The organism is Streptomyces shenzhenensis (assembly GCF_003688995.1).
Lineage (GTDB): Bacteria > Actinomycetota > Actinomycetes > Streptomycetales > Streptomycetaceae > Streptomyces > Streptomyces shenzhenensis_A.
Genome location: NZ_PENI01000039.1, coordinates 1 through 56361, shown reverse-complemented (window position 1 = coordinate 56361; position 56361 = coordinate 1). Strand labels below are relative to the sequence as shown.

Here is a 56361-nt window from a genome sequence, read left to right as displayed (position 1 = left end):
CCGCCGAGGACAAGCAGGAGACCCGCGAGGGCGTGGTCGTGGTGCACGCCGCCAACGCCCTGGTGATCGTCACCTACAACGGCAGCGACTTCGAGACGAAGAAGGCACCCGCCGCGGACGAGATCAACAAGGGTGCCATCAAGGCGGCGAAGGCGGCCGTGTCCGCGCTGCAGGACGCCACCGCGAAGAGCTGACGGTCCCGCGCGGGGATCCTGTTCCCCGGCCCACGGGTCCGGGCCCCACTCCGGACGGCGGCGTTCGGTGACTCGGTCCTGGCGGGCCGGGTCGTTGCTGATGGTGCCCACCGTGTCGACGACGGTGGCGCCCCGGTCGCCGCCCGGCGTGGTCCAGCCGGTGGTGGCGTTTCGTCGACGTCCCGGGTCAGGGGCCGCGGTTCGGCCGAGCGGCGCGCATTCCGTGCCGCACTCGCCGCCTGGTACGAGGTGACGGGGTCCGGCACCGCCGGCGTCGCCCACCGGGCCGGCAGCGAGGCAGGACACGCCACCGAGGTGTCCGCGGCCTCGCTGCCATGGCGCAGGACCGTCCAGGTCCCGTCGGCGACCTGTGCGGGCCGGCTCAGCCGGTGGGCTCCTCGGGGCGCCGTCCGCGCAGGAGCATCAGCGCCAGGTAGACCGCCATCGATGTCCCCAGGCCCACCGCCCAGCCGTAGTCGGCCAGCGGGGACAGCGCGGGAACGGGCCGGCCGTCGACGAGCGGTTCGAAGTCGGCGCCGCCGATCGCCAGCACGCCGCCCGCCAGGAAGGCCACGACCGCCCGCCAGTTCCAGCCGCCGACGTACCAGTAGCGGCCACCCCTGCGGTACAGGTCGGCGAGATCGAGGCGGGTGCGGCGCAGGATCCAGTAGTCGGCGACGAGGATGCCCGCGACGGTGCCGAGCAGGCCGCCGACCAGACCGAGCCAGGTGAAGATATAGCCCTGCGGGTCGGAGTACAGCTTCCACGGGAAGATCAGCACGGCGAGCACGGCGGTGATCAGCGCGCCCGCGCGGAAACCGACCTTGCGGGGCGCGACGTTGGAGAAGTCGAAGGCCGGCGAGACCAGGTTGGCCGCGATGTTCACGGACAGGGTCGCCACCAGCACGGTGACCAGCGCGTACAGCAGGCCCACCACGTTGTCGGTCTTGGCGGCCAACTGGACCGGGTCCCAGATCGGTTCGCCGTACACCGCCTGCGAGCCGGACGTCACCAGCACGGACAGGAAGGCGAACAGCGTCATGGTGGTGGGCAGTCCGAGGGCCTGGCCCCAGGTCTGTGCCCGCTGGCTCCTGCCGTACCGGGTGAAGTCCGGGATGTTCAGCGACAGGGTGGACCAGAAGCCGATCATGCCCATGAGGGAGGGCCAGAACAGCTTCCAGAAGTCGTCGCCCCAGCCCAGCTCGGACGGCTGGTCGAAGAGCGGGCCGAGACCGCCGGCCCGGTCGCTCATCCACCACAGCATCACGAACGCGCCGACCAGCACGAACGGCGCAGCCCAGTTCTCGAACCGGCGGATGGTCTCCATCCCCCGGTAGATGATGGCCACCTGGATCGCCCAGAAGATCGCGAACGACAGCCACATCGTCCAGGCGTATCCGCCCACCTTCGCGGCGTCGGCCCAGCCGTCGCCGATCAGCTTGCCGGCGAGGAAGTAGATGGCCTCGCCGCCGATCCAGGTCTGGATGCCGAACCAGCCGCAGGCCACCAACGCCCGGACGACGGCAGGCAGGTTGGCGCCGCGCACACCGAAGGAGGCGCGCGCGAAGACCGGGAAGGGAATGCCGTACTTCGGTCCGGCGTGCCCGGTGAGCAGCATCGGGACGAGCACGATCAGATTGGCCAGGGCGATGGTGAACACGGCCTGCTTCCAGTCCATGCCCACCGCGATGAGCCCGGAGGCCAGCGTCCAGGAGGCCGTGTTGTGGGCCATGCCGACCCACAGCGCGGAGAAGTTGTACGTCGTCCAGGTGCGCCTCCCGGCGGGCACCGGCAGCAGGTCCGTGTTGGCGTACCGGCCGCCGGGCTGCGGCGAACCGGGGGCGATCTCCACCCGGCCGTCGGCGAGGGTGACTTGGGACGTCGGCGGTATGGCCGAGGGAGCGGTGTCGGTCATGGGCAGGCCAATCGAGGAGACGGGACGGGAGAGGCCGTGCGGGCGGCGCCGATGGGGGGTGCGCGGGGAGCGCCCTGGCCCCCTTCCGCGTACGGCGGGAAGGGGGAGATCGGGGACGGGGCGGCCGGGCGGGGCCGGTGGTCAGCCGTTGACGGCCGGGATCACCTGGGCGCCGTAGGCGTCGATGACCGCTTCCTGGGCGTCGTGCATGTCGTACACGGCGAACTGGTCGACGCCCAGGTCGCGCAGCGCGCGGAGCTTCTCGACGTGCCGGTCGGCCGGGCCGATCAGGCAGAACCGGTCCACGATCTCGTCGGGCACGAACTGGGTGTCGGGATTGCCGCTGCGCCCGTGGTGGGCGTAGTCGTAGCCCTGGCGGGCCTTGATGTAGTCGGTGAGTGCGTCGGGAACCTGGGCGGAGTGCTCGCCGTACCTGGCGACCAGATCGGCGACGTGGTTGCCGACCATCCCGCCGAACCAGCGGCACTGCTCGCGCGCGTGGGCGAGCGCCTCGGGCGAGTCGTCCGCGGTGACGTACGCCGGTGCCGCGACGCAGACCGTCACCGCGGCGGGGTCGCGCCCGGCGGCGACGGCCGCGTCCTTCACGGCCTTGACCATGTACTCGGTGAGGTAGAGGTCGGCGAGCTGGAGGATGAACCCGTCGGCCTCCGCACCGGTCATCTGCAGCGCCTTGGGGCCGTACGCCGCCATCCACACGGGCAGTTCGGCGCCCGGCCCGACCCACGGGAACCTGACGACGGTGCCGCCGAGGTCGGCCTCCTCGCCCCGCCCCAGCGCCCGGATGACCTTCATGGCCTCGCTGATCCGGGCCAGCGTGTTGGGCTTGCGGCCCGCCACCCGCATCGCCGAGTCGCCGCGGCCGATGCCGCACACGGTGCGGTTGCCGAACATGTCGTTGAGGGTGGCGAAGGTGGAGGCGGTGACCTCCCAGGTGCGGGTGCCCGGGTTGGTGACCATCGGGCCCACCGTCAGCTTCGTGGTGTTCGCCAGGATCTGACTGTAGATCACGAACGGTTCCTGCCAGAGCACCGCGGAGTCGAAGGTCCAGCCGTACGTGAAGCCGTTGCGCTCGGCGCGCTTCGTCAGGCTGACGACACGGGAGGCAGGGGGGTCGGTCTGGAGCACAAGTCCGAAGTCCATGAGCGCCACTCCTAGGTGAGGTACTGACAGGTGGAGCGCGGGGTGTAGACGCCGTGGCCGACGTGTCCGGTGTACTCCCGCTCGGTGACGACGGGTTCGCCGCGCGAGAGCACGGTCTCGACCCGGCCGGTGAGGTGCTTGCCCTCGTAGGCCGAGTAGTCGACGTTCATGTGGTGGGTCCCGGCGGACACGACCTGCTCGGCGTGCGGGTCGTAGACGACGATGTCGGCGTCGGCGCCGGGGACGATGGTGCCCTTCTTCGGGTACAGGCCGAACATCCGCGCCGGGGTGGCGCAGGCGATCTCGATCCAGCGGCGGCGGGAGATGTGCCCGTCGACGACGGCCTGGTGCAGCAGGTCCATGCGGTTCTCGACGCCGGGCATGCCGTTGGGGATCTTCGAGAAGTCGCCCCGGCCCAGGTCCTTCTGGCCCGCGAAACAGAACGGGCAGTGGTCGGTGGAGACGACCTGGAGGTCGTTGGTGCGCAGGCCCTTCCACAGCGCCGCCTGGTGCTCCCGGGGGCGCAGCGGGGTGGAGCAGACGTACTTGGCGCCCTCGAAGCCGGGTTCGGCGAGGTTGTCGGTCGACAGGAACAGGTACTGGGGGCAGGTCTCGCCGAAGACGTTCAGGCCCGCGTCGCGGGCCCTGGTCAGCTCGGCGACCGCCTCCTGCGCGGAGACGTGCACGACGTACAGCGGGGCCCCGGCGACCTGGGCGAGCCGGATGGCGCGGTGGGTGGCCTCGGCCTCCAGCAGTGCCTTGCGGACCTCGCCGTGGTAGCGGGGGTCGGTCTCGCCGCGGGCGAGGGCCTGCTCGACCAGGACGTCGATCGCGATGCCGTTCTCGGCGTGCATCATGATCAGCCCGCCGTTGTCGGCGGCGCGCTGCATGGCGCGCAGGATCTGGCCGTCGTCGCTGTAGAAGACGCCCGGGTAGGCCATGAACTGCTTGAAGGAGGTCACGCCCTCCTCCACCAGCAGGTCCATCTCCTTCAGCGTCTCGGGGTTCACATCGGAGACGATCATGTGGAAGCCGTAGTCGATCGCACAGTTGCCCTCGGCCTTGGCGTGCCAGGCGTCCAGGCCCTCGCGCAGCGAGTGGCCGACGCTCTGGACGGCGAAGTCGACGATCGTCGTCGTGCCGCCCCAGGCGGCGGCCCGGGTGCCGGTCTCGAAGGTGTCCGAGGCGTAGGTGCCGCCGAACGGCATCTCCATGTGGGTGTGGGCGTCGACCCCGCCCGGGACGACGTACTTCCCGGTGGCGTCGATGGTCCGGTCGGCGGTGAAGGCCCCGGCCGCCTCGGTGCCGGCGGCCGCAAGGGCGGCGACACGGCCGTTCTCGATCAGGACGTCGGCGTGGATCTCGTCGGACGCGGTGACGACGAGTCCACCGCGGATGACGGTTCGGCCGGTCATGGGTCCACTCCCTCGCTGGTCAGGTGCGGGTTCGATGGGGCTGCTCGGACCGGCGGAATCACGGTGCCGTCAGCGGCGCGTAGGCGCCCGGGGTGCGGTCGCGGTAGAACTGCCAGCGGTCGCGGACCTCGCGCAGCTTGGCCAGGTCCAGGTCGCGCACGACGAGTTCGGTCTCCTTGTCGCTCGCCACCTCGCCGACGAACTGGGCCTCCGGGTCGACGAAGTACGTCGTCCCGTAGAAGTCGTTGGCGCCGAGGTCCTCGACGCCGACCCGGTTGATCGCGCCGACGAAGTACTCGTTGGCCACCGCCGCGGCCGGCTGCTCCAGCTGCCACAGATAGCGGGACAGGCCGCGCGAGGTGGCCGACGGGTTGAAGACGATCTCGGCACCGCCGAGGCCCAGCGCCCGCCAGCCCTCCGGGAAGTGCCGGTCGTAGCAGATGTAGACGCCGATCCTGCCGACGGCCGTCTCGAAGACCGGCCAGCCGCTGTTCCCCGGGCGGAAGTAGAACTTCTCCCAGAAGCCCTCGACCTGCGGGATGTGGGTCTTGCGGTACTTGCCGAGGTACGAGCCGTCCGCGTCGATCACGGCCGCGGTGTTGTAGAGGACGCCGGGCTGCTCCTCCTCGTACATGGGCAGGACGAGGACGATGCCGCACTCCCGGGCCAGGGCCTGGAAGCGGCGCACGGTCGGGCCCTCGGGGATCCGCTCGGCGTACTCGTAGAACGCCTTGTCCTGGACCTGGCAGAAGTACGGCCCGTAGAACAGCTCCTGGAAGCACAGGACGCGGGCACCCTGCGCGGCCGCGTCGCGGACCGCCTGCTCGTGGACCCGGATCATCGACTCCTTGTCGCCGGTCCAGGCGGTCTGGAAGAGGGCGGCACGGATCACTCTGCTCATCGGGACCTCCGGTCGCTCGGTGTGCGGTGAGCCTAGGAAGTCCTGGGATGCGGATTGAGTGGCAGTGTGTCACGTCTGCGGGGGTGTGGCGTGTCACCGTGTCACGTCGGCTCGAAGCCATGTTTCACCGCCGTTTTCGCAGGTCGTTCCATGTTTCAGCCCTGTTGCGCGTCGTGCGCGAGGAGCGCGATATGCACCGAGGCCGCCTGTTCGAAGTCGTCGAGGTCGAGGCCCAGCCGGGCCTGTATCGCCTCCAGCCGGCGGTAGAGCGCGGGCCGGGAGACATGGTGCAGCTGGGCGGTGCGGGACTTGTTGCGGCCGGTGGCGAGATAGGTCCGCAGCACGTTCAGCAGGTCCCGGTCGGTGCCGCACAGCAGCCCGTCCAGCTCGCGCTCCGCGAAGGACTGCACCTGCGGGTCGTCCCGCAGGAGCCGGATCAGGCCGCGCAGATGGACGTCCCTGAGCCGGACGACGTCGGGGAGGTCGAGCGCGGCGGAGGAGTCGGCGACGGCGTCGGCGACGTGCTGGGCCTCGTGCAGCCCGGCGGGCACCTCGTCCCAGCCGGTCCGCGGCCCGGCCGCGGCGACCACGGTCCGGGTGCGGCCGGACTCGGACCGCAGCCGGGCCGCGAAGTGCGCGGTGAGCGCGTCCGCGTCCTGGTCCCGGGCGAGGCTCAGCAGCACCGCGGTGGCCCCGCCGGCGAGTTCGGCGACGAGCCCGGCGAGCCCCAGCATCCGCAGCACCCGGTCGAGTCCGGCGGGCGTGACGTCCCGCACCACCAGCGGGACGAAGGTCCGCCGGTTGACCGGCAGCCCGGCCGCCCTCGCCCGCGGCAGCAGCTGTCTGGCCGGTACGACCCCGGAGACCAGGTCGGTCAGCAGGCGCTGCGCGGACTGCTCCTCCCAGGAGCGCGCGGAACCGCCGCCGAGCATGCGGTGCAGCACCAGGGCCTCGGCGGCGCGGTCGGCGAGCAGCCGGCCCGCGGCCGTGCCGCCGCGGTACCCGCACAGCACGATCTGCCCCCAGCGCTGTCCGCGCCCGCCCAGCTCGGCCCGGATCCAGCCGTCGCCCTCGGTGCCGCCCGCCTGCCGGGCGATGCGCTCCCAGTCGCGCAGCACGTCGTCCACGGCCGGCCGCTCCCCCGCCGTGGCCAGCACCCGGTGGGCGAGGTTGGTGACGACGACGGGGCAGGCGCTGTGCGCGGCGATCTCGTCGAGCAGGCTCTGCACCGGCGCGCCCGCGGTGATCAGGGCGGTCAGCGCGGTCCGTACCGCCTCCGAGAGGCTGACGGCGGCGAACTTGCGCCGCACCAGCCGGGACTGCACCTCCTCGGTGAGTTCGGCGAAGGGGAACGGCCGGTGCAGCACGACCAGGGGCAGCCCGCACCGCTCGGCGGCCCGGCGCATCACGTCCGGCGGCGCCGGGAACGCCCGGCCGAGGCCGAGCACTACGGCCGCGGCCTCCGCGCGGTACAGGGACCGGATGTACTCGGCCTGCTTGTCCTCGTCGCCCGCGAGCAGCACCCCGGTGGTGAGCACCATCTCCCCGCCGGTGAGCATCACACCGACGTCGGCGGCCTCGGCCACGTGCACCCAGCGCACCGGCCGGTCGAGCTGGGCGGCGCCGGCCACCACCTCGGGCTCCCCGGCCAGGACCCGTTCCAGGGCGAGGACCTGACGGACCGACAGCACAGGTTCCAGGGGTTCCGAGGCGGTGGTCATGGCGTGCTCCCCTTTCCTTCCCTTTTTCCTTCCCTTGTGCCCGGTTCTCCCGCGCCCGGCCGCATGCTGCCGGGCGCGGTGCTACTGGACGCTCCCGAGGGCCCGTTCGAGGATGGCGGCGCCCTCCTCGGCCTCCGGGACGGTCAGCGACAGCGGTGGCGCGATGCGCAGCGCGCTGGTGTTGTGGCCGCCGCCCTTGCCGATCAGCAGCCCGCCCTCGCGGGCCGCCTCCAGGACCGCGGAGGCCGCCTTGGGGTCGGCCTCGTCGGTGCCCGGCCGCACCAGCTCGACGCCGATCATCAGCCCGCGTCCGCGCACCTCGCGCACGCCGGGCAGCTGTGCGGTGACGGCCCGCAGCCGTTCGATGAGCAGCCCGCCGACGCGCCGGGCGTTGCCCTGCAGATCGTGCTCCAGCAGATAGGTGAGGTTGGCCAGGCCGGCCGCCATGGTGACCTGGGTGCCGCCGAACGTCGAAATACTGTTGGCGTCAAGGCAGTTCATGATCTCGGCGCGGGCCACGACCCCGCCGATCGACATGCCGTTGCCGATGCCCTTGGCGAAGGTGACGATGTCGGGCGGGCCGCTGCGGGCGTGCGCCTGCCACCCCCAGAAGTGTTCACCGGTGCGGCCCCAGCCGGTCTGCACCTCGTCGGCGATCCACAGGATGCCGTGCTCCTGGAGGACGTCGCGGAAGGCCGCGTACAGGCCGTCGGGCGGCGAGGTGAAGCCGCCGACGCCCTGGATGGGCTCGGCAATCAGGGCGGCGGGCGGACGGGTGTGGCCGAGGAGGTCCGTCAGGTCATCGACGCAGGCGGCGATGAACTCGGCGTCGTTCAGGTGGGCGTAGGGGCCGCGGGTGCGGACGCCGCCGTGCACGTACAGGGTCTGCAGCGGGGACAGCGAGGTCGGGGACCAGCCGCGGTTGCCGGTGATGCCGACCGCGCTGAACGAGCGGCCGTGGTAGCTGTTGCGCATCGCCAGGACCGTGTTGCTGCGCCGGTGGGCGGTCGCGAGCAGCAGAGCGGTGTCGTTGGCCTCGGTGCCGGACGTGGTGAAGAACACCCTGGCGTCCGGGATCCGCGACAACTGGGCGATCCGCTCGGCGAGTTCGACCATCGGCCGGTTGAGGTAGAGGGTCGAGGAGTGGATGATCCGCCCGGCCTGCTCGCTGACCGCCTTGGTCACCTCGGGCAGTGCGTGGGCGGTCATCGTGGTGAGGATGCCGCCGAAGAAGTCGAGGTACCGGTTGCCGTTCGCGTCCCAGACGTGGCGTCCCTCGCCGTGGGTGATCTCCAGCGGGTCCTCGTAGTAGAGGGCGAGCCAGTCGGGCAGGACGTTGCGGTGGCGGGCGTAGAGGTCGTTCACGGCTGCACCAGCCCTTCGTAGGCGTCGGGGCGGCGGTCGCGGTAGAACGCCCACTGCTGCCGCACTTCTTCGATGAGGTCGAGATCGAGATCGCGGACGAGGAGTTCCTCGTCCTTGTCGCCGGCGACGTCGCCGACGAACTGGCCGCGCGGGTCGACGAAGTAGCTCGTCCCGTAGAAGTCGTTGTCCCCGTACTCCTCCTGCCCGACCCGGTTGATGGCGGCGATGAAGTACTCGTTGGCGACCGCCGCCGCGGGCTGCTCCAGCTGCCACAGATGGGCCGAGAGACCGCGCGAGGTGGCCGACGGGTTGTACACCAACTGGGCTCCGTTGAGACCCAGTTGGCGCCAGCCCTCGGGGAAGTGCCGGTCGTAGCAGATATAGACGCCGACCTTGCCGACGGCGGTGTCGAAGACGGGCCAGCCGGCGTTGCCCGGCTTGAAGTAGTACTTCTCCCAGAAGCCCTTGAGCTGCGGGATGTGGTGCTTGCGGTACTTGCCGAGGTACGAGCCGTCCGCGTCGATCACGGCCGCGGTGTTGTAGTAGAAGCCGGACCGCTCGACCTCGAAGACGGGCACGACGATCACCATGCCGGTCTCCCTGGCCAGCTCCTGCATGCGACGCACGGTCGGCCCGTCCGGCACCGGCTCGGCCCAGCGGTAGTGCTCGGGCTCCTGGACCTGGCAGAAGTAGGGGGCGTTGAAGACCTCCTGGAAGCCGATGATCCGGGCTCCCCGGCGGGCCGCCTCACGGGCGTGCTCCTCGTGTTTCGCCACCATGGACTCGGTGTCGCCGGTCCAGGTGGCCTGGACCAGAGCGGCGCGTACGACGTCGGCCATGAGCTGCTCCTTCGACGGGACGTCAGAGCCTCTACGCCCGTAGAACCAGGCGGTAGAGGGACGAACGTAAGCCTCCGGGACGGGCTTGCCAAGACCATCGTCGTGAACCCGCGGAGTCGATCATGTTTCACACTCCAGTGGGTGAGCGGCCGGGCCGGTCAGGCGGCGAATCCGGCCACGCGCAGGGCGTGCACCAGGTCCCAGTGTCGCTCCTCCGAGACGCCCCGCGCGGCCTCCAGCAGGAGCGGCACGAGGCGTTGCGGGTCGGCGGCGGCGCTGCGGGCCGCCTCCTCGGGGGTGCGGACCCGGACGTACGCGTCGAGCAGGGCCCGCACCTCGCGGGCGCGCCCCTCGGCCGTCAGCCCGAGCACCGCCGTGCCGATCTCCTCGGCGGGCCGTACGACGCCCTGGCGCAGGATCTGCCGCCCGTCGCCGGTCCGTCCCGCCGCGACGAGCGCGTCGGCCGCGGCGACCAGGCGGTCGGCGGGCAGCGAGGCGGCCTCCCACAGCAGGGTGGCCCAGTCGGCGCCGAGCCCGCCGCGCTGCAGTTCGGCGGCGAGCAGCGGGAGCCGGGCGGGGGGCCACTGCGCGGCCTCGACCAGCAGGGCGTGCGCCTCGCCGGTGCGGCCCTCGCGGCGCAGCCGCTCCAGCGTCCGTACGGCGCCGGCGACGGCCGGTGCCGCCTGGGTGTCCGTGGGCTCCCCCCGCGGTTCCGGCGGTTCGGGCGCCCCGGCGGCTCCGGCGAACCGGGCCCCGCGCAGGGTGCGGCGCCCGGCGGGGGCCGTCGCGGGCAGGGCCGGCCCGGCGGGGGGTACGGGGGCGGGCCCGGCGTCGTCCTCGGCCATCCCGGCGAACCGGGCACTGCCGCGCCGTCGCTTGCGCTGTTTGCCGGAGGACGCGGCGGAGGGCACCCCGGGATCGCCCTGCCCACCGACCGCGGTGGCATCACGCCCCTCCGAGGCATCCGGGACGACGGAGCCCGAGGCACCACCGCTCCCAACGACCCCATGGGAACCTACGGCTCCACCCGACCCCACAGCACCAGCGCCCCCAGGGCGCCGCCCATCCGCCGGTGCGCCACCCGGACGCCGGGCCCGGTCAGCGTCCGCCCCCGGGAAACCCGCCGCTGCCGGGCCACCCACCAGGTGTCCCGGTGCCACGCCGTCACCCCATGACCCCGCGCCACCACCGCCACCCACAGCACCAGAGCCCCCAGGGGGCCGCCCGCCCGCCGGTGCGCCACCCGGGCGCCGGGCCCGGTCGGGGTCCGCCCCCGGGAAACCCGCCACTGCCGGGCCGCTCGCCGAGTGTCCCGGCGCCGCGCCATCACCCCGCGCCCCCGGAGGGAAGTCGTCGCCGATCCGGAGCACACCGCCGTCGGCGTCGCGCCGGGGCGGGTGGGTGTCCCGGCCCCGGCCGGCGGCGTCGAGTCGGTCCAACTCGGCCATGCGCTGGCGCAGTTCGGCGCACCGTGCGGTCGCCCGCTCGTGGTCGTCGCGGGCCCAGGCGAGGTCGTGACGGAGGGCGTGCGCGGCTTCGGCGGTGGTGGCGGCGGCGAGCAACCGGCCCAGCTCGCCCTGCCGTTCGGCGGCGTACCGCTGCTCGCGGAGCATCACGTCGAGGCGGTCGCCGAGCAGGTCCCGGGCGCCCGGCCGGGCGTCGTACGCGGTGAGCGCGGCCGAGTACAGATGCCGGGCGCGTTCCCGTTCCGCACCGGCGGTGTCCGGGCCGTAGCCCGCCGCCAGGTCCTGCAGCAGCGCCTCCACCACGTCCCACGGCGGGATCTCGCGCCCGTCGAGACAGGCCCGCATACCGTCCGGGTCCCGTTGCCAGAAGACCGCGCACCAGCCGCCGCGCCGATCGAGGCGCGCCAGAAGACCATCCAGGTAGCTCGCGAACTCCCGCACCGTGCCTGGGAGCTGATCCACTGCCATCGCCCAACTCCCGCCAGACCGGAACACTCCGGTCCGTAGAAAACACCAGCCGTGTTACGCCACCGCTACAGGGAGTTTTCCGTGCGCGTGCGACCGCCCGCGGCCACGGGCCGCCCACCGCGCCCGGAAAAGACACCCGGTCGACCCACCCAAACCGACGACCAGGCATCTTTTCCGGCCCTTGACCGCGATCAGGCAATCCCTTGACCCGTTGATTGCCTGCGCCTCAGGGCGAGCGCGGCGACGGTGAAGAAGGCGAGGGGCGGCGCCCGCCCGGTCCCGGCACGTCGATCGACGCGATGCACGCGGCGGGCCCGATCGTCGGGCAGGCGCTGACGGCCGTACGGGAGGAGGCCCGCGCCGGCGTCAGCCTGCTGGAGCTGGACGAGGTGGCGCCCCCTTCCCCGCGGTGATCCACGCCTCCGTCGACGATGCGATCGTGCACGGCATCCCCGGCCGCTACCGGCTGCGCGACGGCGATCTGGTCTCCATCGGCTGCGGCGCCGAACCGGCGGGCTGGGCCGGCGACTCCGCGATCAGTTGCACCGTGGGCCGGCCCCGGCCCACGGACGTCCGGCTGATCGAGACCGCCGAGCGCGCACTGGCGGCGGGCATCACGGCGGCCGCCGTCGGCAACCGCATCGGCGCCATCGGGCCGGGGGCTCCCCCTGCGGCACGGCGTGGTCCTGGCGATCGAGCCCATGCTGATCGGCGGGGGGGCGGCGACGGCTACCACGCAGCCCCCGACGGCTGGACCCTGCGCACGAACGACGGCTCGCGCGCGACCCACGCGGAGCACACGGTGGCCGTCACCGAATCGGGGCCCCGCATCCTCACCGAACGCTGACGGTGCCTTCGCCGTCGTCACCCGGACGGCTGGACATGCCTCGCCTCGGCGAACGTGCCATCGTGGTGTTGGCCCAGATGTCCGACACTTTGCTGAACGGAACGCCATGACCAGCGGCTTCACGGGGCCGGAAGGACACGGCCCGGACCCCTTCGGTGAATTCCTCTCCCGCTTCTTCGGCGGCGGCCAGCATCCCGGCCCCCGTCAGGTGGACATCGGCCGGCTGCTCAGCCAGCCGGCCAGGGAACTGGTGAAAGGCGCCGCCCAGTACGCCGCCGAGCACGGCAGCCGCGATCTGGACACCCAGCATCTGCTGCGCGCGGCCCTCGCCACCGAACCCACCCGGAGCCTGCTCAGCCGGGCCGGCACCGACCCCGACACGCTCGCGACGGAGATCGACCAGCGCTCCGGTCCCCTCCAGCACCCGCCGGGCGAGGCGCCGCCGCCGACCTCGCTCTCCCTCACCCCCGCGGTCAAGCGGGCGCTGCTGGACGCGCACGACATGGCCCGGTCGAGCGGCGCCGGATACATCGGCCCTGAGCATGTGCTCGGCGCGCTCGCCGCGAACCCGGACTCGGCCGCCGGGCACATCCTGAGCGCGGCCCGGTTCGCGGCCGGCGGCCTGCCACCGGACGCCGCCGAGGCGCCGCCGCGCACCGGCACCGAACGGCAGCGGCCCCCGGCCACCCCCACCCTGGACAAGTACGGCCGCGACCTGACAGAGCTGGCCCGCCAGGGGCGCGTCGACCCCGTCATCGGACGGGACGACGAGATCGAGCAGACCATCGAGGTGCTCTCCCGGCGCGGCAAGAACAACCCGGTGCTGATCGGCGACGCCGGCGTGGGCAAGACGGCGATCGTGGAGGGACTGGCGCAGCGGATCATCGACGGGGACGTGCCCGACGTCCTCGTCGGGCGCCGGGTCGTCACGCTGGACCTGACCGGCGTGGTCGCGGGCACCCGCTTCCGCGGGGACTTCGAGGAGCGGCTGAACAACATCGTCACCGAGATCAGGGCGCACTCCGACCGGCTGATCGTCTTCCTCGACGAGCTGCACACCGTCGTGGGCACGGGGTCCGGCGGCGAGGGCGGCGCGCTGGACGCGGGCAACATCCTCAAGCCCGCGCTGGCCCGCGGCGAACTGCACGTCGTGGGCGCGACCACGCTGGAGGAGTACCGCAGGATCGAGAAGGACGCGGCGCTGGCCCGCCGGTTCCAGCCGATCCTGGTGCCCGAGCCGACCGTCCCCGACACCATCGAGATCCTGCGCGGGCTGCGCGACCGTTACGAGGCCCACCACCAGGTCCGCTACACCGACGAGGCGCTGGTCGCCGCCGTGGAGCTGTCCGACCGCTATCTCCCCGACCGGCGGCTGCCGGACAAGGCGATCGACCTGATCGACCAGGCGGGCGCCCGGGTGCGGCTCGGTGCCCGGACCAAGGGCACGGACGTGCGCGCCATGGAACGCGAGGTCGAGCAGCTGGTGCGGGACAAGGACCAGGCGGTCGCGGACGAGCAGTACGAGCAGGCCATGCAGTTGCGCGACCGTATCTCCGCGCTGAAGGGACGGATCTCCGAGACCACCGGCGACGACAGGGCCGACGAGGGGCAGGACCTGGAGGTGACGGCGGAGGCCATCGCCGAGGTGGTGTCCCGGCTCACCCACATCCCGGTCAGCAGGCTGACCCAGGAGGAGAAGGAGCGGCTGCTCGGCCTGGAGGAGCATCTGCACGAGCGGGTGATCGGCCAGGACGAGGCGGTCGCCGTGGTCGCGGAGGCCGTGCTGCGCTCCCGCGCCGGGCTCGCCAGCCCGGACCGGCCGATCGGCAGCTTCCTGTTCCTCGGCCCGACCGGCGTCGGCAAGACGGAGCTGGCCCGGGCGCTCGCGGAGGTCCTGTTCGGCAGCGAGGACCGGATAGTGCGGCTTGACATGAGCGAGTACCAGGAGCGGCACACGGTGTCCCGGCTGGTGGGCGCGCCGCCCGGGTACGTCGGCCACGAGGAGGCCGGTCAGCTCACCGAGGTGGTGCGCCGGCACCCGTACTCGCTGCTGCTGCTCGACGAGGTGGAGAAGGCGCACCCGGACGTCTTCAACATCCTGCTCCAGGTCCTCGACGACGGGCGGCTGACCGACGCGCAGGGCCGCACGGTGGACTTCACCAACACGGTCATCGTGATGACGAGCAACCTGGGCTCCGATGCGATCGGCCGGCGCGGCGCGGGCATCGGGTTCGGCGCGGGCGGCGCGGAGGCGGACGAGGAGGCCAGGCGGGAGCAGATCCTGCGCCCGCTGCGCGAGCACTTCCGGCCGGAGTTCCTCAACCGCATCGACGAGATCGTGGTGTTCCGCCGGCTCACCGCCGAGCAACTACGGCAGATCACCGACCTGTTGCTGGAGCGCACCCGGCGGCTGCTGCAGGCGCAGGGGGTCACCGTCGATTTCACCGACGCGGCCGTCGGCTGGCTCGCGGAGCGCGGTCACCAGCCCGAGTACGGCGCCCGCCCGCTGCGCCGCACCATCCAGCGCGAGGTCGACAACCGCATCTCCCGGCTCCTCCTGGACGGCCGCCTCCCGGAAGGCAGCCGCGTCGAGGTGGACGCCCCGGACGACCGGCTGACCTTCCGGACGGAGGGACCGCCGGCCGCAGGTCGACCGACGCCGCCGGGCGGCGCGGAGACCGCACCGCGACCGCCCGCTCCCGGCGGCTGACCGGCACCGCCGCGGCGGTCACCGGGCCGGGTCGACCACCATGGCCGAGCCGCCGCCCCTGCGTACCGTCTCCGCCGCGGCCAGCCACGCGCCGTTCGGGAGGCGTTGCACGCCCGTTGCCGCGCCGATCTCGGGATTGCGCGAGAAGGCGTGCCCGATGGCTTCGAGCCTGGTCCGCAGGTTGCTGTCGTACAGGCCGGGTTCGAGTTCGGTCCTGGCCGCGTTGCGCTGGCTGGCGCGGGGCGCGGCGATCGCGTCGACCAGCGGCAGATGCCGGTCGAGGAACCCGGTCAGGGTCTGCAGCACGGTCGTGATGATGGTCGCGCCGCCGGGCGACCCGAGCGCCACCACCGGCCTGCCGTGCCGGTCGAGCACGATCGTCGGCGAGATCGACGACCGCGGGCGCTTGCCGGGACCGGGCAGATTCGGGTCGTGCACGGCCGGGTTTGCCGGGGCGAAGGAGAAGTCGGTCAGCTCGTTGTTGAGGATGAATCCCCGGCCGGGCACGGTGATCGCGCTGCCGCCGGTCTGCTCGATGGTGAGCGTGTAGGAGACGACGTTGCCCCACTTGTCGGCGACCGTGAGGTGGGTGGTGTTCTCGCCCTCGTAGGTCGTCGGGGCCGCCGTGCCCCCGGTGGAGCAGGCCGCCGGGTGGCGCGGGTCGCCGGGCGCGACCGGGCTGGTCAGCACCGCGTCGTCCTTGATCAGGCAGGCGCGCGAGTCGGCGTACGACTGCGACAGCAGCTGCCGCGTCGGTACGTCCTCGAAGGCGGGGTCGCCGACCCAGCGCCCGCGGTCCGCGAACGCGATCCGGCTCGCCTCGATGAAGCGGTGCAGATACTGCGCGTCGGTCGCCTTCGAGAGGTCGGTCTTCTCAAGGATGTTGAGGGCCTCGCCGACCGTGGTGCCACCCGAGGACGAGGGCGCGATCGAGTAGACGTCGAGCCCGCGGTACGACGTCTTCGTGGGCGCCTGGAGCTTGGCGCGGTAGCCGGCGAGATCCTTGACGGACAGCTTGCCGGGGCGCGCGTTCCAGCCCGAACCGGGGTCCACCGGCGGGTTGTTGACGGTGGAGACGATCTCCTTGCCGAGGTCGCCGCGGTAGAGCGCACCGACGCCCTTGCGGCCCAGCTCCTGGTAGGTGCGGGCCAGATCGGGGTTCTTGAAGGTGGAGCCGACGACCGGCAGCTGCCCGTTCGGCAGGAACAGCTCGGCGGTGTCCGGGAAGTGACGGAACCGGGTCTCGTTGGCCGCCGTCTGCGAGCGGAACGTGTCGTCGACGGTGAAGCCGGCGCGGGCGAGCCGCTCGGCGGGCTTGAGCACCGTGCCCAGCTTCTGGCTGCCCCAGGTGTCCAGGGCCGTCTGCCAGGTGGCGGGCGTGCCCGGCGTGCCGACGCTCAGTCCGCTGCTGACGGCGTCGGCGAAGGCGAGGGGGCTGCCGTTCTCCAGGAACAGGTCGGGGCCGGCGCTGAGCGGCGCGGTCTCCCGGCCGTCGATGGTGTGCACGGCGTGGGACCTGGCGTCGTAGTAGACGAAGTAGCCGCCCCCGCCGACGCCGGCGGAGTACGGCTCGGTGACCCCCAGGGCGGCGGCCGTGGCGACGGCGGCGTCGACCGCGTTGCCGCCCTTCCTCAGGACCTCGATGCCGGCGGCCGAGGCGTCCGCGTCGACGCTGGCGACCGCGCCGCCGTGGCCGACGGCCACGGGGACCTTCCGCGGGGTGGTGCTCGTGGCGCCGGGCGGCGCGGCCGCCCCCACGGACACCACGGCGGCCGAGACCGCAAGGACCGACAGTTTCCGCGCGACAGGGCGACGCATTCGCACCTCCAGCGAGTGACCGTCCGCGCAGCTTAATCCAACGGCATGTCCCCGTCAGGACCGTCTCGAACACCGGTTTGCCTTCGCCCGCTAGCATGCGCGCCCATGAGTGACGACCTGCGCAACATCATCCTGGGCCTGGTGGCCGCCGGCATCAGCGCCGGCATCGGCTGGCTGGCCCGCACCGCGCTGTGGAAGCGCAAGCTGCGACGCAAGCAGGCGTTCTTCGGGCTTCCGGAGAACGCGGAGTCGCTGCTCGTCGTCAACCGCGACCCGGCGACCTCCGAGCCGGCGGTCCACCGCTTCGACGTCTTCGCGCTGCTGGAGCTGGCCGCGCTGATCAAGGACTGCGGCGCGCATCTGCAGATGGTGACCCAGGACAACGTCCAGCAGGGCTTCGGCGAACGCACCGAATTCTGCGTGGGCGGTCCGGGTTCGAACCGGCGCATGCTGGCCCACATGACGGCGATGCTACCCGGGGTACGGGTGAACATCGACCCGGAGCCGGGTCCGGAACGCGGTGCCTTCCAGATCGGCAGCGAGCGTTACCGTCTGGAGTCGGGTGTCACGGAATATGTGCTGCTGGCCCGGCTGACCGCCGGCGAGCGACGCGAGGCACGCCCGGTGTTCCTGTTCTGCGGCCAGCGCGCGATCACCAACCAGGCCGCGACCCGCTATCTCGCCCGCAACCACGAGCGGCTGGCCCGCAAGCACGGCGCGAACTCGTTCGTGCTGCTGCTGAAGGTGGTCAACTCGCAGGCGTACGGCCCGGACGTGGTCGAGCTGGTCGCCGATGTGACCCGGACCGCGCAGGCACCGCTGCCGACGCCGTCGGAGACACCACGCTCGCACCGGGCCTAGGGTCTTTCGTTTGGATCAGGCCGGATCAGGGAGCGGGGTCTGGTGCCGTGGATCGCAAGGCGGAGGAGGGCGGCAGGGCGGAGCCCTGACAACCGACGACAACGCCGCGAGGCGCGGTGCCAGGGCCCGCGAGCCCGGCATGATCCAAACGAGAGGCCCTAGGTGTTCTGACCGGTCCGGTGTTCCCGGGGCCCGGGAGCAACCCGTCCGGCGCGCAGCTGACCTTCTGCTCGCCCGCGGACGCCCCGTTCTGCGGGTGCGCACCGCCGCGCGAGCAGTGATCTCCGGCTGCCGCCGGGCGGGCCTGGCCCCGTGAGCCGCTGCCCCCTACGGTCTCCGTGCGGTGGGGGGACCACCACCGGGCAGCAGCGTCCCCGGTCCGGCCGCGGCGACGTCCACGGCCTCGGTCTTGGGACTGCGCTGCTCACGCCGGGACACCCAGCCGGCGAACCACGAGAGCAGCACACACATCCCGATGTAGATCGGCGAGATCACCATCACCACGGGGATGAACGGCAAATCGTAGTCGAGGTTGGACGCGATCAGCTTCCCGGCATGGAGGAACTCCTCATAGGTGATGAGATAGCCGAGCGAGGTGTCCTTCAGGGCCACCACCAACTGGCTGATGATGGCGGGCAGCATCGCCCGCACGGCCTGGGGCACGAGTACGTACGACATGACCTGGGTCTTGCGCATGCCCAGCGCGAACGCGGCCTCCTTCTGGCCGCGTTCGACGGCGTTCACACCGGAGCGGAACACCTCGGCGAGCACGGACCCGTTGTAGAGCGTGAGTCCGGCGACCAGGGCGGGCAGCGGCTGCACCTTGAGCGCCACGAAGATGAAGAAGATCATCACCAGCACGGGCATCGCCCGGAAGAACTCGACGACGACCGTGGCGGGCAGGCGCACCGCCCGGTGGTCGGACAGCCGCCCGGCGGCCAGCGCCCCGCCGAGTGCCAGCGACAGGACCGCCGCCAGCGCGAAGGCCTTGAGGGTGTTGCCCAGTCCGCGCAGCAGCAGTTCCTGGATGCCCTGGTACGCGAAGGGCAGCCACTTCGTGTGGCCGAACTGCCCAGTGGTCGACAGGAGGGCGACGAGCCAGCCGAGCAGGCCGAGGATCACCGCGACGGCCAGCACCCCGTAGGCGCGGTGGCGCTGTCTGGTCCGCGGCCCTGGGATGTCGTAGAGCGCGGTGGCCTGGCTCATCGGGCCACCCCCCACGTGCGCTCCAGCAGGTTGAACAGGGCGCTGATGGCGAGCGTGACGACGAGGTAGCCGACGGCGATCCAGACGAAGGTCCAGACGACGTCGTAGCCGAGTTCGCCGAGCGTCTTGTACGTGCCGAGCAGCTCGGTGACGCTGAACGCGCCCGCGATGGCCGAGTTCTTGGCCAGCGCGATGAGGGTGGAGCCGACCGGCGGGATCACCGACCGGAAGGCCTGCGGCAGCACCACCAGACCGAGGGTCTGGCCGAAGGTCATGCCGAGGCTGCGGGCCGCCTCGCCCTGGCCCTTGGGCACGGTGTTGATACCGGCGCGCAGCGCCTCGCAGATGAACGCGGACGTGTAGCAGCCGAGCGCGAGGACCGCGAACACCTGGAAGGGCAGCACGAGTCCGAAGCGGGGCAGGCCGAGCAGCACCGCGAAGAACAGCAGGGTCAGCGGGGTGTTGCGCAGCACGGTCACCCAGGCCGCGCCGACGGCGCGCAGCGCCGCGACCGGTGCGACCCGGAAGGACGCCATGACGAAGCCCAGGACGAGGGCCAGCACCGAGGCGTAGACGGTGAGTTGGAGTGTGCCGAGGAAGCCCTGGGCATAGGTGGAGAAATTGTCTGTCAGTACGTTCAAGCTGTCCTCGTTCAGCTCGCCGGGTAACGGTCGATCGCGGGTGGGCGGGGCGCCGGCACGCCGGACAGGCCGAGCGTCGCCTCGTACGCCTTCTTCCAGTCGTTCTTCTTCTGCCGTGCCTCCAACGCGTCGTCGAGTGCGAGGCGCAGGGCGTTGTCGCCGTGCGGGACGCCGATGCCGTACGGCTCCTCGGAGAACGGACTGCCGACGACCTTGAGTTCGTCGGGGGCCTTCGCCGCGTAGCCGATGAGGATCGCGTCGTCGGTGGTGACGGCGTCGACCTGGTAGGTGAGCAGGTTGTCGACGCACACCGAGTAGGTGTCGTAGGAGACCAGGACGGCCTTCGGGTAGTCGGCCCTGATGCGCTGGTAGGGGGTTGACCCGGCGGCGGAGCAGACGCGTCGGCCGGCCAGGTCCTGCGGCCCGTGGATGTCCTTCTCGTCCTTGCGGACCAGCAGCGACTGGCCGGCCAGGTAGTAGGGCCCGGCGAAGCCGACCAGCTTCCTGCGGTTGGCGTTGATGGTGTAGGTGCCGACGTAGAAATCGATCTGCCCGTTCTGCAGGGCGGTTTCGCGGTTGGCGGAGGCGATGGTCCTGAACTCGACCGACTCCGGCGGCAGGCCGAGCGAGGCCGACATCATCTTGGCGATCTCGATGTCGAAGCCGGCGTAGGTGCCGGTCGCCGGGTCCTTCTCGCCGAGGTAGGGCTGGTCCTCCTTGACGCCGACGACGGCGTGGCCGCGTTTCTTCGCCCGGGTCCAGGTCGGTGAGCCGGGCAGGCGGAAGTCCTGCGCCACCTGGTAGTCGGGGAGCGACGAGGCCGCGGGTCCCTTGGTGGGCGGGCTGCCCTCCTTGCCGCAGGCGGTGGCGAGGAGCGCGGCGAGCACGGCTAACGCGAGGGGCACACGTGTGGTGCGGAACATGGATCGCACTCCCCGGCTCAGTGCTTGAGGATCTTGGACAGGAAGTCCTTGGCCCGCTCGCTGCGCGGGCTGGTGAAGAACTCCTCCGGGGCGCGGTCCTCGACGATGCCGCCGTCCGCCATGAAGACGACACGGTGGGCGGAGGCGCGCGCGAAGCCCATCTCGTGCGTGACGACGACCATGGTCATGCCGTCACGGGCGAGTTGCCGCATCACCTCGAGCACCTCGTTGATCATCTCCGGGTCGAGGGCCGAGGTGGGCTCGTCGAACAGCAGGGCCTTGGGTTCCATGGCGAGGGCGCGGGCGATGGCCACGCGCTGCTGCTGGCCGCCGGAGAGCTGGACCGGGTACTTGTCGGCGTGGGCCAGCAGGCCGACGCGGTCGAGGAGTTCGCGGGAGCGGCGGTCGGCCTCGCCCCGCCCCCGCCGTCGGACCTTGACCTGTGCCAGAGAGACGTTCTGCAGCACCGTCCTGTGCGCGAAGAGGTTGAAGGACTGGAAGACCATGCCGACTTCGGCGCGCAGCCGCGCCAGTGCCCTGCCCTCCGCGGGCAGCGGCCGGCCGTCGAAGGCGACCGTTCCCGAGTGGATGTCCTCCAGCCGGTTGATCGTCCTGCACAACGTCGATTTCCCCGACCCCGACGGGCCGATGACGACCACCACCTCCCCCGTGCCGACAGTGAGGTTGATGTCCCGCAGGACATGCAGCTCGCCGTAGTACTTGTTGACGTCACGCAGCTCGATCAAGGGATCGACGGCCATACGCAGCTCTACTCGCTTTCACCTGTGTCGCGGTTGCCGCAAACTATCCAGGCAAAGGCGTACTTAATACCCGACACGCACTTTTCGGGCATTAGCCGTATTTACTGCAACTGTCAGGCCTCGGCGACCTCCGCGTACAGCTGCGACAGCTCGGGAACGCCGTTCGCCGCCCACTCGTGACCGGCCTCGACGACATCGAACTCGCGCCCCGACGCGAGCCGTACGACGGGCTGCCCGCCGGGCTGGAATCCCCAGTACGCGCCGGGCACGGTGCGCACGATGACCGTGCCCAGATAAAGGCCCGCGTCATTGCCCAGCCAGGGCAGGATCTCCGCGTCGTCGCGCCAGCGCGGCAGCAGCTGGTCGAGCGCCTCCAGCGAGGTCACGGAGTCGTCCAGCCGGACGCCCTCCCGGGCCGCCTGGGAGCGCAGCAGATCGCACTCGGACAGCAGCTCGGCGACGCCTTCGCGGTCGGCGGGCAGCACCGGGGCATCGCTCTTCTTGTGCCGGTTGCCCAGGAAGGGGATGTTCATGGGCCCAGCGTGACACCGACGTGGTCCCACGCACCACAGGGCGAGCGCGGGTGTCGCCCTATGCGTCCAGGTCCACCACCACCGGGGCGTGGTCCGAGGCGCCCTTGCCCTTGCGCTCCTCACGGTCGACGTACGCGTCCTTCACGGCCTTGGCGAAGGGTTCGTTGCCGTAGACCAGGTCGATGCGCATTCCGCGGTTCTTGGGGAAGGCGAGCTGGCGGTAGTCCCAGTAGGTGTAGGGGCGGTCGTACTTCAGGGGGCGTGGGACGACGTCCGACAGGCCCGTCTCACGCAGCGCGGTCAGGGCGGCGCGCTCGGCCGGGGTGACATGGGTGAGGCCCTCGAAGGCGGCCACGTCGAAGACGTCGTCGTCGCTCGGCGCCACGTTGTAGTCGCCGAGGACCGCGAAGGGGCGGTCACCGGCCGCGTCACCCGCGACGGCGGCCCGCAGCGCCTCGAACCACTGGAGCTTGTAGGCGTAGTGCGGGTGGTCGACCTCGCGGCCGTTCGGCACATACACCGACCAGACGCGGACCGGGCCGCAGGTCGCGGAGATCGCCCGGGGCTCCTGCACGCCCTCGTACCCGGGGTCGCCGGGCAGGCCCTTGACGACGTCCACCAGGCCGACCCGGGAGAGCACCGCCACGCCGTTCCACCGGCCGGTCGCGTGGACCGCCGCCTCGTAGCCCAGCTCGCGGAGCTGGTCCAGCGGGAACTGCTCCGCGGCGACCTTGGCCTCCTGCAGACACAGCACGTCGGTGCCGCTGCTCTCCAGCCAGGCCAGCAGCCGCGGCAGGCGGGCGGTGATCGAGTTCACGTTCCAGGTCGCGATGCGCATGCCCCACAACCTACCCGGCGGCACTGACAGTGCCCGCCCGCGCGCGGCTCAGGAGCCGCCGGCGGCGTGGGCTTCGCTGCCATGGCCTTCCTCGGCGTCCAGCCGGGCGCGGGCATCGAGATCCTCATGGATCTGCTCGGATTCCGCCAGGAGCTGGCCGGAGCCCGGCTGGTGATCACCGGCGAGGGATCGCTGGACGCGCAGAGCCTGCACGGCAAGGCACCCGTCGGCGTGACCGGCGCGGCCGGCACCCAGGGCGTCCCGGTGGTCGCGGTCGCCGGCCGCACCCAGCTGTCCGTCGAGCAACTGCGCGGCGCGGGCATCCAGGCTCGGCGCCCGGACCCGCTCAGATCTCGGCGCTGGATCCCGGCGCGAGCCGCAGATGGCCCGAGCCGCCCAGGGCGCCGATCTGCCGGTCGTAGACCGGCCGGGCGAGATCGGTGAGCAGGGCGTCGTGGACGTCGTAGGCGCGCTGCGGCTTGACCTCACGAACGTAGTCGATGACCTCGGAGATCTTGTTCCAGGGGGCCATCACCGGGAGCATCAGCGTCTCGACGGGCCGGTCCGGGACGGTGAGCGCGTCACCGGGGTGGAAGAGCCGGCCGCCGTCGATCAGATAGCCGACGTTGGTGATCCGCGGGATGTCCGGGTGGATCACCGCGTGCAGCTCGCCGTGGACCTGGACGTCGAAGCCCGCCGCGGTGAACGTGTCGCCGTGGCCGACGGTGTGGACGCGGCCCGGGAAGGCCGCGGCGATCCGGTCCGCGACCGACTTCAGGGTCCAGATCCGGGCCGCCGGGTTCGCCTCCATGGCGGCCCGCAGCCGCCCCTCGTCGAAGTGGTCCGGGTGCTCGTGCGTGATCAGGATCGCGTCCGCACCGACGGCGGCGTCGGGCTCGCTGAAGCCACCGGGATCGAGGACGAGCGTCCGCCCGTCCTTCTCCAGCCGGACGCAGGAGTGGGACTTCTTCGTGAGCTTCATGCGATCCATCCTCCTCCCCGCCGGTGCCGCACGCTCACTCCGCCGGTGTGGTCTCCTCCCGCACGACCTGCTGGGCCACCCGGAACGCGCTGTTCGCGGCGGGTACACCGCAGTACACGGCCGCCTGCAGCAGCACTTCCTTGATCTCGTCGGGGGTGAGGCCGTTGCGCAGCGCCGCCCGGGTGTGGAAGGCCAGCTCCTCCAGGTGGCCGCCGGCGACCAGCGCGGTGAGCGTGACACAGCTGCGGGCGCGGCGGTCGAGCCCGGGACGGTCCCAGATCTCACCCCACGCGTACCGGGTGATGAACTCCTGGAAGTCCCCGGAGAAGTCGTCGGACTGCGCCAGCGCCCGGTCCACATGGGCGTCGCCCAGCACCTCGCGCCGGATCTTGAGGCCCGTCTCGTAGGCGTCGGGCCGCCCCGGCGGCTGCGCGGGTGCCACGGGCGGGGCGATCTCGGCGATGGGCGCGGCCTGTGGCGCGGCGGCGAGGACCGGCTTGGCGGGGGCCGCCACGATGGCCATCTGGCCGGTCGTCGAGTCGATCGCCGGCTGCCAGGCGCTGGAGAAGTGCCGCACCAGCAGGTCGGTGACGGCCGCGGGCTGCTCGACGGGGACGAGATGGGAGGCGCCGGGGACGACGGCGAGCCGGGCGTCCGGTATCCCGGCGACCAGGGTGCGGGCCTCGGCCGGGCCGGTGACCTGGTCGTCCGAGCCGACCAGCACGAGGGTGGGCACGCCGATGCGCCCCAGTTCGGAACGGACGTCGAAGCCGGCCAGCGCCTCGCAGGCGGCGATGTAGCAGCCCGGGTCGGTGGTGCGCACCATCTGCACGGCCCACTCGGTGATCGCGGGCTGCGCTGCGGCGAAACCGCCGGTGAACCAGCGGTCCGGCGAGGTGCGGGCGATCGGGTCGAGTCCGTTCGTGCGCACGATCACCCCGCGCTGCCGGAACTCGTCGGCGGTGCCGAACCGGGGGGAGGTGGCCACCAGCGCGAGCGAGGCGATCCGTTCCGGGTGGCGCAGGGCCAGTTCCATACCGATCGCGCCGCCGAGCGCGCACCCCGCGTAGCCGAAGCGCTGCACGCCGACCGCGTCGAGCGTGGCGAGCAGCCGGGCGGACAGTTCGGCGACGGAGTCCGCCGGGTGGGCGGGCGCGCCGCCGTGCCCCGGCAGGTCGAAGCGGAAGACCCGCCACTGCCGGACCAGTTCCGGAATCTGGCGGTCCCACATGTGCCAGGTGGTGCCCAGTGAGGGACCCAGGATCAGGACCGGGGCATCCTCTGGCCCGTCGAAGCGGTATTGCAGGGTGTTCGTCGGTGTCTCACTCACGCCCTGCACGCTCTCACATCTCACACTTTCTCACGTGCTTGGGTCGGGAGCCCATGCAATCCATCCCAGGTTGTGACGGCTCCGCGAAGATCCTCGGCACCGGGCTTGACATACCGCTTCTCGATGGGCTCCACGTGCGTATGTCCTGCCGGGGGACGTACCGCCCCCAGGTCCGTGCTCCGGAACACGGACCTGGGGAGACGGCGGCGGCATGGCGTTCGGCTCGCGCCGTCGCCACCCGTTCGGGTGTGCCGGGGCACCGGGGCGGAGCCGGTGGCCGTGGTGCGGGACGGGCCCAACGGGCTGTGCCTTGGCGGGAGTCGGCCGCCGGGTGGGCCGGTGAGGTGGAGGGGCGGCCGACCCGGCGGGATGCGCGCGACACGCGGAGTGTCACACAATGGTGTGGTCCGGGTGCTGCCCGGAGGGGAGCCCCGGCCCGATTCCAGCGGGCCGGGGATCCCTGTCGTGCAGCCGGTCGAACCGGTTCAGTACGTGAACTCGTGACGCTCCTTGATGACCCGGAAACTGGCCACCACTCCGTCCTCGACGAAGATACCCTCGGTCTTTCCCGGCTTCACGCCGGTACTGGAGCTGTGCGGTCCGACAGTGGCGATGGGGGCGCCGTTGTCGCAGACGACCCCGCGGAAGACCTCGACGGTCCGGCGGCTCTCGTTGCGGATGTTCAGGGTCTTGGCGCCGAGGCCGCTGACCACGGTGATGCAGCCGTCCGGTTGGGAGGAGTACGTCCGCTCGTTGATGTGGATCCGCCCCTCTTCGAATCTCTTCTCGAATCCTCTTTCGAACTCCTTGCCCCTGCCCTCCTTCTCCTCGTTCTCGCCCTTCTCCTCGTTACCCTTTCCGACGTTGCCGCCGAACGGCTCCTGGACGGGAGCCGCCTGCAGGGCCACCGGGGACGCCTGGGCCGATGTGGAGGTGGCCGAGGCGTAGGTGATGCCGGTCGCGGCCAGGGCCGCCGCGGCCGCAATACCGGCGGTGACCGCCGTGGAGCGGGTCAGCAACATGCAACTTCTCCTGTCTGCGAGAGACCGGCTCAGCAGCCGGCGCATGATGAACGTACAAACAGCTCCCGCGACTTTCCTGCCGGACATGTCGAGAGCCCGGCAGCGGGGAGCCGAACGAGGGACTCGCCGCACCCGTATGCCGCTCTCCCGACAGCTGACGGCATGACCAACTCCACTGGTGTGCAAGAAGATTGACAGGCACTTAGCCCTTCAAGGTGATTTATCTGACTGGTGGTCACCCCATCGACGACAGCCGGTGTTCTGACGCCTCCTCATCTCGGCTCGGTCGCCCGCACCGGACCCCGGAATCGCCGGAGAACGCTCACGCCACCTTCACCGGGTGACGGACCACCGCGTCGAAGAGGTAGCCCTGGGTGTTGGGCGTCGTGGCGTCGGGCTGGGTGCGGCCCGCGGCATCGGTGGCCCGGGCCAGCAGGGTGTGGGCGCCCGGGGCCGGCGGACGCCAGTCGGTGGACCAGCGCACCCAGCCGGCCCTGCGCGGTGCGTCGTGCAGCCGGGCCCGCCGCCAGGTCCTGCCCCCGTCCGTGCTGACGTCGACCCGGACGACGCCGCCCGCCCCGGACCAGGAGCGGCCGGTGAGCCGGTGCTCGGTGGCGTCGAGGCGCGCGTCCCACTCCAGCTCCCAGGCGCTCTTGACGGTCTGTCGGGTCAGCGGCGCACTGCCGTCCGCCGGGTACGCGTCGCCGAACAGCCGGTAGAAGTCGGTGTTCCAGGGCGAGTACAGCGGCCGCGCCGACACCTCGATGTCACCCACCCACTTGATCGAGGCGATGCCGATCCAGGAGGGCACCAGGACCCGTACGGGACGGCCGTGGTCGTACGGCAGCGGCTCGCCGTTCATCTCGTAGGCGAGCAGCACGTCGTCGAGGGCCTTGGACAGCGGCAGCGGGCGCCGCACCGGGCCGAGGTCGGTGCCGTCGGCCGTGACGTAGTCGGGGTCGAGGCCGCGGGGCATGACATCGACCGCGTGGCGCCCGAGCCCGGCCCGGCGCAGCACGTCGGCCAGCCGGACGCCCGTCCAGCGGGCGGTGCCGATCGCGCCGAGCGTCCAGGCCGTGCCGGTGACGGTGTCGCCCTGCTGGCTGGTGAACAGGCTGCGTCCGTTGCCCGCGCACTCCACGAAGGCGGTGCGGGTCACGGCGGGCAGCCGCTTGAGGTCGTCGAGGGAGAACTCGACGGTCCGGCCGTGGACCAGGCCGTCGCCCCGGACGGTGAGGGTCCAGTCGGCGGCGTCCAGGACGGGGGTGGAGGTGTGGTTGCGGACGAAGAAGCGGTCGACCGGGGTGTGGTAGCCGGTGCCCGCCAGGGAGGCGAACCTGGTCTCGGCGTTGGTGCCGCGCACGGTGAACCACTCGTCGGGGAGGGGTTTGACGATGCCCGCAGCCGCCGTCGCGGGCGTGGCGAGGGCGGTGGGCGCGGCCGTGGCGGCGAGTCCGGCCGCCGCCAGAAGACGGAGCAGGTCGCGCCGGGAGACCCCGTCGGCGCGGGCCTCACCGGCGAGCCACTGACGCAGTCTGCGCCGGTCGTAGGCGGATTCGCGGATGGATTCGGGGGTGCGCATGGTGCGGGCCTGCCTTTCGGGCGGATGCGGTACGCGGACGGCGACCACTCGACCGGAACGCGGGCCACCGTCCGGATCGGCACCGGGCACGGCGAAGGGCGCGTTCGGGGAGGTCGCTCGGGGGGCTGAACGGCCCGGTGGGGAAAGGACCGTCAGACGACGATCAACAACAACAGCGACGGGACGCGAGCGCGCGGAACCGCGGAGCGGCGGGGCGGCGTCGGCTGCTGATCACGCGGCCATGGTACGAGGATGCGGGCCGAGCCGGTGGGGAATCCGGCGGAATCGGGGCGGGGGCAGGGCGGTTGGGCGGGCAGCTGTCGGCGGCCCCCTCCCCCGGGGCCGACGGTGGGACGCCGGGACGGGCACGGGGGGCACTCGGGTCGGCACCGGGTGCGCGGGGCGACACCGCACGCGGGGCGCAGGGCGCCGGGGGCAGAGCGCCGGGCTCAGGGCGCCGGGGCAGGGCCAGTCGCGCCGAGGTCAGTCGGCGCCCGGGATGCCCAGGCCGGTCAGGGCGCCGACGGGGTCCGGGTCCGGGGTGCCGCGCGGCCACCAGTCGTCATGGCCCGGCTCCGATTCATAGGCGTACCACAGGCCGTCCCGGCCCAGGCGGAGTTGGACGTGGCCCTGCGGGTGGGTGAGGTGGTTGTGCCAGGGGCGGAACGCGGGGAGGTCGGCGGCGAGCAGCAGGGGGCGGGCCCGGTCGAAGCGGCCCGCCGGCGGGTCCCAGGGCTCCTCCAGGACGGCGAGCCCGTCGAGTCCGCCCTGCCGCCAGGCGGCGACCGCGCGCGCCAGTTCGGCCGGGGTGCGGCCCGCGGCGGCTGCCAGTGATGAGTAGAGCGCGCGGGTGGCCGCGGTCAGGCCGGAGCCGGGGCGGGCCGCGGCCAGGCGCACCGCGTCCTGCCACAGCGTCAGTTCGCCGACGGCGTCCCGCCCGGTGGACAGCAGCGCGTGCGCGCGGGCGGCGGCGTCCGTCGCCAGCTGGTCCAGGCCGAAGGGGTCGGGGCCGCCCGGCGCCGCCGGGTACACCGGGGGCTGCTCGGGGTGCGCGGGCGGCGGCAACGGCGCCGGGAGCGGGGGGAGCCGGCGCGCGGCGAGGGCCTCGGCGGCCCGTACGCCGGGCAACGGCCGCGGCTCCCGGTCCTGCGCGGCGCGGGCCGCGGCGGTGGCGCTGCGACGGGACAGCGCGTCGAGCAGCCGGCGTTCGCCGCGGCCGCGCAGCAGGAGCAGGACGAAGGGGTCGGCGTCGAGCAGCCGTGCCGTCTGGTAGCAGAGGGCGGCGGCGTGCTTGCAGGGGTGACCCGAGTCGGGGCAGCTGCACCGCGGGTCGAGGTCGCCGGGGCCGGGCAGCAGCGCTGCTCCACTGTCGGCGAGGGTGGCGGGCAGTCGGCGGTCGAGCAGTGCGGCGATGCGGCCGGGTTGTTCGGCGGCGGCGTCCAGAAAGTGTTCCCAGTCGGCCTCGTCGAACGTGCGCAGCCGTACCTGCACCCGGTAGGGCCGCGGGCGGCTGCCCCGCACGTACGCCAGCACGAGTCCCGGTGTCACGGTGATCGCGTCCACGTGCCCCTGCTCGGCGTATCCGCGTCCGCGTGCCAGCCGTGCGGCGTCCAGCGCGCCCTGCTCCAGAGCGGTGACCCAGGCGTTGCCCCACCAGGTGGCGGCGAAGGACGCCTCGGGGCCGCCCGATGCCGTCCGGCCGGGGAACGCCGGGAAGGTGCGCCGGAGTTCACCGTCGCGGTGGGGCGTGGCCATGGTCCGGGGAAGGTGCGGAGGCCCGTCCGAAGGGCTCTGTCCGGCAGGGGGGTCGGTGTGCTCGGCCGCGGCAGCCGTCGTCGGTGGTGTCCGGAGTGCGTCGGCGAGGAACTGCCGGACATCGCGGCCGGGCCCGCCCCGGGCCGCCCCGGTGCGGAGTTGTGCCGGAGCGGGGCCCGTGGCGGGGGCCGGCCCGGCCGCCCGGTCCGGTTCGTCGGCCCTGCGCGGGTCCTGGCGGGCCGCCCGGAGCGCCTGTCGGGCCACGTCGCCGGGGCGACCGTCGGAGCGGGCGTCCGGGCGGTGCTCGGAACGATTGTCCAGGTGGCGCTCGGAGCGGGCGTCCACGTGATCCTCGGGGCGGGCGGCACCGCCGTCCGGACGCGCGGGCTGCCCGAGGGCTTCGTCGGCGGGAGACCCGGACGCGGTCGGCCTGATCGCGGCCCGGGCCGCATCGCCCGGCCTCGGCCGCCGCGCCGAGGGGCCGTCGGTGCCGCCTGCGCCGCCTGTGCCACGAGACGCCTCGCCACCGCCCGGTGCGGCCTCACGCGGCGATCCCCCGGCGTCCCTCGAAGCGGCCCCGTAAGGGCGCCGCTCCGTCGCGCTCGACGCACCGCTGCGCGGCGGCCCCTCCGCCGTCTCCGGAACAGCGTCCGGCGGCGGTGCTTCCGCCGTGCCCGAAGCCTCCCGGGCGGCGCGCAGTGCGCGACGGGCGATGTCGGCGGGGCGTTCCCGCTCGGCCGTCATGACGGTCTCCGCAGTGACACCAGGTCGGACAGCTCACGGTCCGTCAGCTCGGTGAGGGCCGACTCCCCGGAGCCGAGGATCGCGTCCGCCAGGGCGCGCTTGGACTCCAGCATCCGGGCGATACGGTCCTCCACCGTGCCCTCGGTGACCAGGCGGTGGACCTGCACCGGCTGGGTCTGCCCGATGCGGTAGGCGCGGTCGGTGGCCTGTTCCTCGACGGCCGGGTTCCACCAGCGGTCGAAGTGGACGACATGACCCGCGCGCGTGAGGTTCAGGCCGGTGCCGGCGGCCTTGAGGGAGAGCACGAGGACCGGGGTCGCCCCGCTCTGGAAGCGGTCCACCATGCGTTCGCGCTCCGGTACCGGCGTGCCGCCGTGCAGCAGGTCCACGGGGACCGCGCGGGCGCCCAGGTGGGCGGTGATCAGGCGGGCCATGCCGACGTACTGGGTGAAGACGAGCGCCGAGCCGTCCTCGGCCAGCAGGGTGTCCAACAGCTCGTCGAGCAGGGCCAGTTTGCCGGAGCGGGCGGCCAGGCGGTCCCCGTGCGGCGACTCCTTGAGATACAGCGCGGGATGGTCGCAGATCTGCTTGAGCGCGCCGAGCAGCTTGAGGACGAGACCGCGGCGGGCGATGCCCTCCGCGGTCTCGATGGCGAGCATCGACTCGCGGACCACCGCCTCGTACAGCGCGGCCTGTTCGCGGGTGAGCGGCACCGGGTGGTCCGTCTCCGTCTTGGGCGGCAGTTCGGGGACGATGCCGGGGTCGGACTTCTTGCGGCGCAGCAGGAAGGGCCGGACCAGGCGGGCCAACCGGGTCACCGCCTCCTGGTCCTCGCCGTTCTCCACCGCGCGCGCGTGCCGGGCGCGGAAGGACTTCAGCGGGCCGAGGAGTCCGGGGGTGGTCCAGTCGAGCAGCGCCCACAGCTCGGACAGGTTGTTCTCGACCGGTGTGCCGGTGAGGGCGACACGCGCGGGCGTCGGAATGGTGCGCAGGGCCTTGGCCGTGGCCGAGTACGGGTTCTTGACGTGCTGTGCCTCGTCCGCGACGACCATGCCCCACGGCTGTTCGGCGAGACGGGGTGCGGTGGAGCGCAGCGTGCCGTACGTGGTGAGGACGAAGCCGCCGGACAGGCCGTCGAGGGTACGGTCCGGGCCGTGGAAGCGGCGGACCGGGACGCCGGGCGCGAACCGGGCGATCTCCCGCTGCCAGTTGCCGAGCAGGGACGCGGGGCAGACCACCAGGGTGGGTTCGTCGCGGGCCCGCTTCAGGTGCAGGGCGATGACGGTGATCGTCTTGCCGAGACCCATGTCGTCGGCGAGGCAGCCGCCGAGGCCCAGGGAGGTCATCAGGTCGAGCCAGGCCAGCCCGCGCAGCTGGTAGTCGCGGAGGGTGGCGTGCAGTCCGGCGGGCGGCCGGGCGGGGCGGATCCCGGCGGTGAGGCGGTCGCGGAGTGCCGCCAGCGCGCCGACCGGCACCGCCTCGACGCTCTCCCCGTCGATCTCCGCGGTGCCGGTGAGTGCCACGGACAGCGCGTCGACCGGGTCGAGCAGGCCCAGTTCGCGCTTGCGGGCCTTGCGGACCAGCGCGGGGTCGACGAGCACCCAGCGGTCGCGCAGCCGGACGACGGGGCGGTGCGCCTCGGCGAGCGCGTCCATCTCGGCCTCGCCGAGCGGATCGCCGCCCAGGGCCAACTGCCAGCGGAACTGGAGCAGTTCCTCGCTCTCGAAGAAGCCGGTGCCGTCGGTCGCCGAGCCGGGCGCGGAGCGCACCACCGCGGTCGCCGTCAGATCGTGCGCCAGGTCCCTGGGCCAGTGCACGGCGACCCCGGCCGCCGCGAGCCGGGTGGCCGCCACCCCGAGCAGGTCGCCCAGTTCCGCTTCGGACAGGGCGAGCACGTCGGGCACGTCCTGTTCGGCGAGCCGGTCCAGGGGCGGCCACACGCGGGCCGCGCGGCGGACGGCGAGGGCCGCGTCCACGCGCGCGCGTGGCCCGAACGCCGTGTCGGCCTCCCCCGCCCACAGGCCGGCGGCGTCGGCGACCAGGGTGGGGTCGGCGAGGCTGTGCACCTGGACGATCGCGGCGCCCGCGCCGCGGGTCCCGTCGCCGCCGGGGACGGCGTCGAAGAGGTCGTACGCCGACAGGTCGAGGCGGAGCGAGATCCGCACGCCCGCGTCCATGCCCGCGGCGACCTCCGCCGCCCAGTCGTGGGCGGCGGGCAGCAGGTGGGCCTCCCGGGCGGCGAAGGGCCCCCCGGAGGCGTGCGGGGCGGCCGGGGTGCGGGGCAGGGTGTCCGCGACGGCGTCCAGGAAGGAGCGCACCAGCGCCTCCGGCTCGGGCAGCCTGAGCGGTCCGGGGCCCGGCAGCGGCACGGCGTGGCCCTCGGCGGGCAGGGCCGCGGCGACGGCGCGCAGGTGGGCGATGTCGTCGGGTTCCAGGGGGCCGGCCCGCCAGGCGTCGTGCCCGGCGGGGGTCAGGCCGGGCAGCAGCCGGCCGCGGGCGGCGAGCCGCAGCGCGTGCAGGGCCGCCGCGCCCCAGCAGGCCGTCGCCGGGTGGGCCGCCGGGTGGTGCCGGGCCCGTACCAGCACGGGGAGGGCCGCGTCGAGCGGCAGGGTCAGCGCGGGCACCGTACGGCGGCGCACGCTCGCGCCGTGCGGGCGGACGACCGTCAGTTCGCCGTGGCGCGCGCCGTCCGGCCGTCGGTGGTCGGCGGCCGGGGGCGTCCTGGCCGCCGTCGGCGGTGCAGCGTCGGGCGTGGCGGGCGTGGCGGGCGTGGCGGGCGTGGCGGGCAAGGGTGCGCCGTCGGGGTCCCAGAAGGCGATCCGGCCGTCGCGCGGGAGCGGCGCGGGCAGGTAGACGGCGGCGAGCCGCACCGGGACGCGTCCCCCGGCCTCCCCGGGGGCCCAGGTGCGCTCACCCACCGCAGCCGTGCCGCTCATACGTCCTGCCACCTTCCGCCCGTGCGTCGGACCAGACGTCTTCGACTGTACGGGCGGGGTCCGACAATCGGCCCCGGCGGCAGGCCGGTACCGGTGCCGTCAGGGCACCGTGCGCGAGACGACGTACACCATCGGGAACGTCGGGTCGGACATGTTCACGATCACGTCCTGGCTGGGCGCCGGGTTCTTCTGCTTGAGGGTGAAGCCCGACCACGGGCCGGGGCCCGTGAAGTCCCAGCCGGTGATCTTCTGGTCGCGGTCGCCGATGGCGAGATCGTCCGGCTTCAGGTCGGCGCGTTCCATGCCCAGCGCCTGCAGATAGCTGTCGAGTCCCGCGACGGTGGTGCGGAACTGGACGTAGAGCCTGCTGGTCTTCCAGTTGTTGGTCTCGTAGTAGGCGAGCTGGTCCGCCGGGTGCGGGACGTTCACCTGGTAGAGGCGGCGCTGCACCTTCGAGGGCCAGCCCGCGGCCAGACCGGTCGACGAGTACTTCGCCTCCTTGTCCTTGCCGCTGTCGCGGCTCTGTGCGGCGGAGATCATCAGATAGCCGGCGGGTACGCCGATGAGCAGCACGATGATCAGCAGGGTGAGCGACCGGCGGCGCGCCTTGCGGCCGGGGCTCTCGACGGGCCGTTCCGGTGTGTCGGACGGCTCGGCCTGGCGCGGCAGCGACGCGGTCATGCGGTGTCCCGGGGGCGGCGGGCCTCCGCGTACCGCTCGTAGCGCTCGTAGCGCTCCACCCGGCGGCGCTTGGCCCGCCGGAAGCGGCGGGCGACCAGCCGGGCGAGGTCGGCGGCGCCGACCATGCCGGCCTCGGGGCCGAGCTGGGCGCGGGTGATGCGGGCCTCGGGGCGGTAGCCGCGGCCGGTGAGATGGCGTTTGAAGGCGTCCCGCGCGGGGCCGATCAGCAGGTCGTCGGCGGCCGAGACACCGCCGCCGATCACAAAGCAGGACGGGTCGAGGGCTGCCGCCAGATTGGCGATGCCGACGCCCAGCCACTGGCCGATGTCCTGGAGCAGTTCGACGCACATCGCGTCGCCCTCGCGGGCCAGTTCGGTGATCAACGGGCCGGTGATGTCGTCGATGTTGCCCTTGACGTGCTCGATGATCCCGTACGCCACCGGGGAGTCGGCGACGGCGAGTTCCTTGGCCTCGCGGACCAGCGCGTTGCCCGAGCTGTACTGCTCCCAGCAACCGCGGTTGCCGCACGGGCAGCGGTGCCCGCCGGGCACGACCTGCATATGGCCGAACTCGCCGGCGACACCGTACTTGCCCCGCTTGACCTGGCCGTCCTCCAGGATGGCGCCGCCGATGCCGGTGCCCAGCGTGATCATGACGAGGTGGTCCTCGCCGCGGCCCGCGCCGAAGCGCCACTCGGCCCAGGCGGCGGCGTTGGCGTCGTTGTCGACCAGGACGGGCACGGCGAGCCGGCCGGCCAGCCGGTCGCGCAACGGCTCGTTGCGCCAGGACAGATGGGGGGCGAACAGCACGCGGTTGCGGTCGGCGTCGACCCAGCCCGCCGCGCCGATGCCCACCGCGTGCACGTCGTGCCGGTCGGACAGGTCGAGGACCAGTTCGACGATGGTGTCCTCGACGACCTTGGGGCTCTTGGACTTGTCCGGGGTCTCGGTGCGCAGCCGCTCCAGGATGTTGCCGTCGGCGTCGACGACGCCCGCCATGACCTTCGTGCCGCCGATGTCGATGCCCACGGTGGGGACTCGGGGGGCGGTCAGGTGGGACCGGCGTTCTCGCGTGCCGACCGTGCGCAGGACGGGGGCTCTGCGGGATCCGATGGGGGCCGTGAGGTCGCGGTAGGTGCTCATCAGGGCCGATTCTGCCTCACCGCGGGGGGTGGGTGCGGTACGGGGACCTGATGGGGCCGGGCCGCTCAACCGCGCTGCAGTTCGTGGCGCAGCGCCTCCAGGTCGGCTCCGCCCGCCATCTGACCGGTCAGCTCGTCCAGGGTGATCTCGTCCCGTGTGTGATTGCCCAGCATGGTGCCGCGCCGCAGCAGGACGAACCGGTCCCCCACCAGGTACGCGTGATGCGGGTTATGAGTGATCAAGATAACGCCCAGTCCCTGGTCACGTGCCGCGGCCACATATTTGAGGACCACACCGGACTGCTTCACCCCCAGTGCCGCGGTCGGTTCGTCCAGGACCAGGACCTTGGCGCCGAAGTGCACCGCCCGGGCGATGGCCACGCACTGGCGTTCGCCGCCGGACAGGGTGCCGATCGGCTGGTCGACGTCCCTCAGGTCGATGCCCATGCGCAGCAGTTCGGCGTGGGTGGTGCGGCGCATCAGGTCGGCGTCCAGGCGTCTGAACGGGCCGAAGCCGGTCCGGGGCTCCGAGCCGAGGAAGAAGTTGCGCCACACCGGCATCAGGCCGACGACGGCGAGGTCCTGGTAGACCGTGGCGATGCCCCGGTCCAGGGCGTCGCGCGGGGAGGTGAGGCGGGTCTCCTCGCCCTCGATGCGCAGCACTCCGCCGTCGTGCTCGTGCAGCCCCGCGACGATCTTGATCAGGGTCGACTTGCCCGCGCCGTTGTCACCGAGGACGCAGGTGACGTCGCCGGGATGGACCTCCAGCGAGACACCCTCCAGGGCGCGGACGTTGCCGTAGTGCTTGCTGACGTCGGACAGCTCCACGAGGGGGGTGCGCGTCTCGTTCTGCGTCATGGGGTCGCCTCCGCGCGCTTGCGGACCCAGGCGTTGAGCAGGGTCGCGAGGAGCAGCATCGCTCCGAGGAAGAACTTGAACCAGTCGGGGTTCCACTCGGCGAAGACGATGCCCTTGCTCGTCATGCCGAACAGGAGCGCGCCGACCGCCGAGCCGATGGCGCTGCCGTAGCCGCCGGTGATGAGGCAGCCGCCGATGACGGCCGCGATGATGTAGATCAGCTCGTTGCCGACGCCCTCGCCGGACTGCACGACGTCGTACGAGAAGAGCAGGTGCTGGCCGGCGATCCAGGCGCCGAGGGCCACGCCCATATAGAGGCCGATCTTGGTCTTCTCGACCGGGACGCCGACGGCGCGGGCCGCGTCCTGGTTGCCGCCGACCGCGAAGATCCAGTTGCCGACGCGGGTGCGCAGCAGGATCCAGGACGCGACCGCGACCAGGGCCAGCCACCACACAATGGTGATCTTGAAGTCGACGCCGCCGAGGGTCAGTGTCGAGGCGAACAGGGCGCGGGCCGCGGGGAACCCCTCCATGTCGGCGATCGTCTTGGTCGAGACGGTGCCGTCGATCAGCTTGGTGAGGCCGAGGTTCATGCCGGTCAGCATCAGGAAGGTGCCCAGCGTGACGATGAAGCTGGGCAGCCGGGTGCGGGTGAGCACGAAGCCGTTGAAGGCGCCGATCGCGAGCGTGGCGAGGAGGGAGACCCCGGCGCCGACCCAGACGTTCGCCGTCATCTGGTAGCTGAACATCGATGAGATCAGCGCGGAGGACGTCACCATCACCCCGGCGGACAGGTCGAACTCGCCGCCGATCATCAGGAGTGCGACGGGGACCGCCATGATGCCGATCGTCGAGGACGCGTACAGGACCGTGCTGAGGCTGGCCGCGCGCAGGAAGCCGTCGGCGGCGACGGCGAAGACCAGGAAGACGGCGAGCGCGCCGACCACCGAGCCCAGTTCGGGGCGGCTCAGCAGCCTGCGCAGCGGCGAGGTCCGCAGAATCCTTTCGTCGGAGGAGGTCGGCAGCTTGTCGGAGGACGTCGGCGGCGCGCTCATCGCGTGCCCCGCTTCGTGTAGTCCGCCAGCTTCGCCGCCTCGTCCTCGGTGACGATCTGCGGCCCGGTGAGCACCGGCCGGCCGCCGCCGAGGACGTCGCCGTTGTACCGGTACGCCCACAGCAGGTCAACAGCCTCGTAGCCCTGGAGGTAGGGCTGCTGGTCCACCGCGAAGCCGAGGCTGCCGTCCGTCAGCCCGGCGGCGACCTTGGCGTTGAGGTCGAAGGTGTCGATCTCGGCCTTGCTGCCCGCGTCCGACCGCGCCTTGACCGCGGTGTCCGCGTAGGGCGCGCCGAGGGTGACGACGGCGTCGACGGACGTGTCGGCCTGGAGCCTGGCCCCGATCGCGGACTGCACGTCGGGCATGTTGGTGCCGTTGACGTAGAGGTTGTCGACCGTGCCGTGGAAGGTCTCGGCGACGCCGGCGCAGCGCTGCTCGTGGCCGACGTTGCCCTGCTCGTGCAGGACGCACAGGACCTTCTTGCGGCCGCGCTCGTTCAGCTCCTCGCCGACCGCCTCGCCCGCCACGGTCTCGTCCTGCCCGATGTGCGCGAGGGCGCCGAACGCCTTGGACTCCGCCGAGCCCGAGTTGACCGTGATCACCGGGATGCCTGCCTTCCGGGCGCGAGCCAGGGCCGCCTTCAGCGCGTCGGGCTTGGCGAGGGTGACGATGATCCCGTCGACCTTCTTGTCGACGGCCGCGTCCACGAGCTGCGCCTGCTGCTGGGCCTCGTCGTCGTGTGAGTAGAGGAAGTCGATGTTGTCCTTGACGGCGGCCTGCTTTGCGCCGTTCTGCACGATGTCCCAGAACGTGTCGCCGTCTCCCGAGTGGGTGATCATCGCGAAGGTCCAGCGGGGGGTGTCCACCGCCGCCCTGCCCTGGGCCGCCGCTGCCTTGCGGGCGTCCTCGGCCCGTTTGCCGCCGGTACTGCTGCACCCGGCGAGGGTCGCGCCCAGCGCCCCCGCCACCGCGATGCCTACCCAGGTCCGAAACCGTGCCACGAGGCCGTGCCCTTCTTGCCGTGCTCTGACGTACGCGAGGGGCTGCCGATGATCGGGCCGGCAGCCCCAAACGTCCCATTGTCGAACACGGGGCTCGGGCGTCCTGCGCCGGGGAGGGCCGATCGGTCAGATTGTCCGGACATTGCGACGAACCCGCCGCGGAGGAGGGAGGGCCGCCGGGGCCGTACGAGCCTGTCGTACGAGCGGCTCGTCAGGGCCGTACGAGCAGCTGGAACTCGAAGGAGTAGCGGGACGGCCGGTAGATGTGGTCGCCGAACTCGACCGCGCGGCCGGTGTCGTCGAAGGTGGTGCGCTGCATGGTGAGCAGCGGGGCGCCCTCGGCCTCGCCGAGCCGCTCCGCCTCGGGTGCCGTGGCGCCGCGGGCCCCGATGGACTGCCGGGCGCTGTGCAGGGTGATCCCGGCGGCGCGCATCAGCCGGTACAGGCCGGTGGCCTCCAGCTGCCCGGTGTCCAGGTCGAGCAGGCCGGGCGGCAGGTGGTTGACCAGGTACGCCATCGGCTCGCCGTGCGCCAGCCGCAGTCGCTCGACGCGGTGCACCTCGCTGCCCTCGGCCACGCCGAGTGCCGCCGCCACCTCGGCGGACGCGGGGACGACGGTGTTGACGACGACGGAGGTCGCGGGGCGCTGGCCGGCCGCCTCCAGGTCGTCGTAGAGGCTGCTCAGTTCCAGCGGGCGTTTGACCTGGCTGTGCACGACCTGGGTGCCGACCCCACGGCGGCGGACGAGCAGCCCCTTGTCGACGAGGGACTGGATGGCCTGGCGGACGGTGGGGCGGGACAGGCCGAGCCGCCCGGCCAGCTCGATCTCGTTGCCGAGCAGACTGCCGGGCGTGAGCGCTCCGTGCTCGATCGCGGCCTCCAGCTGCTGGGACAGCTGGAAGTACAACGGGACCGGCGAGGTGCGGTCCACTCTGAGATCGAGCGTTGCGGTCGGGTCCACTTCTGGTTTCGGCACGGGCCGAGCGTAGCTCCGTGGCCGGTTGACGGGAAGTTGTGAGGTTCGATTGTCCGGACATACGGATTGACAGCGTCCGGGGTCGGCCCTCACTTTGTTCTCATGCGCATCGGGGTCATCGGTACGGGCCGCATCGGCACCATTCATGCGAACACGCTCAGCCGTCATCGCGAGGTCGGTTCGCTGATCCTCACGGACGCGGACCCGGCGCGGGCCCAGGAACTGGCGCACCGCCTGGGCGAGACGGCGGCGCCCGGAGTGGACGAGATCTTCACCTGGGGAGTGGACGCCGTGGTGATCACCACGGCGACCTCGGCCCACGCCGAACTGATCGGCCGCGCGGCCCGCTCCGCGCTGCCCGTCTTCTGCGAGAAGCCCATCGCCCTCGACCTGCCGGGCACGCTGCACGCGCTCGCGGAGGTCGACGCGGCCGGCACGGTCCTGCAGATGGGCTTCCAGCGGCGGTTCGACGCGGGGTACGCGGGCGCGCGGGAGGCGGTGCGCGCACGGCGGCTCGGGCGGCTGCACACGGTGCGGGCCCTGACCGCCGACCAGTCCCCTCCCCCGCCCGCGTGGCTGCCGCTGTCGGGCGGCCTGTTCCGGGACACCCTGATCCACGATTTCGACGCGCTGCGCTGGGTGACCGGACGCGAGGTCGTCGATGTGTACGCGACCGGTTCCGACGCCGGTCCCGCGATGTTCCGGGAGGCCGGTGACATCGACACGGGGGCGGCCGCGCTCACGCTGGACGACGGGACGCTGGCCACGGCGACGGCGACCCGGCTGAACGGCGCGGGCTACGACGTACGGATGGAGCTGGCCGGGGAGCTGGACACGGTCGTGGTGGGGCTGGACGACCGCACGCCTGTCGCCTCGACCGAACCGACCGGGCCGCCGCCCGCGGACAAGCCCTGGGCCGGGTTCCTGGAACGGTTCGGCCCCGCCTACGAGGCCGAGCTGTGCGCCTTCGTCGAGGTGGTGCGCGGTGAGCGGGCCAATCCCTGCGACGGGCACGAGGCGCTGCAGGCCCTGCGCGTCGCCGAGGCCTGCGAGGTGTCCCGCCGGGAGCGGCGGCCCGTGCGGCTGGCGGAGGTCGAAGGCGGGGCACGCCGAACGTGAGCCGCGGTTCGGTAGCGCCCTGAAGGGGCGCGGGGAACTGCGCGACCAGCCACGATGGTGCCGCAGACGACCGACGGCACAGCGCGGCAGTTCCAGCGGAGCGCTTCAGCGCCCGGCGCCGTCCGTGCCGGGCCTGCCGTGCGTGGGGTCCGTGCCATCGAGGAGTCCCGCGTCGTAGGCGAGGAGGGCGATCTGCACGCGGTTGTTGAGGCCCAGCTTGGCGAGGACGCGGGAGACGTGGGTCTTGACGGTGGCGACGCTCATGAAGAGCGCGGCGGCGATCTCGGCGTTGGCGAGGCCGCGGCCGACCGCGACGGCGACCTCCCGCTCGCGGTCGTTGAGCGCGGCGAGCCGCTCGCGCGCGCGGGAGCGGCGGGTGTCGGCGGCAGTGCCGGCCGCGTGCGCCATCAGCTGGCGGGTGACGGTGGGCGACAGGACGGGATCACCGCCCGCGACCCGGCGCACGGCCGCGACGATCTCGGCGGGCGGGGTGTCCTTGAGGACGAAGCCGGCGGCGCCCGCGCGCAGGGCGTGCAGCACCTGTTCATCGGCGTGGAAGGTGGTGAGGACCACGACCTGCGGCGGGTCATCGCGGCCGCGCAGCCGCTCCGTGGCCGTCAGCCCGTCCATCGACGGCATGCGGATGTCCATCAGGACGACGTCCGGACGGGTGCGGTCGACGAGCGCCTCGACCTCGCTCCCGTCAGATGCCTCGCCGACGATCTCGATGTCGTCGGCGCCGCCCATCATGAGAGCCAGGCCCGCCCGCACGAGCGGGTCGTCGTCGACGAGGAGCAGTCTGATCGCAGTCATGTCCCTCACGTAATCACGGGTGTCCGGCCCCCGGGGGCGCACGGGGTACGGCTCGACGGCCCGCCTGGGCGGCGTGGACGTCGTCTCAGGCGGCGCCCCACGGCAGCCACGACCGCACCTCGAAGCCGCCGTCCCCGGTGGCGCCGTGGTCGAGCCGGCCGCCGGCCAGCGTCGCGCGTTCGGTGAGGCCGATCAGACCCTGGCCGGAGCCGGGGACGTGCGGGACGTCGCCGTCGGGTGCCGTGTTGCGCACCACGACGGTCAGGCCGTCACTGGGGGCGCCGGTGACGGTCACGGTGACCTCGGTTCCGGGCGCGTGCTTGCGGGCGTTGGTCAGGCCCTCCTGGGCGATGCGGTACGCGGTGCGGCCGACGGCGGCGGGCACGGTGCCGGGATCGCTGACCCGGCTGTCCAGGCCGACCTTGGTGCCCGCCTCGCGGGACTCGGCGACCAGGGACTCCAGCGCGGCCAGCGTCGGCTGCGGGCGGCCGGCGTCGTCGGCGTCGCCCGTCCGCAGCACACCGATGATCTCGCGCAGGTCCTGCAACGCCTCGTGGGCGCTCTCCCGGATCACCCCGGCCGCCCGCACGACCGCCTCGCGGGGCGCGTCGGGCCGGAACTCCAGGGCTCCCGCGTGCACGCTGAGCAGGGTGAGCCGGTGCGCGAGCACGTCGTGCATCTCCCGGGCGATGGCCTCGCGGGCGAGCCGCTGCGCCCGCTCGGCCCGCAGCCGCGCCTCCGTCTCGGCGCGCCGGGCCCGGTCCCGCAGGCTCACCATCAGCTGCCGTTTGGACCGGACGAACATGCCCCAGCTTATGACGGAGACCATGACCAGCGTGGTGATCGCGACGACGCCCGGATAGGACATGGTCGGGTCGGGGCGCAGCCAGTAGAAGACCGGGACCAGGGCGAGGTCGGCACCGCCGATCCAGGCCACGTACCGCAGGGGCCGGTGCACGGTGAGCGTGAACAGGACGACCAGGCTGGCGCCGCCGGCGGAGTTGGACAGGAAGCCGACCGGGATCATGGCGACGGCGAGCGCGACCGGCCAGCGGCGGCGCAGCCAGAGGGCGGCGCAGGCCAGGGCGCCCAGCAGCTGGTCGAAGACGGCGAAGGAGTGGGCGAGACCGGTCTCGTCGCGCAGCGTCTCGGCGCCCGCCAGACCCAGGACGACGGCCAGCAGGAAACAGAAGAAGTCGACGACCCAGTCGCGTGCGGTGCGCCGCGGCCGTCGCCCGGCCGGTCCGGCGTCCGGGTCCAGCTCATGGATCACGGCCGACGGGAACAGCCACCGTCGGCCCTGGAAACCGTGCGCCGCCGGCTGCGGCTGCGCGTCCTGCGTACCACTCACGGTCGACAAATCTACGCGGGGACGGCGGGCGGGCGGGGGCCGAGCGCCGGATCGCCGACCAAAGTCACGGCGCCGGATACTTTCGGCGGTCCTGGCGGCGCAGACCGTCCACCCGTGGCGGCTTTGGGGGGCCGCACGGCCGATGGACGACGGAAAGCCGGGGCGCGAGGCTCGCGGCATGAAGCAGTTTCTGGAGCTGATCGGTTTCCTCGCCCTGGCGCAGGGGGTCCTGGGCCTCGTGCACGAGTTCACCGACTGGCACGTGGGGCTGGTCCAACGGCTGGGTTTTCTCGACGGGTACGGCGTCTACGTCTGTATCGCCCTGATCGCGCTCGCGTTCGCGCTGTTCGCGGCGGCGGAGAGCCGGGGACCCGGCTGAACCGCGGCCCCTGCCCGTGTTACTGCTCGCAGGACGACCCCGGTACAGCTCACGCCGTCCGGGCGCTGCTGGTGTCGGTGACCCATTCGAGGGCTGTTCGGCAGCGGCACTTTCGCTGTCGGCGGCCGGACCGGTCCGTCGGGCTAGCGTGGCTGCACCGCCCCGGCACTTCACGAACTGCGGAACGGCCGTGGCGCTCTGACGGTTTTTCAGCGAACGAGCAGAGGACCCGCCCGACATGTCCAATCACTTCACCGGCCTCAGCCTCGGGCCGCCGCTCGGCGACCAGCGCCTCGATCTGTGCGACCTCTACGCCTTTGCCGCCCCCGGCGATCCGAGCAGGACCGTGCTCATCCTCAACGCCAATCCCAACGCCGATGCCCTGCACCCCGACGCCGTGTACCGGCTGAACATCGACAACGACGGCGACTACCTGACGGACATCGCCTTCAGCTGGGTCTTCAGCCCGCCGACAGCCACCGGCGCCCAGACCTACAGCGTCTTCATGGCAACCGGTACGGAGTCCCGCAGCCCCGAGGCGGTCGGCACCAGGATCGTGTCGGACGCCGCCGTCTCCTTCGGCCCCCGGGCCAACGTGATCAGCAGCGGAGACCACAAGGTGGCCGCCGGCAGCCGCAGCGACGCCTTCTTCTTCGACTTCGACGGCATCAAGAATCTGTTCGACACCAGCGGCAACCGGAATTTCACCGCCCCGCATCTGGGCGAGCGGTCCCCGTGGACCGGCGTCGACTCCAACAGCACGGCCAATGTCTTCTCCATGGCCGTCGAGCTGCCGACCGCGGAGCTGGCGCCCAAGCCCGAGCTGCACATCTGGGGCCGGTGCAGTGTCCTGCGCGACGGCGAACTCATCCATGCGGACCGGGCCGGACACCCGTCGGTGAGCAGCTTCTTCAACACCGACGACACGAAGGAGGAGTACAACGCCGGCGAGCCGGTCAACGACCGCGCCAGATGGACGGACCAGTTCGTCCACCTGCTGGGCCACACTGGCGGCTACACGCCCGAGGAGGCGATCACCGCGCTCGACGAGCACGGCATCCTGCCGGACGTGCTGCACTTCGACCCCGCCAAGCCGGCCGCGTACCCCAACGGCCGGACGTTCACCGAAGACGTCATCGACATCCGCGTCGCGTTCCTCACCAAGAACGAGGCACCACCCACCGGTCTGACGCCGCACACCGACACCCTGGACCGGTTCCCGTACCTCGGCGACCCGCACCCGGCAGCGGCCACCTGAGGTTTCCGGCAGAACGCACCTGCGGACTCGTTCGCACGGACCGGCTCGGCCGCCGAAGCCGTCCGCCGGTCCGGGCTCATCGGCTCAGATGCGCCGGCATCCCGTGGTGCACGGGGTAGGGGCGTTCACGGGGCAGGAGTTGCCGTGCGGCATCCAGTTCTCCGGCCTGTACGTGCGCGTGGATCGTGCGGGCGAGCGGGGTGACGTCGGTGACGGAGACGATCCACTCGTCGGCGTAGAGGTGTGCGCCCACTCGAAGCCTTCACGGGAGATCTCGACAGCGAGAACGGTCTCCTGACCTTCTTTGGCACCCCACCCGCAGTGATACATCATCCACAGAAACGTGACCCTTTGTCGCCGTGGAGCCTGGCGGGTCGTCGTCGACGCGGCCCGCGTCGGGAGCGGAGGGGAAGTGTGCCCCGTATCGGCGGACTTCAGCGCCTGGCTGTCGTGGTGGCCGCGGAGCTGTCGGTCCGGCTCGGGCGCGACGCGCCGGTGGTGGGGCCCGGGCGCGTCGCCACAACGGGGGTCAGTCCGCGTCGTGACCCCCGGAGCAGGGCACGACCGTCAGCGGCCCTGACTCGACGGTGCTCGACGTCTTGTCGGCCCATGTGCCGGTCACCCGGACGGTCACCGTGTCGGCGAGGTACTTCCCCAAGAGGTGGAACCGCGGCCTGGTCGCGCCCGCCACCGGCTCGCCGTTCACGAGCCACTGGTAGCTGAACTTCGCGTCGGGGGTCCACTTGCCCGGGTCGGCCGTCACATACCCGCCGACCTTCGGCGAGCCCTTGATGACCGGCGTGCCCGGCGCCTTCAGCCGATAGTGGTAGAAGGTGACGTTGCCGGGACCGTTCGGATCCGGCTCCTCCCGGTTGAGGATGTTGAGGGTCAGACCGTCCCGTGTCTCCAGGAACGACAGGCCTTCGACCTCCTGATCGTAGGGAACCGCGAGATCGAAGAGCACCTGGACCTCGCCGGTCGTCAGGTTGGCGCGGGAGATGTTCTTCCCCGCGTCGTCCGAGGCGAAGTACATCCAGCCGTCGTGGATCTTGCCGCCCTGGGCCTGGTCGACCGTCTGCGACAGCGGGATGTATCTGTTGAACGTCCAGTCGCGCAGGTTGTAGACGGCGATTTCCGTCGCGTTGTCGTAGGCCATGCCGTAGGCGAGGCCCTTGTGTGTGTCGACGGCCACCCAGCTTGCGATGTCCCGCACGCCGTGCGGCGGGTTCAGGGCGGCGGCCTCGCCGGTGTAGCTCAGGTCGGCGGCGTTGTGGACGGCGAACACCGGGGTGTCGTAACGGCTGCCCGTGACCGAGTCGCGCGTGCTGGTGTCGAGCGAGATGTAGAGCTTGCCGTTGGCGTAGTCGATGTCGCCGATGTGGTTCAGGCCCTTGTAGGCGAGCGCCGAGGGGTTGGCCAGTGCGGGCGCGATGGCCGGGGAGCTCTTGCGGAGTGTGTTGTACTGCATGTCCGTGATCTCCAGCCCGTTGGTGCTGGAGAAGTACCAGTGCGTGCCGTCAGTGGTGACGCCCTGGTTGCGCGAGTTCTCGGCCTCGCCGGTGAACACGTCCTTGCCGATGAACTCCCATGTCTGGGCCGCCTGCGCGGGGGCCGCAACCACAGGCGCCACAGCCACGGGTGCCGCCGCCACCGGTACCGCCGTCAAGGGGGCCGTCGTCACGGCCGCGCCGACCAGGGCGAGTCCGGCGATGACGTTCCTTCTGGTGAAACTTCCCACGTTGACTCCGTGTGATCCGCCGGCGGACGACCCACGTCCGCCGTGTCGGCCTAAGTCGTACGAGGGTGAGTTTGCGCCGCCACGGCGGCAGTATGACCGCGCGCTGAACGTGGCCGATGCCTACGGCGTGCCGGGAAGCCGGACGGTGACGAGGAGACCGCCGGCGGGGCGGGGGACGAGGTCGAGGGTCCCGTCGTGGGCGCGGACGATGCTGTGCACGATGGCCAGGCCGAGGCCGACACCGGCGTGCTCGTCGGTGCGTACGCGTTCCGTTCCGCGCTGGAAGGGTTCGGTGAGGGTCGGCACCAGTTCCGGTGGGAGCGGATGGCCCGTGTTCTCGACCCGCAGCACGCTCGCGTCGCCCCGCGCCTCGGTGTGGACCGTCACGGTGCCGCCGACGGGGAGGTTGTGGACGACGGCGTTCTGGACGAGGTTCGTCACCATCCGCAGCAGGAGCTCCGCGGAGCCGCCGGTCCAGGTCGCCCCGCCGGTGACATCGAGCGTGATCCCGCGCTGTTCGGCGAGAGGGAGCAGCGTTTCGGCGGTTTCCTCCGCGACGAGAGAGAGGTCGACGCTCTCACGGGTGACGTTCCCGCGGTCGCTGCGGCTGAGCAGCAGAAGGGCTTCGGTGAGGTCGATCGCGCGCGTGTTGACCGTCTGCAGGCGTTCGAAGAGTTCGTCCTGGTCCCGTGTCGGGTCCTTGCGGGCGACGTCGAGGAGCGTCCGCGAGATGGCCAGCGGGGTGCGCAGTTCGTGGGAGGCGTTCGCGGCGAACCTCTGCTGCTCGGCGACGTGCGACTCGAGTTGTTCGAGCATGGTGTCGAACGCGTCGGCGAGTTCACGGAATTCGTCCCGGCGGCCCGCCATGCGGATCCGGTGGGACAGCGATCCGTTCCCGGCCGTCCCTGCCGCGGCCGTGATCTGGGTGAGCGGTGCGAGCATCCGGCCGGCGAGGACCCATCCCCCGACGAGACCGAACACGAGCAGGAAGCCCATCGCCACGGCCGCGGCGGGGGCGAAGGTGTGCACAAGGAGGTAGCGGTTGGGCGAGATCCCGAGCAGGCCCTTGGGGGTGTCGGGTACGTAGCGCAGCAGGAACACCCACACCACGGTCAGCAGGAGAGCGCCGGCGACGGCGAGGAATCCGGCGTAGCTGAGGGTGAGTTTCAGCCGGGCGCTGAGCCCTGGGCGTCTACGCATGCGTACTGCCGGGGCGGGTGGTGCCGGGGCCGGTGTCGATGCAGTAGCCGACACCCGGCACCGTGGCGATGATCCATGGTTCGCCGAGCCGTTTGCGCAGTGCGGAGACGGTGATGCGCACCGCGTTGGTGAAGGGGTCGGCGTTCTCGTCCCAGGCCCGTTCCAGCAGCTCTTCGGCGCTGACGACCCCGCCGTCGGCGGCGACGAGGACGTCCAGCACGGCGAACTGCTTGCGGGTGAGGGCGACATAGCGTCCGTCGCGGAAGACCTCCCGGCGGAAGGGGTCGAGCCGCAGGCCCGCGATCTCGCGGACCGGGGGCCGGGCGTACGCGCGTCTGCGGTCGAGCGCCCGCAGCCGCAGGACGAGTTCCCGCAGCTCGAACGGTTTGGTGAGGTAGTCGTCTGCGCCGAGCCCGAACCCGGAAGCCTTGTCGTCGATCCGGTCGGCGGCGGTGAGCATGAGGATCGGGATGCCGCTGCCGGAGGCGACGATGCGCCGCGCGACCTCGTCGCCGGAGGGGCCGGGGATGTCACGGTCGAGGACCGCGAGATCGTAGGAGTTGACGCTGAGCAGTTCCAGGGCGGAGTCGCCGTCGCCGGCGATGTCGGCGGCGATCGCCTCCAGCCGCAGACCGTCACGGACGGCCTCGGCCAGGTAGGGCTCGTCCTCCACGATCAGTACGCGCATGTCCGAAGCCTAGGCAGCACGACATATCGCCGGCGTATGCGGAGAGACATGTGCGCACCGGACACGCGACTCAGCCTGCCGGTGCCGGCGCGGGGCGGGGCCGGCCGGACGGCGCCTCCTCCGTGGTGCGCCACCAGCGGCGCGACGCCAGCGCGGCCAGCACGGCACCGGCGGCGTTGACCAGGACGTCGTCCACGGAGGACACCCGGTCGAGGCGCAGGACGTACTGCGCGGTTTCGACCAGGGCCGAGCAGCCCGCCCCGAGCGCCAGGATCCGCGGCACGGACGCCAGCACCGCGAACCGCATCGGGGCGAAGAACCCCAGCGCCGCGAAGACCAGCAGGTTGCCGATGATCCCGACCGGACCCATCGTGAGCAGGTCCCGCAGCGGTACGAGGCTCACCCGGCCGGGGACGGTGCCGGCCCCGGCGCCCGGCATCATGGTCATCCACAGGAACGGCACCGTCCCGTGGACCATGCCCACCTCGGCCAGCGACATCCGCCATGCCGAGGTGACGCCGGCGGCACGCCGACGGCGCGCCAGAGCCCACACCACCAGCGCGGCCAACGGCAGCGCGGCCAACGCGATGAGCACCACACCGTTGAACGTGTCGAAGCAGCCGTGCCACCGCCCGGCCATGCACCTCGGAGCGGACATCATGAGCGGCCGCCGCACGACGAACACGGCGCTCGCCATGCCGAGGATCGCCAGGCTGGTGAGCACGATGCTGCGCGTGCGACGGGGCGGTGCTGACAGGGACACGTTGTGGTTCATGCCCTCATGGGAGACGGAGGGCCGTTGCGGTGGCGTATGCGATTTTCGATACGCCCGCGATACCCGGAACCCCCGGCATCAGGGAACCGGCGCAAGCCGGCGGTGTTCGCGCTGCTGTCGGCCGCGCCCGGCCGGGCTCATCGGCGTGGTTCCCAACGGAAGAGGCGGGAGGCGAGCGCGAGGGCGACGACGACCCAGCCCAGTGTGGGAACCAGCAGGATCAGTGAGTCCGCGACGGGGACGTCGCCTTCCCAGGCGTTGACGACCAGTTCGGTGGCCGCGCCGGCGGGAAGCAGCCGCTTGAGCGGGGCGAGGTCTTCGGTGCCGGTGATGCCTACCCAGCTGGCAACCGCGATCACCGACAGGCTGACCGGCAGCGTGGTCACCTGGGCGTGTTCCGGCGAGTTCGTGAGTCCCGCGGTGGCGAGTGCCAGGCAGACCATCATGGCCAGCGTCGCCAGGACGGCGGCCGAGAGGAGCGGGATCTGGGCCGGTGCGGTGGCGACCACGCCCAGCACGATCAGGATCGCGGCCACCTGGATCAGTGCGATGACGGTGATCGGCAGGAGCAGCCCGGTGAGGATGTCGGCGTCGCCCGCGGCGGTGGAGCGCAGCCGTTTGAGGAAGAGGTTCTGCCGGCGCGAGGCCAGCGTGGTCACGGCCGTGGTGTAGAGCCCGAAGGCCATCACGGTGAACATCACGATCGCCGCGATGTAGCCGAGGCCGGCCATGTCCTCGAAGATCTTGTGCTGGCGGACGAAGAACGCGCTGACGGCGACCGGTACGACGAGACCGGTGACCAGAACCAGCCGGTTCCGGAACATCTGGATCAGCTCACTGCGAGCGATCACGAACATGGGTGTGGGTCCCTTCGTGGCAAAGACAGGTGGGTTCAGTCGCCGGTGATGGCGCGGAAGACGTCGTCGAGGCGGGTCGGACCGGCCTGCAGCTCCCGCAGGTCCGTCCCGGCGTCGTGAGCCCAGCCCAGCAGTCGGTAGAGGTCCTCCTGGAGGCTGAAGGTCTCGATGCGGAAGGCCCCATCGACGCGCGCACCGGCCATCGGCGGTTCCGGAGCGCCGGCCGGGAGGGCGAAGCTGATCACCGACGGCAGGGTCTGCGTCAGCTCGACGACGGTCCCCTCGCGGTGGAAGGTCCCCTGGTGCATGAGCCCGATGCGATCAGCGCGTTGCTGTGCCTCCTCGAGATAGTGGGTGGTGAGCACGATCGTGGATCCCTCGTCGCGCAGCCTGTCCACGGCGGTCCAGAGCGCGTCGCGGGACTGGACGTCCAGGCCGGTGGTCGGCTCGTCCAGGATGAGCAGTTCAGGTCCGCCGTACACCGCGGTGGCGAAGTCCAGGCGGCGTTTCTCGCCGCCGGAGAGCTGCGACACCTTGGTGCCCGCCCTGCGGCTCAGACCCGCGACGCCCAGAACGCGGTCGGCGTCGTCGTGCCGCCGGGTCAGCGTGCCGATCAGCCGGACCGACTCCTTCACTGTCAGGTCCGGGGAGAAGCCGCTCTCCTGCAGCATGATGCCCATCCGCGGGCGCACGGCACCTCGGTCCTGCGGGCTTCGTCCCAGGACGCGGACGGTGCCCGAAGCGGCCGGCCGGTGACCCGCGACGACCTCGAGGGCCGAGGTCTTGCCGGCGCCGTTCGTGCCGAGCAGCGCGTAGAACTCGCCACGCCGCACCTGGAACGACAGATCCTTCACGGCGTGGAAATCGCCGTAGCGGACGTTCAGCTTCTCGACCTCGATGGCCGCTGCAGTGGACATGCCCCGATCTCACCGGACGTGCCGCACTCCCGGTAGTGGTCCCGTATCACGTCCGTGCCGTGACATTCCTGCCACACATGTATGACACGGTGTCACTGGCGCACCGGCAGATACGCACGAATACTGGACGCACGATGTCCGACATTGCAGAGGCGACGCGAGGGCGGCTGCGCCGGCTCAACCTGGTCATGGTCCTCCCGCCGGTCGCCGTCGGCGGGGTGCTGACGGTGGCGCTGGACGCCGGGTCCTGGTGGGACGCCGTGGTCCTGGGCCTGGGTGTGGCCGCGGCTCTGGTGGCCTTCGTGTCCTGGGCGGCGGGCGGCCTGGCCCGAGTCGCCGTGCCGTGCCTGGCCGTCACCGCGGGCGTCTGGCTCTTCGGTGCGCTGGTGGCCGGGAGCGGGAAGGCGGTCTTCGGCCTGTCCATCGTGGGCCCGCTGGCCGTGCCGCGGCTGCGCCGCCATCGGGGCGCGGCCGCCGTCGCCCTGGTCGCCTACGTCGCCGTCGTGGGCGCGACACGTTTCCTGATCACGGACGACGACCCCCGTGACGTGCTGATCAGGTATGTCATCGTCCCCGCGGGCGTCACCGCCATCGTGACGGGGCTGATGTTCCCCAACAAGCGGTTCTACGACGTCGTCCATGAACTGGAGGAGTCACGCCGGCGCGAGGCGGAACTGGCCGTGGTGCGCGAACGCATGCGGTTCGCCAGCGACCTGCACGACATCCAGGGCCACACCCTGCACGTGGTGAAGCTCAAGGTAGCCCTCGCGCAGAAGCTGGTGCACCGCGACCCCGGCCGGGCGGAGCAGGAACTGCGCGAGATCCACTCGCTGGTCGGCGACACCATCGCCCAGACCAAGGAACTCGTCTACGCACAGCGTCGACTCAACCTCCCCGCCGAGCTGGAGAACGCGAAGAACCTGTTCGAGGCCGCCGGCATCGAGGTACACATCCGCAGCACCGCGGACGCGGACAGCCGCACGGGCGAGCTGCTCGGCCAGGTCCTGCGCGAGACAACCACCAACATCCTGCGGCACGCCCAGGCCCGGGACGTGCAGATCACCTTGTCCGAGTCCGGCATCACCATCACCAACGACGGCGCACCGGACAAGCCACTCCCCGAACTCAGCGGTCTCGGCGTCCTCGAACAGCGCGTGGCCGCCAACGGGGGAAGGCTCACCGTGGACCAGAAGGACGGGCGTTTCCTGACCGCCGCCGTCTTCCCGCCGCCCGGCCCCGAGGCACAGGAGACCCGATGACCACGATCGTACTCGCCGATGACGAAGCACTGCTGCGCAAGGCTCTCGCCGCGCTGCTGCCGCTGGAAGGCGACATCACCGTCCTCGCCGAAGCCGAGGACGGCGAGGACGCGGTCCGTGCCACCCTGCGCCACCGGCCCGACGTACTCGTCATCGACCTGGAGATGCCCGGCACCGACGGGCTCAGCGCCGTCTCGGCGATCCGCAGCGTCCGGCCGGACCAGGTCATCCTCATGCTGACCAGGCACGCCCGGCCCGGAGTACTGCGCCGGGCCCTGAAACTCGGTGTCCAGGGGTTCGTCAGCAAGTCCGCCGAACCGGCACACATCACGTCCGTCATCGCGCTCCTGCACAAGGGACGGCGCTGGATCGACCCGGACGTCTCCGCACTCGCCCTCATCGACGACTGCCCCCTCACCGACCGCGAGACCGACGTCCTACGCGCCACAGCCGACGGCTACTCCGCCGCCGACATCGCCCGTCAGCTCCACCTCGCCGAAGGCACCGTCCGCAACTATCTCTCCAACGCGATGCGCAAGACCCAGACCCAGACCCGACACGAAGCGGCACGGTACGCCCGCGAACACGACTGGCTGTGACCGCAAGTTGGCCCGCGCGATCAAGGCACTCGGCGTCGGCCGCTTCGACCTCATCTACGGCAACCAGTCGATCAGCGCCCCTGGCGCTGCCGCTCGGCAAGTACCGTGCTCTCCCCCTCGACGCATTGCGCGGCAAGCTCGTGATTGACGCCATGAACTGCTGGTGGGAAGTCGACGGCAGTCGCGAGGACCTGACCGACCCGCTGACCTCCTCCAGCGAGATCGTGCGGGACTACCTGGCGGATGCACGGGTGGTCAAGGATCAGGACGACCTCACCACCGTCGCGCGCATGGTCGACGCAGGCGGCTTTGACCCCGTCATGGCCAGCCCCCTGGCCGAAGGGATACGACTGGAACCGGGCACCGAGCCGTTCGGAAAGAGCGTACTCAGTGCACGGGCCGCTGCCGCGGAGTCGGCAGAGCGCGCGGCCTGATCGCCGGATCGCCGACCATCCGTCCGCCCTCGGCCGCGCAGGGCTTCGCCGCAGGACTGGGCCTCGACGAGGACGGCGACCGCCTCAGGGACGGGGTATGTTTCGCAGGTTGGCGCGGGCCAGGTCGAGCATCTTGCCGACGCCCCCGTCGAGCACTGTCCGGCCCGCGGCGAAGGCGAATCCCTTGACCTGGGCGGCCGAGATGTGCGGCGGGATCGACAGCGCGTTGGGGTCGGTCACCAGGTCGACCAGGAACGGTCCGTCGTGGGCGAGCGCCCGCTTGAGTCCCTCGACGACATCCCCGGGGCGCTCGATGCGGATCGCCTCGATGCCCGCGCTGCGGGCGATCGCCGCGTAGTCCACCGGCTCGTGGTCAGTCTCGTGCTCGGGCAGCCCCTCGACCAGCATCTCCAACTTCACCATGCCCAGGGAGGAGTTGTTGAAGACGATCGTCTTCACCGGCAGATCGTGCAGCTTCACTGTGAGCAACTCGCCCATGAGCATGCCCAGTCCACCGTCGCCCGACATCGAGATCACCTGGCGGCCCGCGTAAGCGAACTGCGCGCCGATGGCATGCGGCAGCGCGTTGGCCATCGTGCCGTGCAGGAACGAACCGATCACCCGGCGCCGCCCATTGGGGGTCAGATAACGCGCCGCCCACACGTTGGACATGCCGGTGTCCACGGTGAACACGGCGTCGTCGGCAGCGAGTTCGTCCAGAACCGAGGCCGCGTACTCAGGGTGGATCGGGGTGTGCCGCTCGACGTCGTGGGTGTAGGCGGAGACCACCGTCTCCAGCGACCTGGCATGCTTGTGCAGCATCCGGTCCAGATAGGTACGGTCCCGCTTCGCCCCGACCAACGGCAGCACAGCCCGCAGCGTCTCCCGGACGTCGCCGTGGACCCCGAGCTCCAGAAGCGTGCGACGGCCGAGGCGGCCGGCATCGTGGTCGATCTGCACGGTCCGCGCCTGCGGCAGGAAGTCGTTGTACGGGAAGTCGGTGCCGAGCAGGACGACCAGGTCGGCCTCGTGCATCGCGTCGAAGCAGGCGCCGTAGCCCAGCAGACCGCTCATGCCCACGTCGTACGGGTTGTCGAACTGGATCCACTCCTTGCCCCGCAGGGTGTGCCCGATGGGGGCGGCAGCCTTCTCGGCGAGCGCCATGACCTCGGCGTGCGCGTCCCGCACTCCCGCACCGCAGAACAGCATCACCTTCCGTGCCGCGTTCAGCCTCTCGGCCAGCCCCCGAACCTGGGTGTCCGGCGCGACGACCCGGCCGCGCTCAGTGACCAGGTCGCTGCTTCCTGTCGGACGCGTCGCCTCGCCGTGCGCGACATCGCCAGGTATCACCAGGACCGACACCGCGCTGTTGCCAAGAGCCCGCTGCATGGCGATCCGCAGAACCCGGGGCAGCTGCCCGGGGGTGCTGATCAGCTCGCAGTAGTCGCTGCACTCGGTGAACAGCCGTTCCGGGTGGGTCTCCTGGAAGAAGCCGGTGCCGATCTGGTGGGACGGGATGTGCGAGGCGAGTGCCAGCACGGGCGCACCGGAGCGGTGCGCGTCGTACAGCCCCTGGATCAGATGTGTGTTTCCGGGGCCACAGCTTCCCGCACACACCGCGAGCCTGCCGGTCAGCTGTGCCTCCGCTGCCGCAGCGAAGGCGGCGGCCTCCTCGTTCCGTACATGCACCCACTCGATGCCGTCGGTACGGCGCACCGCGTCGACCACCGAGTTCAGGCTGTCGCCCACCACGCCGTAGATCCGCTCCACGCCCGCCTGGCGCAGGATGTCCACCATCTGCTGGGCCACGGTCAGATTCCGCATCGCCGGACTTCTCCCCTCGGGCTGCACACCTGTCTCAGGTGACTCTCGACAGCCTCAATATAGTTGATGCATCTACCTTAGAACCTGGGTGACATTTGTCATGGGAAGTGGTGACAGCCCGCCATGGCGGACGCGAGGTGCCCGGGAGACCGTAGAGCCATCGAGGAGGCACCGTACGTCTGCGGGACGGGCGGTCGGCCATGGGATGCGATAGCCGGTTCAGAGCACCCCACCGCTCAAGGAGAGGCCATGCAGGACGAGATGCTGATCGTCGAGGATCTGCTGCTCACGCTGATGGACGACAGATCCGGGGCGATCGCCGGCGAGGGAACGCTGTACTACACGCTCGGCGGGGCCGTGCTGTCCGAGCTCGCCCTCCGCGGCAATGTGACGGTTGCTGAGGGCGACACGGGACTGACCGGCCTCAAGGTGCACGCCGTTTCGGGCCGTTCGGTCACGGATCCGCTGCTCCAGGCCGCGTACCGGAAGACGGCCGAACGCACACAAGGCGTCCAGACGCTCCTTGTCGAGATCGGCGGGGAGCTGCGCGGCACGGTCCTCGACCGACTCGTCGAGCGGGGCATGGTGAGCCGGGAGCGAAAGCGGAGGCTGGGCCTCTTCCACACGACGTCCCTGTCCGTCGCGAATACCCGGCACAGGGCCGAAGTCCTGCGGGAGGTGCGCGCTGCCCTGGTGGACGGAAGGACGCCCGGCGATCGTACTGCGGTACTGATCGGGCTCATCTCCGCCAGTGGCAGCCTGCCCAGCCTCCACCGCACCATTCCGTGGTCGGGGAAGGTCTACGAGCGCGCAAAGGAATTCGAGAAGGGATCCTGGGGAGCGGACGCGGTCAACACCGCCGTGATGCGCACGTTGATGGCGATCACGGCAGGAAGCACCGTCGCCGCGACCACCGCTGCCGACTGAGGAGCATCCCCCTTCCCCTTACACCGGGAGTACTACGAGCTTGCCGCCCGGGTGTCCGGACCGGCTCGCTTCCAGTGCCGCCGCAACCTCGTCGAGGGGGTAGGTACCCGAGATGGGCACCCGCAGCCGTCCCGCCTCGATGAGGGCGAGGATGTCCCGGAGCGCTTCGGGACCGCCCGCTCCCGGCTCGGTCATGTGGATCTGGATTCCGGTGCTCGTGGCGTCGAAGGCCACGAGTGAGAGGACGCGTGTCGGGCCGCCGGCGAGTTCGATCGAGTCCGGAATCTCACCGCGACCGGAGGCATCGAGGACCGCGTCGACTCCCCGGGGGGAAATCGCCCGTACGCGGTCGACCAGGCCCTTGCCATAGCTGACCGGTTCCGCACCGAAGGAGCGGAGCTGTTCATGGTTGCGTTCGCTGGCGGTGCCGATGACACGCGCACCGCGGGCGACGGCCAGCTGCACGGCGAACGTGCCCACGCCACCCGCGGCGGCATGAACCAGCAGCGTCTCACCCGCAGAGAGCTTCAGCTTGTGGAGAACCTCCCAGGCGGTGATACCCGTACCGGCCAGGGTCGCGGCGACCTCCCACGGGACAGCGGCCGGCTTGGCGACCAGTGCGGTGGGGTCGGCGAGCGCGGACTGCGCGTAGGAGGGGGTGAGGGAGGCCCCCAGCACCTCGTCACCGACGCTGAAGGCGGTCACGCCCTCGCCGACCTGGTCGACCACGCCGGCCACGTCGGAGCCGAGACCGGCCGGAAGGTCGAGGGGCATCACCTGGCGCATGGAGCCGTGCAGGATCTTCCAGTCGATCGGGTTGACACCTGCGGCCCGTACCGCGAGCCGTACCTGCCCGGGGCCCGCGGTGAGCGGCGGAACATCGACGACACGCAACACATCAGGGGTGCCGTACTCGGAGAACTGCACTGCAGACGACATGTGCTCGGATCCAAGCTCTCGGGGACTTTTTTGCGGGGAAGTGGGCACGGCGGCGTCACTGACCACACTCAGCTCACCGCGCACGGTCACCTGCCCGGTGGAACTGCGGGTGATCGCGGTGAGCCGTCAGGGGTCTCTGTCCCGCCGTCCACGAGTTCGTACCGCAGCGCACCCGAGGGGCAGCGCCCCACCACTTCGACCAGGCGTTCGACCGTGGCGTTGCCCGGCTGGATCCACGGGCGCTTCGCCGGGTCGAACACCTCGGGCAGCCCCTGGACGCATTCGGCGGCGTGGAGGCAGCGTCTGGCCTCGAAGGTCACCGTGATCGACTCCGTCCGGTATGCCTTCCGCTCGGATTCGCCGCTCATGCCCGCCTCCATTACTGCCGTGCTCGGCTCTTCAGTCACTGACCTTGCTGCGGGACTGGTACAGCAGGTCCTGGTACTCGGGGTGCCGGCTGATCCAGCCCGCGAAGAAGGGGCAGGTGGCCAGCACCCGCAGGTTCGCGGCGCGTGCCTCGTCAAGGGCGGTGCGCGCCAGCGCGGACCCGACTCCCCTGCCCTCGTACTCCGCCGCCACCTCGGTGTGCACGAACGCGACGAGCTCCGCCGTACGGATGTATTCCGCGACGCCCGCCA

Annotated in this window: 50 protein-coding genes and 3 pseudogenes (1 of these 53 only partly in view); 12 read left to right on the top strand and 41 right to left on the bottom strand. The window is 71.8% G+C overall.

Going from position 1 to position 56361, the window contains the following annotated elements; all coding sequences use genetic code 11:
• A protein-coding gene (locus CTZ28_RS39155) for a hypothetical protein (protein ID WP_121894530.1) crosses the window boundary here: on the top strand, nt 1-194 show its 3' portion. The gene continues 481 nt to the left of window position 1, outside the view; 194 of the gene's 675 nt are visible here — the last part of the coding sequence; its start codon lies off the left edge, out of view; it ends in the stop codon at nt 192-194.
• Nucleotides 195-576: 382 nt separating this feature from the next.
• Here the strand turns inward: CTZ28_RS39155 and CTZ28_RS39150 are convergent, their stop codons facing one another.
• From CTZ28_RS39150 to CTZ28_RS47450, 8 genes are all read right to left on the bottom strand, one after another.
• Entirely contained in the window at nt 577-2109 is a 1533-nt protein-coding gene (locus tag CTZ28_RS39150; protein ID WP_121894529.1) for an NCS1 family nucleobase:cation symporter-1, read from the bottom strand.
• 141 nt (nt 2110-2250) lie between these two features.
• Nucleotides 2251-3270: a TIGR03842 family LLM class F420-dependent oxidoreductase gene (locus CTZ28_RS39145; protein ID WP_121894528.1), complete on the bottom strand. Its 1020-nt coding sequence runs from the start codon at nt 3268-3270 to the stop codon at nt 2251-2253.
• Nucleotides 3271-3281: 11 nt separating this feature from the next.
• Complete coding sequence (gene hydA / locus CTZ28_RS39140) at nt 3282-4685, bottom strand: dihydropyrimidinase (protein WP_121894527.1); 1404 nt, start codon at nt 4683-4685, stop codon at nt 3282-3284.
• A 58-nt stretch (nt 4686-4743) separates the two neighbouring features.
• Nucleotides 4744-5586: a nitrilase-related carbon-nitrogen hydrolase gene (locus CTZ28_RS39135; protein WP_121894526.1), complete on the bottom strand. Its 843-nt coding sequence runs from the start codon at nt 5584-5586 to the stop codon at nt 4744-4746.
• 155 nt (nt 5587-5741) lie between these two features.
• Nucleotides 5742-7307, bottom strand: coding sequence for a PucR family transcriptional regulator (locus tag CTZ28_RS39130; protein ID WP_121894525.1), 1566 nt, complete (start codon nt 7305-7307; stop codon nt 5742-5744).
• A gap of 81 nt (nt 7308-7388) precedes the next feature.
• Nucleotides 7389-8672: an aspartate aminotransferase family protein gene (locus tag CTZ28_RS39125; RefSeq protein ID WP_121894524.1), complete on the bottom strand. Its 1284-nt coding sequence runs from the start codon at nt 8670-8672 to the stop codon at nt 7389-7391.
• Nucleotides 8669-9511, bottom strand: coding sequence for a nitrilase-related carbon-nitrogen hydrolase (locus CTZ28_RS39120; RefSeq protein ID WP_121894523.1), 843 nt, complete (start codon nt 9509-9511; stop codon nt 8669-8671). Before CTZ28_RS39120 ends, CTZ28_RS39125 begins: the two co-directional genes overlap by 4 nt.
• A 158-nt stretch (nt 9512-9669) precedes the next feature.
• Nucleotides 9670-11445 (bottom strand): hypothetical protein, encoded by a 1776-nt coding sequence (locus tag CTZ28_RS47450; RefSeq protein ID WP_183154812.1) that lies wholly within the window; start codon nt 11443-11445, stop codon nt 9670-9672.
• Between the two features lie 299 nt (nt 11446-11744).
• Between CTZ28_RS47450 and CTZ28_RS39105 the strand changes: the two are divergent.
• Nucleotides 11745-12292, top strand: a pseudogene (locus CTZ28_RS39105) (M24 family metallopeptidase).
• A gap of 106 nt (nt 12293-12398) precedes the next feature.
• Nucleotides 12399-15002 (top strand): ATP-dependent Clp protease ATP-binding subunit, encoded by a 2604-nt coding sequence (locus tag CTZ28_RS39100; protein ID WP_121894521.1) that lies wholly within the window; start codon nt 12399-12401, stop codon nt 15000-15002.
• A gap of 18 nt (nt 15003-15020) precedes the next feature.
• Here CTZ28_RS39100 and ggt read toward each other — a convergent pair whose 3' ends face one another.
• Nucleotides 15021-16820 carry a gamma-glutamyltransferase gene (ggt, locus tag CTZ28_RS39095; protein ID WP_121894520.1) on the bottom strand — a complete coding sequence of 600 codons (1800 nt, stop codon included), beginning with the start codon at nt 16818-16820 and terminating at the stop codon, nt 15021-15023.
• 105 nt (nt 16821-16925) lie between these two features.
• Between ggt and CTZ28_RS39090 the strand changes: the two genes are divergently transcribed.
• Nucleotides 16926-17681, top strand: coding sequence for a hypothetical protein (locus CTZ28_RS39090; protein ID WP_121894519.1), 756 nt, complete (start codon nt 16926-16928; stop codon nt 17679-17681).
• A 327-nt stretch (nt 17682-18008) separates the two neighbouring features.
• Here the strand turns inward: CTZ28_RS39090 and CTZ28_RS39080 are convergent, their stop codons facing one another.
• The 6 genes from CTZ28_RS39080 to CTZ28_RS39055 all read right to left on the bottom strand — a co-directional run bounded on the left by CTZ28_RS39080 (nt 18009) and on the right by CTZ28_RS39055 (nt 22583).
• Entirely contained in the window at nt 18009-18887 is an 879-nt protein-coding gene (locus tag CTZ28_RS39080; protein WP_121894518.1) for an amino acid ABC transporter permease, read from the bottom strand.
• Nucleotides 18884-19528 (bottom strand): amino acid ABC transporter permease, encoded by a 645-nt coding sequence (locus CTZ28_RS39075; RefSeq protein WP_121894517.1) that lies wholly within the window; start codon nt 19526-19528, stop codon nt 18884-18886. The genes CTZ28_RS39080 and CTZ28_RS39075 overlap by 4 nt, the downstream gene beginning before the upstream one ends.
• Nucleotides 19529-19539: 11 nt before the next feature.
• Entirely contained in the window at nt 19540-20451 is a 912-nt protein-coding gene (locus tag CTZ28_RS39070) for a glutamate ABC transporter substrate-binding protein (RefSeq protein WP_121894516.1), read from the bottom strand.
• A 17-nt stretch (nt 20452-20468) separates the two neighbouring features.
• Nucleotides 20469-21212: an amino acid ABC transporter ATP-binding protein gene (locus CTZ28_RS39065; protein WP_121894515.1), complete on the bottom strand. Its 744-nt coding sequence runs from the start codon at nt 21210-21212 to the stop codon at nt 20469-20471.
• A 113-nt stretch (nt 21213-21325) separates the two neighbouring features.
• On the bottom strand, nt 21326-21745 hold the full coding sequence (locus CTZ28_RS39060) for a DUF6278 family protein (RefSeq protein WP_121894514.1): 420 nt from the start codon (nt 21743-21745) through the stop codon (nt 21326-21328).
• 58 nt (nt 21746-21803) lie between these two features.
• Nucleotides 21804-22583, bottom strand: coding sequence for an exodeoxyribonuclease III (locus tag CTZ28_RS39055; RefSeq protein WP_121894513.1), 780 nt, complete (start codon nt 22581-22583; stop codon nt 21804-21806).
• Between the two features lie 81 nt (nt 22584-22664).
• On the opposite strand from CTZ28_RS39055, the gene CTZ28_RS39050 reads away from it, so the two are divergent.
• Entirely contained in the window at nt 22665-23027 is a 363-nt protein-coding gene (locus CTZ28_RS39050; RefSeq protein WP_121894562.1) for a glycerate kinase, read from the top strand.
• Here CTZ28_RS39050 and CTZ28_RS39045 read toward each other — a convergent pair.
• The 12 genes from CTZ28_RS39045 to CTZ28_RS38990 form a co-directional block, all read right to left on the bottom strand.
• On the bottom strand, nt 22930-23565 hold the full coding sequence (locus tag CTZ28_RS39045) for an MBL fold metallo-hydrolase (protein WP_121894512.1): 636 nt from the start codon (nt 23563-23565) through the stop codon (nt 22930-22932). The two genes, CTZ28_RS39050 and CTZ28_RS39045, sit on opposite strands and share 98 nt — an antisense overlap.
• A gap of 34 nt (nt 23566-23599) precedes the next feature.
• Nucleotides 23600-24895 carry a bifunctional 3-oxoadipate enol-lactonase/4-carboxymuconolactone decarboxylase PcaDC gene (gene pcaDC / locus CTZ28_RS39040; protein WP_121894561.1) on the bottom strand — a complete coding sequence of 432 codons (1296 nt, stop codon included), beginning with the start codon at nt 24893-24895 and terminating at the stop codon, nt 23600-23602.
• 485 nt (nt 24896-25380) lie between these two features.
• Entirely contained in the window at nt 25381-25917 is a 537-nt protein-coding gene (locus CTZ28_RS39035) for a hypothetical protein (RefSeq protein ID WP_259472013.1), read from the bottom strand.
• Between the two features lie 322 nt (nt 25918-26239).
• Complete coding sequence (locus CTZ28_RS39030; RefSeq protein WP_121894559.1) at nt 26240-27499, bottom strand: sulfite oxidase; 1260 nt, start codon at nt 27497-27499, stop codon at nt 26240-26242.
• A 483-nt stretch (nt 27500-27982) separates the two neighbouring features.
• Complete coding sequence (locus tag CTZ28_RS39025) at nt 27983-29599, bottom strand: SWIM zinc finger family protein (protein ID WP_472926679.1); 1617 nt, start codon at nt 29597-29599, stop codon at nt 27983-27985.
• 395 nt (nt 29600-29994) lie between these two features.
• Nucleotides 29995-32934 carry a DEAD/DEAH box helicase gene (locus tag CTZ28_RS39020; protein ID WP_121894510.1) on the bottom strand — a complete coding sequence of 980 codons (2940 nt, stop codon included), beginning with the start codon at nt 32932-32934 and terminating at the stop codon, nt 29995-29997.
• Between the two features lie 99 nt (nt 32935-33033).
• Nucleotides 33034-33615, bottom strand: coding sequence for a sugar kinase (locus tag CTZ28_RS39015; RefSeq protein ID WP_121894509.1), 582 nt, complete (start codon nt 33613-33615; stop codon nt 33034-33036).
• Nucleotides 33612-34757: an ROK family glucokinase gene (locus tag CTZ28_RS39010; RefSeq protein WP_121894508.1), complete on the bottom strand. Its 1146-nt coding sequence runs from the start codon at nt 34755-34757 to the stop codon at nt 33612-33614. Before CTZ28_RS39010 ends, CTZ28_RS39015 begins: the two co-directional genes overlap by 4 nt.
• Before the next feature lie 65 nt (nt 34758-34822).
• Entirely contained in the window at nt 34823-35614 is a 792-nt protein-coding gene (locus tag CTZ28_RS39005) for an ATP-binding cassette domain-containing protein (RefSeq protein WP_121894507.1), read from the bottom strand.
• On the bottom strand, nt 35611-36669 hold the full coding sequence (locus CTZ28_RS39000; RefSeq protein WP_121894506.1) for an ABC transporter permease: 1059 nt from the start codon (nt 36667-36669) through the stop codon (nt 35611-35613). Before CTZ28_RS39000 ends, CTZ28_RS39005 begins: the two co-directional genes overlap by 4 nt.
• The gene (locus CTZ28_RS38995) at nt 36666-37670 is read right to left on the bottom strand and encodes a sugar ABC transporter substrate-binding protein (RefSeq protein ID WP_121894505.1); all 1005 of its coding nucleotides are present in this window, start codon (nt 37668-37670) and stop codon (nt 36666-36668) included. Before CTZ28_RS38995 ends, CTZ28_RS39000 begins: the two co-directional genes overlap by 4 nt.
• Nucleotides 37671-37881: 211 nt before the next feature.
• Entirely contained in the window at nt 37882-38631 is a 750-nt protein-coding gene (locus CTZ28_RS38990; protein WP_121894504.1) for a GntR family transcriptional regulator, read from the bottom strand.
• A 117-nt stretch (nt 38632-38748) separates the two neighbouring features.
• On the opposite strand from CTZ28_RS38990, the gene CTZ28_RS38985 reads away from it, so the two are divergent.
• Nucleotides 38749-39765, top strand: coding sequence for a Gfo/Idh/MocA family protein (locus CTZ28_RS38985; protein WP_121894503.1), 1017 nt, complete (start codon nt 38749-38751; stop codon nt 39763-39765).
• 105 nt (nt 39766-39870) lie between these two features.
• Here the strand turns inward: CTZ28_RS38985 and CTZ28_RS38980 are convergent, their stop codons facing one another.
• The gene (locus tag CTZ28_RS38980; RefSeq protein WP_121894502.1) at nt 39871-40578 is read right to left on the bottom strand and encodes a response regulator transcription factor; all 708 of its coding nucleotides are present in this window, start codon (nt 40576-40578) and stop codon (nt 39871-39873) included.
• 85 nt (nt 40579-40663) lie between these two features.
• The gene (locus tag CTZ28_RS38975) at nt 40664-41938 is read right to left on the bottom strand and encodes a sensor histidine kinase (protein WP_259472012.1); all 1275 of its coding nucleotides are present in this window, start codon (nt 41936-41938) and stop codon (nt 40664-40666) included.
• Nucleotides 41939-42107: 169 nt separating this feature from the next.
• On the opposite strand from CTZ28_RS38975, the gene CTZ28_RS38970 reads away from it, so the two are divergent.
• Nucleotides 42108-42308: a hypothetical protein gene (locus CTZ28_RS38970; protein WP_121894500.1), complete on the top strand. Its 201-nt coding sequence runs from the start codon at nt 42108-42110 to the stop codon at nt 42306-42308.
• 238 nt (nt 42309-42546) lie between these two features.
• Nucleotides 42547-43566 (top strand): DUF4331 family protein, encoded by a 1020-nt coding sequence (locus tag CTZ28_RS38965; RefSeq protein ID WP_121894499.1) that lies wholly within the window; start codon nt 42547-42549, stop codon nt 43564-43566.
• Between the two features lie 76 nt (nt 43567-43642).
• Here CTZ28_RS38965 and CTZ28_RS38960 read toward each other — a convergent pair.
• The 8 genes and pseudogenes from CTZ28_RS38960 to CTZ28_RS38930 all read right to left on the bottom strand — a co-directional run.
• Nucleotides 43643-43926, bottom strand: a pseudogene (locus CTZ28_RS38960) (DUF4291 family protein); the annotation flags it as partial.
• Nucleotides 43914-44019: pseudogene (locus CTZ28_RS49780) on the bottom strand (IS5/IS1182 family transposase); the annotation flags it as partial. The pseudogenes CTZ28_RS49780 and CTZ28_RS38960, both read right to left, overlap by 13 nt.
• Nucleotides 44020-44095: 76 nt before the next feature.
• On the bottom strand, nt 44096-45304 hold the full coding sequence (locus CTZ28_RS38955) for a hypothetical protein (protein ID WP_121894498.1): 1209 nt from the start codon (nt 45302-45304) through the stop codon (nt 44096-44098).
• A 120-nt stretch (nt 45305-45424) separates the two neighbouring features.
• Nucleotides 45425-46504 carry a sensor histidine kinase gene (locus tag CTZ28_RS38950; RefSeq protein ID WP_121894497.1) on the bottom strand — a complete coding sequence of 360 codons (1080 nt, stop codon included), beginning with the start codon at nt 46502-46504 and terminating at the stop codon, nt 45425-45427.
• Nucleotides 46497-47192: a response regulator transcription factor gene (locus CTZ28_RS38945; protein ID WP_121894496.1), complete on the bottom strand. Its 696-nt coding sequence runs from the start codon at nt 47190-47192 to the stop codon at nt 46497-46499. The genes CTZ28_RS38950 and CTZ28_RS38945 overlap by 8 nt, the downstream gene beginning before the upstream one ends.
• Before the next feature lie 70 nt (nt 47193-47262).
• Nucleotides 47263-47967 carry a VanZ family protein gene (locus CTZ28_RS38940; RefSeq protein ID WP_121894495.1) on the bottom strand — a complete coding sequence of 235 codons (705 nt, stop codon included), beginning with the start codon at nt 47965-47967 and terminating at the stop codon, nt 47263-47265.
• Between the two features lie 137 nt (nt 47968-48104).
• The gene (locus CTZ28_RS38935; RefSeq protein ID WP_121894494.1) at nt 48105-48824 is read right to left on the bottom strand and encodes an ABC transporter permease; all 720 of its coding nucleotides are present in this window, start codon (nt 48822-48824) and stop codon (nt 48105-48107) included.
• A gap of 35 nt (nt 48825-48859) precedes the next feature.
• Nucleotides 48860-49741 (bottom strand): ABC transporter ATP-binding protein, encoded by an 882-nt coding sequence (locus CTZ28_RS38930; RefSeq protein ID WP_121894493.1) that lies wholly within the window; start codon nt 49739-49741, stop codon nt 48860-48862.
• 134 nt (nt 49742-49875) lie between these two features.
• Between CTZ28_RS38930 and CTZ28_RS38925 the strand changes: the two genes are divergently transcribed.
• The 3 genes from CTZ28_RS38925 (at nt 49876) to CTZ28_RS49395 (ending at nt 52033) form a co-directional block, all read left to right on the top strand.
• A complete protein-coding gene (locus tag CTZ28_RS38925) occupies nt 49876-51000 on the top strand; it encodes a sensor histidine kinase (protein ID WP_121894492.1) in 1125 nt (374 codons plus the stop codon).
• On the top strand, nt 50997-51599 hold the full coding sequence (locus CTZ28_RS38920) for a response regulator transcription factor (RefSeq protein ID WP_121894491.1): 603 nt from the start codon (nt 50997-50999) through the stop codon (nt 51597-51599). The genes CTZ28_RS38925 and CTZ28_RS38920 overlap by 4 nt, the downstream gene beginning before the upstream one ends.
• A 125-nt stretch (nt 51600-51724) precedes the next feature.
• Nucleotides 51725-52033, top strand: coding sequence for an NAD(P)-binding domain-containing protein (locus tag CTZ28_RS49395; protein ID WP_220795532.1), 309 nt, complete (start codon nt 51725-51727; stop codon nt 52031-52033).
• Nucleotides 52034-52117: 84 nt separating this feature from the next.
• On the opposite strand, the gene CTZ28_RS38910 is transcribed toward CTZ28_RS49395, so the two are convergent.
• Nucleotides 52118-53857, bottom strand: coding sequence for a pyruvate dehydrogenase (locus tag CTZ28_RS38910; RefSeq protein ID WP_121894490.1), 1740 nt, complete (start codon nt 53855-53857; stop codon nt 52118-52120).
• A gap of 249 nt (nt 53858-54106) precedes the next feature.
• On the opposite strand from CTZ28_RS38910, the gene CTZ28_RS38905 reads away from it, so the two are divergent.
• Nucleotides 54107-54784, top strand: coding sequence for a GOLPH3/VPS74 family protein (locus tag CTZ28_RS38905; RefSeq protein WP_121894489.1), 678 nt, complete (start codon nt 54107-54109; stop codon nt 54782-54784).
• 18 nt (nt 54785-54802) lie between these two features.
• Here the strand turns inward: CTZ28_RS38905 and CTZ28_RS38900 are convergent, their stop codons facing one another.
• From CTZ28_RS38900 to CTZ28_RS38890, 3 genes are all read right to left on the bottom strand, one after another.
• Nucleotides 54803-55723 (bottom strand): NADP-dependent oxidoreductase, encoded by a 921-nt coding sequence (locus CTZ28_RS38900; protein WP_121894488.1) that lies wholly within the window; start codon nt 55721-55723, stop codon nt 54803-54805.
• Nucleotides 55724-55809: 86 nt separating this feature from the next.
• Nucleotides 55810-56091 (bottom strand): (4Fe-4S)-binding protein, encoded by a 282-nt coding sequence (locus tag CTZ28_RS38895; protein WP_121894487.1) that lies wholly within the window; start codon nt 56089-56091, stop codon nt 55810-55812.
• 31 nt (nt 56092-56122) lie between these two features.
• A partial coding sequence (locus CTZ28_RS38890; RefSeq protein ID WP_147481263.1) for a GNAT family N-acetyltransferase occupies nt 56123-56361 on the bottom strand: 239 nt, incomplete at its 5' end.

Excerpts from the sequence above, each read along its gene's own strand:
- CTZ28_RS39150 (WP_121894529.1), bottom strand. The coding sequence starts at position 2,109 with ATGACCGACACCGCTCCCTCGGCCATACCGCCGACGTCCCAAGTCACC.
- CTZ28_RS39145 (WP_121894528.1), bottom strand. The coding sequence starts at position 3,270 with ATGGACTTCGGACTTGTGCTCCAGACCGACCCCCCTGCCTCCCGTGTC.
- hydA (WP_121894527.1), bottom strand. The coding sequence starts at position 4,685 with ATGACCGGCCGAACCGTCATCCGCGGTGGACTCGTCGTCACCGCGTCC.
- CTZ28_RS39135 (WP_121894526.1), bottom strand. The coding sequence starts at position 5,586 with ATGAGCAGAGTGATCCGTGCCGCCCTCTTCCAGACCGCCTGGACCGGC.
- CTZ28_RS39130 (WP_121894525.1), bottom strand. The coding sequence starts at position 7,307 with ATGACCACCGCCTCGGAACCCCTGGAACCTGTGCTGTCGGTCCGTCAG.
- CTZ28_RS39120 (WP_121894523.1), bottom strand. The coding sequence starts at position 9,511 with ATGGCCGACGTCGTACGCGCCGCTCTGGTCCAGGCCACCTGGACCGGC.
- CTZ28_RS47450 (WP_183154812.1), bottom strand. The coding sequence starts at position 11,445 with ATGGCAGTGGATCAGCTCCCAGGCACGGTGCGGGAGTTCGCGAGCTAC.
- CTZ28_RS39100 (WP_121894521.1), top strand. The coding sequence starts at position 12,399 with ATGACCAGCGGCTTCACGGGGCCGGAAGGACACGGCCCGGACCCCTTC.
- ggt (WP_121894520.1), bottom strand. The coding sequence starts at position 16,820 with ATGCGTCGCCCTGTCGCGCGGAAACTGTCGGTCCTTGCGGTCTCGGCC.
- CTZ28_RS39090 (WP_121894519.1), top strand. The coding sequence starts at position 16,926 with ATGAGTGACGACCTGCGCAACATCATCCTGGGCCTGGTGGCCGCCGGC.
- CTZ28_RS39080 (WP_121894518.1), bottom strand. The coding sequence starts at position 18,887 with ATGAGCCAGGCCACCGCGCTCTACGACATCCCAGGGCCGCGGACCAGA.
- CTZ28_RS39070 (WP_121894516.1), bottom strand. The coding sequence starts at position 20,451 with ATGTTCCGCACCACACGTGTGCCCCTCGCGTTAGCCGTGCTCGCCGCG.
- CTZ28_RS39065 (WP_121894515.1), bottom strand. The coding sequence starts at position 21,212 with ATGGCCGTCGATCCCTTGATCGAGCTGCGTGACGTCAACAAGTACTAC.
- CTZ28_RS39060 (WP_121894514.1), bottom strand. The coding sequence starts at position 21,745 with ATGAACATCCCCTTCCTGGGCAACCGGCACAAGAAGAGCGATGCCCCG.
- CTZ28_RS39055 (WP_121894513.1), bottom strand. The coding sequence starts at position 22,583 with ATGCGCATCGCGACCTGGAACGTGAACTCGATCACCGCCCGCCTGCCG.
- CTZ28_RS39050 (WP_121894562.1), top strand. The coding sequence starts at position 22,665 with ATGGCCTTCCTCGGCGTCCAGCCGGGCGCGGGCATCGAGATCCTCATG.
- CTZ28_RS39045 (WP_121894512.1), bottom strand. The coding sequence starts at position 23,565 with ATGAAGCTCACGAAGAAGTCCCACTCCTGCGTCCGGCTGGAGAAGGAC.
- CTZ28_RS39035 (WP_259472013.1), bottom strand. The coding sequence starts at position 25,917 with ATGTTGCTGACCCGCTCCACGGCGGTCACCGCCGGTATTGCGGCCGCG.
- CTZ28_RS39030 (WP_121894559.1), bottom strand. The coding sequence starts at position 27,499 with ATGCGCACCCCCGAATCCATCCGCGAATCCGCCTACGACCGGCGCAGA.
- CTZ28_RS39020 (WP_121894510.1), bottom strand. The coding sequence starts at position 32,934 with ATGAGCGGCACGGCTGCGGTGGGTGAGCGCACCTGGGCCCCCGGGGAG.
- CTZ28_RS39015 (WP_121894509.1), bottom strand. The coding sequence starts at position 33,615 with ATGACCGCGTCGCTGCCGCGCCAGGCCGAGCCGTCCGACACACCGGAA.
- CTZ28_RS39010 (WP_121894508.1), bottom strand. The coding sequence starts at position 34,757 with ATGAGCACCTACCGCGACCTCACGGCCCCCATCGGATCCCGCAGAGCC.
- CTZ28_RS39005 (WP_121894507.1), bottom strand. The coding sequence starts at position 35,614 with ATGACGCAGAACGAGACGCGCACCCCCCTCGTGGAGCTGTCCGACGTC.
- CTZ28_RS39000 (WP_121894506.1), bottom strand. The coding sequence starts at position 36,669 with ATGAGCGCGCCGCCGACGTCCTCCGACAAGCTGCCGACCTCCTCCGAC.
- CTZ28_RS38985 (WP_121894503.1), top strand. The coding sequence starts at position 38,749 with ATGCGCATCGGGGTCATCGGTACGGGCCGCATCGGCACCATTCATGCG.
- CTZ28_RS38980 (WP_121894502.1), bottom strand. The coding sequence starts at position 40,578 with ATGACTGCGATCAGACTGCTCCTCGTCGACGACGACCCGCTCGTGCGG.
- CTZ28_RS38970 (WP_121894500.1), top strand. The coding sequence starts at position 42,108 with ATGAAGCAGTTTCTGGAGCTGATCGGTTTCCTCGCCCTGGCGCAGGGG.
- CTZ28_RS38965 (WP_121894499.1), top strand. The coding sequence starts at position 42,547 with ATGTCCAATCACTTCACCGGCCTCAGCCTCGGGCCGCCGCTCGGCGAC.
- CTZ28_RS38950 (WP_121894497.1), bottom strand. The coding sequence starts at position 46,504 with ATGCGTAGACGCCCAGGGCTCAGCGCCCGGCTGAAACTCACCCTCAGC.
- CTZ28_RS38945 (WP_121894496.1), bottom strand. The coding sequence starts at position 47,192 with ATGCGCGTACTGATCGTGGAGGACGAGCCCTACCTGGCCGAGGCCGTC.
- CTZ28_RS38940 (WP_121894495.1), bottom strand. The coding sequence starts at position 47,967 with ATGAACCACAACGTGTCCCTGTCAGCACCGCCCCGTCGCACGCGCAGC.
- CTZ28_RS38935 (WP_121894494.1), bottom strand. The coding sequence starts at position 48,824 with ATGTTCGTGATCGCTCGCAGTGAGCTGATCCAGATGTTCCGGAACCGG.
- CTZ28_RS38930 (WP_121894493.1), bottom strand. The coding sequence starts at position 49,741 with ATGTCCACTGCAGCGGCCATCGAGGTCGAGAAGCTGAACGTCCGCTAC.
- CTZ28_RS38925 (WP_121894492.1), top strand. The coding sequence starts at position 49,876 with ATGTCCGACATTGCAGAGGCGACGCGAGGGCGGCTGCGCCGGCTCAAC.
- CTZ28_RS38920 (WP_121894491.1), top strand. The coding sequence starts at position 50,997 with ATGACCACGATCGTACTCGCCGATGACGAAGCACTGCTGCGCAAGGCT.
- CTZ28_RS38910 (WP_121894490.1), bottom strand. The coding sequence starts at position 53,857 with ATGCGGAATCTGACCGTGGCCCAGCAGATGGTGGACATCCTGCGCCAG.
- CTZ28_RS38905 (WP_121894489.1), top strand. The coding sequence starts at position 54,107 with ATGCAGGACGAGATGCTGATCGTCGAGGATCTGCTGCTCACGCTGATG.
- CTZ28_RS38900 (WP_121894488.1), bottom strand. The coding sequence starts at position 55,723 with ATGTCGTCTGCAGTGCAGTTCTCCGAGTACGGCACCCCTGATGTGTTG.
- CTZ28_RS38895 (WP_121894487.1), bottom strand. The coding sequence starts at position 56,091 with ATGAGCGGCGAATCCGAGCGGAAGGCATACCGGACGGAGTCGATCACG.